This is a genomic window from Nitrospira sp. (assembly GCA_029194675.1).
GTDB lineage: Bacteria > Nitrospirota > Nitrospiria > Nitrospirales > Nitrospiraceae > Nitrospira_D.
In genome coordinates this window covers 57672-115342 of record JARFXP010000004.1, presented here as the reverse complement: position 1 = coordinate 115342, position 57671 = coordinate 57672, and the positions used below count along the sequence as shown (strand labels likewise).

The window sequence follows — 57671 nt, the reverse complement described above, 5'->3', positions numbered from 1 at the left end:
TCGTCGCCTTGACGTTCACCAACAAGGCGGCGACCGAAATGAAAGTACGGTTGCGCGAACGGCTTGCGGTTCTCACCATGCCGGAGGCCGATTCGATACGATCAAGCGATGGGGGGGCTGTCTCATGCAGCGATCTTCAAGCAAGGTATCGATTGAGCGTCGACACAATTGCCGCGCGTGCTCAGGCGGCGCTTAACGACATTGAAAAGACCCAGATCGGTACCCTCCACAGTTTCGCCGCGCACTTATTACGACTCCATCCGCTGGAGAGCGGAGTCGATCCTGATTTCAAAGAAGACGACGGCTTGCGATTTGAAGAACAGTTCACCGCCGCGTGGGATTGCTGGCTCGACCAGGAATTGAGCCGAGCCGGACAACAGCATCATCTGTGGCGATCGGTCTTGTCGTCGACCACTCTCGAAGCGGTCAGCGCGTTGGCCAGGTCCTTGTGCAGCGAGTTAATTGATCTCGGTATTCTGCAAGAACAAGTCGAATCGACGGCAGTGACGCCGGCCATCTTGCATTGGATCCAGCAGATGGAAGACCGGGCGAATCAGCTCATGAAAACCTATGATCGGCCGAAGCGCCGTAAGGTCGAGCATATGCTTGCTGCGACGGCGTCTTTGATGCGGCTCGTGGCAGCAAAAGGGTTGTCAGGCCGGCAAGACTTGACGACGGCGGAACGAGAATGGCTCGACAAGGATCTCGGAAGCGCCGTGAGCGGATGGGAGAAGGGCGATTTCAAAGAGGCCGCCGCCCTCATCCAAACGGCGCAACAGCTTCTGTCGGTCGACCATGCATGCTTGAACGATCTCTTGACCCTGCTCATCCCGCTCGTGCGGAACATACGCGAAACCTTTGCTCGACAAGGCTGGCTTTCGTTTGATGGGTTGCTGGCACGGGCACGGACGCTCCTCTTCGAACATCCGTCTGTCCGTGAACGGATCAAACGGGACTATCGAGCCGTACTGGTCGATGAATTTCAGGACACAGACCCGGTCCAGTACGAAATCATTCTTGCGGTCTCGGAGCGGCAAGGACGCCAGGCCGTTCACTGGCATGAGATGGTGCTCGAACCAGGGAAGCTCTTCATTGTCGGAGATCCCAAACAGTCGATCTATGCCTTTCGGCGTGCCGACATCGAAGCCTTCGATCGGGTTGTGGAGAAAATCACGGCTGAGGGTGGAATAGTCCAGACGTTGACGACGAACTTCAGAAGCGATGCGGCTGTCTTGGAGCCGGTGAATGAAGTCTTCGATCGGCTGTTCGAACGACGGCAGCTGGTCCAGCCGGGGAATGTCCGATTGGAAGTACGCCCCCAACGACGACCTGCCTCGATCGAGCCGGGAGTTCGTCTCTGCGTGACCACGCCGGATGGTGAAGACGAGACATTTGATGCGGCAGGGGCGACAAGGGCCGAGAGCGAAGTGCTGGCTCGCTGGCTGAACGACGAGGTCCTGAGTCGCCCATCCGTGAAACCGGGCCATGTGGCGCTGCTGTTCAGAAAACTCACCCACGCCGATGCCTACCTCGATGCCTTGCGCCGGCACGATATCCCCTACGTCATCGAAGGGGAGAAACATTTCTATCGCCGTCAAGAGGTCATCGACCTCGTTAATCTGCTGCGGGTCTTGGATCATCCTCATGACGAGATTGCCTTGACCGGTCTCCTTCGTTCACCACTTGGTGGTCTAACGGATCGGGAACTCTATGAGCTCAAGCAGGCGGGGCATTTCAATTATCTCCGCGCGTCGCGTTTGGAGGGATGGCCCCACGCCCGTGCCGCTGCAGTTCGGCGACTGTACGAACATCTAGCTTGGCTACACCGGGCTCTCCCTGTGCTTCCATTGGCCGAGGCCATCGAGCTGATGTTTGACCGATTACCCATCCTCGACTTAGCCGCAGCCTCCCTCCATGGCGAACAGGCCGTGGCGAATCTCATGAAGGTCAAACAGACGGCTGCGTCATTGGCCGACCGGCCCCACATGACCCTGAGTGGGTTTGTGGGTCTCATGATCGCCAGGCTGGAAGAACAACCGGACGAATCGGAGAGCCCTCTCGCCGAGGAGTCGCTGGAAGCTGTGCATGTCTTGACGATTCATAAGGCCAAGGGGCTGGAGTTTCCCATTGTTGTGTTGCCGGGCCTCCATCAAGGGAGCGGACGAGAGCGGGCTGTGCCGCAGGTCTCTTACGATTGGTCGAGCGGAACCTATGGGCTTGTCCTGGACCGTCATTGGTCTCTCGGCTCGCTGCTGGTCCATCACAAGCTGCGGCTGCGAGAAGAGGCGGAGCGACGACGGGTGCTCTATGTGGGGATGACGAGGGCTAAAGAGTTGTTGCTGTTATCAGGAGGAATCACGGCACGCTCGATTGGCGAAACGGTGTTCGAGCTGCTGCAGAACATCGGCATGGGGGAGATTGGAACCGACTCGACTGAAGCCTTGCAGATCGGCAAGAGCGCGATTCCCCATCGAGTGATCAGGGCACCGGAACGAAAGTGGCCTCGTCGACGTTTGCACCGAACAACTGGCGCGGCGTCGGTCGATCCGCAGGACATTGCTGAACGGTGGAAAGTAAGGACTATTCGATGGACCGAAGTTCGTGAGACCCCACCTCATCTGACGCCCACAACGTTGGGCAGGCGGGTGGTGACGAACATGCGTGAAACCATGCCCGTTCGACAGGATGCTGTGATCGGACGGGTGGTTGGTGTCGTGACTCACTGTCTACTCGAACGATGGGATTTTGTACAGGATCCTGCCGGATTACTTGCTCAGGTTGATCCTGCCCTTCAGAAGGCCCTTGGACCGGACGACCAGTCCATTACTGGAGCGGTCGCTGAATCTGTGAGTGAGCTTCTGGCGACGTTCGGTCGATCGGAGGCCTATGCACGTCTCCGCTCATCCCAGATCCTCGGCCGTGAAGTTCCGTTCATTGTGCCGTGGGGGGACAGACAGGTCATGGAAGGAGTCATCGACCTCATCTACCGATTGGATGGAGAGCTCTGGGTAGCCGACTATAAGACGGATGTCGTATCGCCGGATCAAGCGTCGGCTCGGGCCGAACAGTACCGTACACAGAGTGAGGTCTATAAAACTGCAGTCCGACAAAGCCTTGGAGTTGAAACAGTTCGTTTCCACTATCTGTTCCTTCGCTGTGCGACGGCAGTAGAATTGTAGGTGTTGAGGACAATTGAAGTGGCCAGGCGCGAGCATATCTCATCTGAAGCCTTTGCCCACCTGGTTCAACAGGCGATTGCTGATCTGCCAACCCCTTACGCCAAGCTGATGGAATCGATCGCCGTCGTGGTGGAGGAAGAACCGCCGGAAGAGGTGTTGCGGGATCTGGATCTGGACAGAGCGGACGATCTACTCGGTCTCTATCAAGGCCAGTCGCTGGCGGCTGATTCGTTCTTCAGGCCGGGCGGGGAACAACCGCCTCAGATTTCCATCTATCGAGGACCGATTCTCCGCATCTGTGAGAGTCCGGAAGAAGTGGTGCAGGAAGTGTACGACACGGTCGTGCACGAGTTGGGCCACCATGTGGGGCTGGACGATGACGAGATGCCGTACTAAAGTTCAGTGCTGAGAATTGAGTGCTCGCCTCGCTGAGCCGAAGCGGGCTGTGTGCTGCGTTGAAAACGCCCGGAAACTTTTCGCTCAGCACTCAGGACTCGGCAGGCATCACTGTCCAGAGCACGCGACCTTCTGTCTTTCTCTTTGGTAACCCAAGATCAGCATGAGGGCCCCAACTAGTACCATGGGCAGGGAGAGGACTTGACCCATGGTGATCGGTCCCAAGATGAAACCTAGGTGCTGATCCGGTTCACGGAAGAGTTCAACGATCAGTCGGCTGATACCGTAACCGGTGATGAAACTCCAGAAGACCGCTCCGGGCGGGGTCGGACGTCGATCGATCCACCATAATGCTGTGAACAAGACAAGACCTTCCAGCGTTGCCTCATACAATTGCGAAGGATGGCGGCAAGCAGGGCCTCCCGCTGGAAAGACCATGCACCAGCCCACGTCGGTTGACCGACCGAAGAGTTCACCGTTGATGAAGTTTCCGATCCGACCGAACCCCAAGCCGATCGGTGTGACGCAGGCCGCCAAGTCTGCGATGGTATAGGCAGGAATTCCTTGCCTTCGGCTGAACCAGATCAGGGCAATGATGGTTCCGAGGAGCCCACCGTGGAAGGACATGCCTCCTTCCCAGACCGCGAGGAGTTTCAGCGGGTTTTGGATGTAGTAGGAAAAATTGTAAAACAGTGTGTAGCCGATGCGCCCACCGAGAAATACGCCGAACGCAGCGTAGACGACCATGTCGTAGATCTGGTCCTTCCTGATCGCCAGTTCCTTTCTGGCAACTTTGTGTTGGATAAGGAAATAAGCCGCGGTCAGGCCGATCAGGTACATCAACCCATACCAGCGGAGCTGGATGGGGCCCAGCGCCACAAGAACTGGATCGATGTTGGGGTAGGGGATGGCGGCTGCGGGACCCATTACTGTGCTTTCAGTCTAGTCCTTCGTGAAATGGCGCTCATAGCTTGAAAGGAACGCGAATCTTGATCATACACAGGATCCTTCGCGACCTACGGCAAAACTTGCCGGTGGATCATACGGGGGCTCAGGTGTCAATGCAAGCGCGACAAAGGTTAGAGACGCTTAAAGTTTGACCCCGGTAAATCGGCTTCCATGGCTGATTCACCGGCATGTACGAATCGAAAGTGTTGGTTTTCTGAAACGACTGTGTCTCGGCCTGTCGAGAAAAAGAGACCAAAAATTAGTCACTCCTAATTGCCAAAAAACGCCTCCTACGGTTTTTCGAGGAAATCGCGTCCTCTACGGACATTCTTATTCTGGCACGGAGCATGCTCAAACACCTCGACATAGGAAGAGTCCCTAAACGATCTTCCGGCTCATTCACCATCATGAGGAGGTTCACCATGTCGGAGCAGGAGAATCAGGTCGCCAAGGCAGCAGCACTTATCGCCGGTGGGGCGGTCATCGGAGCAGGACTCGGGCTCCTCTTCGCTCCACAGACCGGTGTGGAAACTCGTCGAAGCATCAGCCGCTATGCCCGCAAGGCGCAGGTGCAGACCAGCCGATGGGGCAAGGCAATCAAGTCGGGAGTGGAGGGAGCGCTGGACCGCAAAGCCGGGAAAGAGAAGAGCTGTGAGCAAGAACGGCCACAACTGACTGCTGTGTTGAACTAAGCTTCTCGAAGATCATCGGTAGCAGGTCCCCCCGTCGCTCTCCTCCGTCGGCACGGGCTGCCTGCTACCGATGGTCCGAGGGGATCTGAATGCTGATGGCCCCGGCCGGTTCTCCTACTCGATCACCTGCGTTCGGATAGCCTGAAATGTCCAGGATCCCTTTGGGATTCTCGTGGCAGGCGAGGCAATTCTCGGTATAGTAGGTCAACATCAGGGTACCGAGGAGCTTTCCCCCCGGCGATCCATTCGACAAGCGGCATCGTTGAGGCCGGTTGGTTCGCAAGCTGCTTCAGCACCGTTTTCTTCATACGAATCCGGCGCATTCTGCTCCGAACGGCGACGGTCAATCCGGCAAAGCCTTCCTGGACGGCCGCGAGCGTATCCAGTTTTCCATTCTGCGTTCAAAATTGTTGCCATAGTTCTTCCGCTACTTCGGGCTTTTGGATGATGGCTCCGATACCCTCTTCATGGAAATAGGGACGGGAAAACCACAGGCCTGTCGGCCTGATACTGGGAACGGTTCTGCTCACGGATGAGACGAACAGATCCAGTTCGCCTTCATTCATTGTGATGAACAGATGGAGAAACCGGGCGACGTGCAGGGTCGGGACGATGGGAGTCTGTCCGCCACACGTTGTAGCGCATTGAGAGAGAGATTCCTGGAAGAATCTTCCTGAAGGTCTTGTTTGAGCTACCGGTGTCGTATTTCAGTTGCGCTGGAACCCATGTTGGGCATGGTGGACGGGTAGGGAAGAGGGGGGCGATAAAAGTGGTCGTGATCCGTAGTCGCTATGTTACAATCCGCCTCTCGCCGGAGTGGCGGAATAGGCAGACGCAAGGGACTTAAAATCCCTCGGGCTCTAAAGGTCCGTACCGGTTCGATCCCGGTCTCCGGCACCAGTCACTGTGGCCCGTGTATCGGTCGCGAACGAACCTAATAGAGGGATTCATGAGTATAAAAAGCATAGTGGTGCTCGTCGCCGGCGTCGTACTTTTTCTTTTTGTCGTGGGCGTTGGGGCTTGGGTTATGACGGCGCCTCTGGCAGCCGGAGAGGTCGAGGCGAAGCGTTGCAATGAATACGTGGACCAGTTGGACATGCTGAAGCGATACAACTGGTTTTGGACTCCCTATCATCGTCGAATGGCATTCAACGATTGTTTGACAAGAAGGTTGGGTGAGCAAAAGCAACCATAGGAGGTCTTTCCGTCAAAGCGCTCATCCCACGAAGTATCTAGAGTAAAATCGGTTGGGCCCTCTCCAAAATATTCCTGGTTTGGTGTCCCATGCTTGTTGGTGACTCCTTCCATGTGATTTCCAGAACTCTCCTCGCGTTGATCATTCTTCAGATGTGGGATGCGACCTCGGTGTTCCCCGGGTGGGAGTTCGTCGACGGTAACGAGAGGGCGAAGGTCTATGTTGATCCCGAGACCGTCACCCGGAGCGGTGAATGGGTGAGCGTGTGGGTCATGGATGATCTGAAGACCGCTCAGACACGAGGCTTCAGGAAATACTTATCTTCCCGTGCCCAAGAAGAGCACGACTGTATCAAAGGACACTTTCGGCTGCTGGCCTTGGAATATTTCTCGGGGAATATGGGGTCTGGAGAAATGCTGTATAAGACGTCAGGTGAGTCGGACTGGGCACCTATCCCACAAGGAACGTTGGCTCAATCAGTCTGGGAATTTGTCTGCGGAAGTAGAATTCCTTGACGACGGGTGGGAGAAGTCAATGCGGCGGCCTTTCCCGCTTGCATTCTCAACTGATGCCACTCAGGATCAGACAGACGAAGGCGCACTGCTGTCGGAAATCACCCACTCAGACCTGACTTGTTACCTCAATGGGTGTGCTGTTTACAGGAGGTTCACATGTTCGGCCCAATTACGCTGCCGTTCGGAGCCAAGATGTTGTTCAATACCGTGAAGCTGAAACCCGGCGTCAGTTTCGAGGACGTCGAGTTGGCCGTCGGAGAAATGTGCATGGTGGTCAAGGAAACCTACGGCGGTGAGAAAGGGGGCTTCCTGGCCGGCCAAGTCTTCAAGTTCTCCGGCTTCGTGTCCGAGGAGGGCTCGCTGATCGACAACAAGGCCACCGACGAGCATTACGCTATCGTGACCTACTGGCGATCTTTTGAGGCGCACGAGAAGTCCCATGCCGACGAACTATTCACCAGCAAATTTGCATCCATGGTGAACATGTGCTCGGAGACCAAGGAGCTCGGCTATGACATGCTGTGGCAAGGCGCGCCGTGAACGAGCAGGCGAGCATGGCGTAAGGGTCGAACCTACGGCCCGCTGATTAAGAGTCCTGCCGAAACCCTGCCTCAGGAAACCCAGCAAGCGCATTCACCAGCAAAAGGGGGGGATTCGTGATGACGAACCTCGTCATGGATCATGGTAGGTCAGGGTGTTTTGCACCAGCTTGGCACCAACTCGATTTCCGGTGGAGTATGAGTATCCTTTTGAGGCTCAGATAGACTTAGAGATCATCGGAGGGACTATGACATCGACGAAGAGACTCAACAGCATCGTTCTCCAAGTGCTTCTTTTGGTGGCAGCGCTCCTAATGGTCACCTTACCTGCTACAGGGCAGGATGGGCCGCTCAAGCCGAACGTGGTATTTATGCTTGCCGACAACCTCGGATACGGAGACGTGTCGTCATACAACGGCGGGATTCGCGGTGGAATGCAAACGCCCAATATTGATCGGTTGGGCTCGGAGGGCCTTCGGTTTACCCAGTTCCTGGTCGAGCCAGGCTGCACACCTAGCCGCGCAGGGTTACTGACAGGCCGCTATTCGATTCGTGTTGGTCTCTCACTCATCATCGCCCCGGGCGGCAAGAATACACTGCAACCAGAGGAGGTGACTCTGGGTAAGATTTTTAAGAATGTCGGGTATCGCACGGCTTATGTCGGAAAGTGGCACCTTGATGCCGAGGCCAAGAGTCAACCCCAGAATCAAGGGTTCGACGAATGGCTCGTCGGGTTCTCAGGTACCACGGACATTGTCCGCTATATGCCGAGTATGGTCGAGACGCGCGCGCCCGAGGCGCTTCGTAAAACGCTGGAGTACTGGATCGTGGAGGCGAAAGGCTCGGGCGAGGCAAAGAAGCTGCGCCCCTATGACCTGGAGTACCGAAAGCAAATCGAGAAGGACATCTCTGCCGCATCAGTCGAGTACATATCTCGGCAAGCTGCAGCGAGAGCGCCATTCTTTCTGATGATCGGCTGGACACGGCCGCACTTTCCAAACGATGTTGGGACTGAGTTTGCAGGTAAATCTGGCCTGGGCAAGTATGGGGACAGTGTCATCGAGCTGGACCAGCGTATTGGGGAAGTATTGGGTGCCATCCGTTTTGCGGGCATCGAAGATAACACCATTGTCGTGTTCGTTTCTGACAATGGCCCCACGACCACAGGAGGTGGGATGGAGGAACTCTATGTCGGCGATCCAGGGCCATTCCGCGGCGAGCTGGGAGACGCATACGAAGGTTCGATTCGCACCGTCGGCATGATTAAGTGGCCTGGCAAGATCGCACCGCGCGTCTCCAACGAGATGTTCGCCATTCACGACTTCTTGCCGACATTCGCCGCACTGCTTGGCGCGCAGGTGCCTACGGACCGTCCAATAGACGGAGTGGATCAGCACCCCTTCCTGCTCGGCAAACAAGCCCATTCAAACCGAGAGCACCTCCTCACATTCATAGGTGATCGCCTCGTCGCGGTGCGGTGGCGGCAGTGGCGTATCTATCCAGTGGAGTTCCTCGGTTCGCGTACGAACCCTTCGACCGGCGGTTATCTGGGCACGATGCGTGAGACGGCGGGGTATCCACAAATCTACAATATCGAGGCCGACCCGAAAGAGCAGCTCAACGTGGGCCATCTGAACGGGTGGGTCATGGCCCCCTACCTGCGACTGGTGGAGCAGTATCGAGCGTCGCTAAAAAAATATCCCAATCCGCCTGCACCGAACCTGACCGACATTCGGTAACAACGAGAGTGGGACGCGAGGTGGGTGTGTTTGACCCGCGGTTTGTTAGTTCGTTCTGCGACGGAAATAAATGGATAATCAAAACGTTGCAAGTCCGGCTACACGGCGCTACCACTCTGGAGGCTTTCAAGGAGCCGCGCGGCACTCTTATCGTTCTGCGCTGAATCGCGAAAGAGGTTTTTGAATCAGGGTAGCAAAGGTTCGAAATCTCGAGCCGAGTAAGGATCTAGGGCGTGTCATCCGTTAGCAGCGCCATCATGTTCCGGATTCACATGAGAATGTGCGTGTGATTCACTAGTCATGAGCCAGGGGAGAGGCTTATGAATGACCCAAAGGCGCTAGGCGTTGCGAGATGAGCAATGGGAACGGATCAAGGATGTTCTCCCTGGCCGGGAGGGACCTGCCGGAGGGACAGCCAAGGAGAACCGGCTGTGTGTTGACGCGGTTCTCTATCGTTGCCGCGCCGGGATCGCCTGGCGCGATCGGCCGGAGCGGTTCGGGGCTTTCCGGGTGATCCACACACGTCACACACGCTGGAGCAACCGCGGCGTCTGGCAAAGGATGTTTGCACATCTGGCCGAAGACGCGATGATCGATTCCACCATCGTCCGTGCCCACCAGCACAGCGCCGGGGCAAAAAGGGGGACCGGGAAACGGAATGCAGCGGGCGCTCAAAAGGCAGATTGACGACAAAAATCCATGCGTCGTGCGATGCGCTGGGCAATCCAACCGGGTTCCCTGACGCCGGGGCAAGCCCACGATCTGGAAGGGGCTGATAGGCTGCTGCCCAATCTCCTGGAAACCGTTCAGGCGTTTCTGGCGGATAACGCGTATGATGCGCAGGAGCGTGTCCTCACCCTGCGGGCAAAAGCCGGCGTCAAACCCGTCATTCCACCCACATCACATCGCACGCAACAGCGCGACTACGAGAAGGACATGTAGAAGGCCAGACATTTGATCGAGAATTTCTTCGCAACACTCACGCACGACCGCGCCATTGCCACACGGTACGATAACCGGGCGCATAACTTCCTCGATGCTATCTATCTCGCCGCCTCGGTCATATGGCTCAACTGATGACACGCCCTAAGGAGACGTGCAATTTCTGTATAAAGGCCTGTCTAGGTGAAGAAATTATTGGGGTTGACGGGAAAGGATTCTTGGCAAAACTCATGAACTCGGTAAAAGAAGCACGGCCTACTTTGATATCAGCCATTTCGCCGTAAAAGAAAATTGCGGAAACCTCTGCGAATTGATCGAGGATACCGGTAAGTACCACAACTAAGTTTCTGAATGAACGCCGTACTTGGTGCGCAGCCATGGGATCCCAGGTTTCCTTCTTAACTTTCTTCGCCGGGGAATAGGATTTTGCATGATCGTTCTGTATAGAGCGAAACAGTTCCTCTGTTTCTTCAAAGGAATCCCTAATACCACGACCGAGATTTTCGAGATAAGGAAAGAGGGTGCCACTCTTGTCGGAAAGAAATCGGGGTGCACTACTGTAAGAAAAATAATTAGCGACACAATAGAAGCGATAAAGAGGCTCGGGAACGGTCTTATTTTCTCGTGCAGTTGTCCAAATACACTCATGATCCTTTATGACGAGCGGGTTCGTTAGAAGCCCAACAGTGTCCAAGTCGCACTCTTGCAGGCTCATTCTTCGCTCCTCCTTCGTGTCGAAATACACGCATAGCAGTTCTATGGAGGCTACACTGAGAGATAAGTCACTGCCTAGTGGTAACCTGCTGATTAAGAGTCCGGCCGAAACCCTACCGCAGGACACTCAGCAAGAGGAATCATCAGCAAAAGGTGAGGATTCGTGAGGCGAACCTCATCATGGGTCATGGTGTGTCAGGGTGTCTTGGCACCAACTTGGCACCAGCGCCAAGGACATTGAGCGCGATTAGGGGAGAGAGTTTATCCCTTACCGGTCACATGACAACACATCGTTGACACCCAAACTGACACGACATCGATGACACTTGGCCGACACCGATAAAACGGATAGAAGGACCCTCCAGTCCATCAGGGGGGAAGGATATGAGTCAAAAAAAGTGCGGAGCTGATCGAGGAACGCAAGCGATGTGTCGGCTGGTGGCTGCAACAGCGGTCGATCAGTTGGATTGCCCGACGACTGCGACGAAGTCGGGAGTGGGGGCACAAATGGATCCGGCGGTATCGCCAAGGAGGCCCGACGTGGTTTTTGGAGCGATCCCGACGACCGCACCAGATAGCCCGGCGTGTGTCGGCCACGTTCGAGCAGGCGGTCATCCGAACGCATGCTCGGCTCACCAGTCCGCGCAATCCGCTTGGGTTTTACGGCGCGGAAGCGATCGCACACGAGTTGGCCGATGTGGGGGTGTCCCCCGTGCACAGTATCCGCACCATTCACCGAATCTTGGCCCGGCACCAGCTGGTCACGCGCAGGCGACGGGACCGATCTCGGCGCGGTCCCAGCTTGCCCACTCCTCCGGCCCGGCGCCAGAACGACGTGCACCAACTCGACTTCATTGTCGGGCATTATCTGGGAGCTCGGCGGCCCGTCGTCATCTTGAACCGCAAGGACATAGCCACGGGGCTGGTCGGCGGGACCGAGGAACCCGACCGACGAGTCCAGCGCGTGCTGGCGTTTCTGACGCGGGACTGGCACCGTCATGGCCGGCCTCGGTTTGTCCAAATGGACAACGACATGAGCTTGACGGGCGGCCGGTTCTATCCTCGCAGTCTGGGGCAACTGATCCGATTCTGCTTGGCCTGTCGAGTCATCCCGGTCTTTACGCCCGAGCGGCAACCCGCCGCCAACGCCCGCGTCGAACGCTACAACGGCCTCTGGCAGGAGAAGGTCTGGCAGCGGTATCGCTTCCGCACCCTGCGGCACCTGCGGGCTCGGTCGCACGCCTTTCAGGTGGCCTACAACACCTATCTCACACGCAGGCTGATCCATCAGGGGCAGTACGCGCGCTTGAACGGCCCTCGGTGCCCGTTGCCCGTGCCCTTCCGTATGCCCCACCCGTTGCCACTCTGTCGCGGACAGATCTGGGTGATCAGGAGAATCGATGAAAACGGCCACATCCAGGTGTTCAACGAAACGATTCGGCTCCCCCCGCGCTATGCCCATGAGTTTGTCCGCGTGGTCATTCGGACCGGCCCGCAAACTCTTTCGGTGTACTGGACTGCGTCCCAACAGGGGCGCCTCAAACGGATTGTGCATCGAGCCTATCGCCTCCGTGAAAAGGCCTGCACTCCTTTGCTCTGAAGTCATGCGTCGTCCGGTGACTTCCGCACGAGTGTCGGAGGGTCAACTGGGTACAGTCAGCGATGTCTTGTCGCGCATGAAGACCAATTCATGTGTCAGCGATGTGTTGACACTTGTCGCTTACCGGCTACCCAGCACATACCTGCGCATCGATATAAATTGACCCCCTTTGCGGAAAGAGCATAGAGTCACGGCGCGCCAGAGAGAGAAGGGCCTTTGGCTTTCACCGACCACTAAGCTGACTCTTCAACGCTGCGCCCCTCGTCGTGGAGGCGGACGCGGCAATGCACAGGAGGCAACCATGAAAACCACACATGGAGAAGTGCCCGCAATAGCCGACGGGAAAGAGGTGGACACCCTTCCGTCACACAACACACTCTCCCGTCGCGAGTTCCTGGTTGGATCAGCGGCAGTCGGCGTAACGATCTTCTTACCTGGGGTGCTTTCAGCCGCCTCGGGCGGGAAGAAGACCTTCACCATCCTGCACACAAACGACATGCATTCGAGCTTCATCGGCATGGGTCCCGCCGCTGACTACACCCCGTTCACGCTCAACGACGACCAGACCCAGGGCGGTTGGGTTCGCCTGGCCACACTCATCGCGAAGAGGAAGCAGGCGCGCAAAGATCAGGGTCCGGTATTAGTGCTTGACGCGGGCGACTTCAGCATGGGGACCGCATTCGGCGCTGCCACGCGTGAGACCGGCGGCGAGCTGCAACTCATGTCCCAAATGGGTTATGACGCCACCACCTTCGGCAACCATGAGTTCGACCTCGGGCCTGACGGTTTGGGCAAGGCCATCGGTGTGGCGGCCAACGCAGGCCGGGTTCCGTCGGTACTGTCCGCGAATAGCAACTTCGCGGCGAATCACGCCACGCTGGCCGATCTCCAGCGCCTGGCCAAAGAGGGGGTGATCCGCCGGCATCTCGTGATTGAGCGAGGGGGCCTTCGCTTCGGCCTCTTCGGCGTACTCGGAAAAGAGGCCCAGTTTTACACCACTGGCGGTGCGGTTTCGTTCTTCGACGCCATCGAGACTTCCAAGGAGATAGTGAAAACCCTCCGCGAGGAAGAGAAAGTGGATGTGGTCATCTGTCTTAGCCATGGCGGTTTGGAGAAAGGAAAGGACGGGCGTTTCACCGACGGCGATGACGTGCGATTGGCTAAGGCCGTGCCGGGCATCGACGTGGTGATCGGCGGCCACAGCCATACCGCGCTGCAAAAAGCCATCATCGTCAACAACCGCACGCCCGTGGTCCAGACCGGGAAGGAAGGGGAGAACCTCGGCGAACTGGTGATCACATTGGATGGCAGCACGCTGAAGGTCGAGTCGTACCAACTGTATCGGATCGACGACGCCATTGCCGGAGACCGTGTTATCGCCGACGAGATCGAGAAGCTCAAGAAGACGGTCACCGAGGCCGTATTCGCTTCGCGCGGCTATCGTGTCGATCAGCCGTTGGCGGTCGCGCCACAGGATTTGCCCAACACCTTCACTGACATCGCCGCCAGCACACTCTTGGCTAACCTCTGCACCGACGCGTTCAGAAACGCCACGAAAGCGGACATCGGGTTCACGGCCAATGGGATGATGCGCGCCGGCTTCAAACGAGGCAAGTCAGGCGTGCAAACAGTCTACGATGTGTTTGCCGTGGCGCCACTCGGCGCCGGTGCCGTGGATACCACGCCCGGCAGCGCGCTCGTGACCGGCTACTTCACAGGCCAGGAGTTGAAGAATCTGCTCGAATTTTGTCTCGTGGACAACCCCGCCCACCCCGGCGAGTATTTCCCCCGTACTTCAGGCATGAGGTTCCGCTACGACCAGTCGCGCCAAAAGTTTGACATCGTGACGGCCATTGAGATCGGAAACCTCGACCTCGGCTACCGCGCGATCGACATGAGCGGGAAGGACGAACGCTTGTATAGCCTCACGTGTCCACTTTATCTCGGTCTGATTATCATGGCCATCCCGACGTACACCAAGGGCAAGCTCGCTCTCGTACCCAAGAACAAGGATGGTCAGCCGCTCAAATCAAGAGTCGAAGCACTCGATGCTCCTCGCGACAGCAACACACCATATCTGCTGCCGCCGCCGGGCATGACGGACAAGGGCAGTCTTGCCACGGGGATAGGGAAAGACGCGGTCCGTGAGATCAAGGAATGGCAAGCAATCATGGATCACCTCCGCAGGCTGCCAGTGAAGAACCCGGACGAACTGCCCATGATCCCGGTTGATGATCGTGCCGGGGAGGTCCGGGCGATCAGAACCGCCTAATGTTGCTGTCCGAAAGTGGGAAATAGCTGAAGACACGGGCCGCACCTGGTGAGACGGGCGCGACCCAAGGGCTCCTTCCTTCTGACATAAGAACGTGACTCGCTGATTAAGAGTCAGCGGGTGGCTATTACGTGAAATTGCCGCGAGTTCGAAAGACGGTAGCGTCGATCTAGAATTTCTGCCGACTCAGCTCTAAGACGCTTCCAGAGTCACTTCTTAAAGATCAGTCTTGGCTCCGTCATGTTCCCCATCGAGACCGCCACCAATTCCCATCCGCCTGCCCCATACTCGTTTAACTTAGTTTGCATATTTTGGGTATCGGGAAGTACTTCGACGATTTCATACTGAAAGCGTTTTGACTCTTGCGCTTTGGCGGCGAACGGCTGGCTAAGGAGCAGCAAAAGCCCGAGGGCCCCAAGACTGACGACGGCTATTGTCCACGCAACTGAAATTCGTATGGTCAACATAGATCACCTCGCATATGATGTGAGTTAGGGATGCGCCATGCGCCAGTTTTTGCCGACGCCGAGAGCGACCTTGAGCGGCACCGATAGGCCCAACTGCTCGCCGACGTCTTCCATCTCCTGTTTTACCAGCCGCTTCGTTTCCTCAAGATCGTGATCCGGCACTTCGAAGATCAGCTCGTCGTGAACTTGAAGGATCAGCTTCACGTGCGGCAGCTCATCATGGAGTTTCTTGTGGACGTTGATCATCGCGACTTTGATCAAGTCCGCAGCGGCGCCTTGGATGGGGCTGTTCACCGCCATGCGTTCGCCGATGCCGCGTTGTATCGGATCGCTACTCTGGAGTTCTGGAATGGGCCGGCGACGACCAAGGATTGTGGTGGTGTAGCCCTTCTCTCGTCCTTCGGCGATATTCCGATCCATTAGGGCCCGCACTGCCGGGAACCGCTCAAAGAAGGTGTCGATGTACTGTTTTGCCTCGGCCTGAGGTACGCCGAGATTTTGAGACAGACCGAACGGACTGATTCCATAGACGATGCCGAAGACCACTGTCTTGGCAGCGCGGCGCATGTCTCTGGTGATCTGATTGGAGGGAAGGCTGAAGATTTCCATGGCCGTGGCCATATGAATGTCCTCCCCTTTGGTAAAGACAGACAACAATCGCGGATCTTGCGAGAGATGGGCGAGGATACGCGGTTCGATCTGACTGTAGTCGGCACAGAGCAATTCATGGCCTTTGGGAACGATGAACGCTTCGCGGATGCGGAGTCCATAGTCGCCTTTCACAGGGATGTTTTGGAGATTCGGATCGGTGGACGAGAGTCGTCCCGTTGCCGCGACAGTCTGGTTCAGCGAAGTGTGAAGCCGTTTCGTGTCGGGATGTATCAGTTCCGGCAGCGCATCCACGTATGTCGACTTGAGTTTGCTGAGGCTCCGGTAACTCAGAATCTGTGCGGGTAGCTCATGTTGTGCCGCAAGTTGTGTGAGCGTATCTTCGTCGGTGGAGTAACCGGTCTTGGTCTTGCGAAGCGGCTTTAAGCCGAGCTTCTCGAAGAGAACGGTGGCGAGCTGTTTCGGTGAATTGATGTTGAACTCGCCGCCGGCCAACCGGGCGATGGTTTCCATCATCCGGTCGAGCTCCCGTTCGAGTTCCTTGCTCAGTTCGTGCAGCCCTTCGACATCGAGCAAGAACCCGTTCCGCTCGATGTTTGCCAGGACCGGTACGAGCGGTATCTCGACATCGGTGAAGAGTTTCAAGCTCCCTTGTTCCGCCAACTGTGCCGTCAGGATCGGCTCGAGTTTGGTCAGGGCAGCGGAGGCTTCCGCCGCTGCCTCACGCGACCCGGGGTCCACTTCGAAGAGGGACGGCGGGTGGGCCTTCTCCGGCTTTTTCGATCCCAGTCGTTTGCCTAATCGCTCCAGCATGATTGTGTCGAGGCTATGGTCACGGCGGTTGGGGTTGAGCAAATAGTCCGCGATCATCGTGTCCACGTATGGTGGGGCCAGGGTGACGCCGATTCTGTGAAAGGCCAGCAGGATGGCTTTGAGGTCATGCACGATCTTCGGCCTGTGCATGTCATGCAAGACGGCAATGATCGGCTGCATGAACATGTGCACGTCGATCGGAATAAAGCCTGTCTGTTCGCCGGGGGAGAGGGCCAGGCCTAGGATGTCGGCGTGAATACCTGGCCGGCCGGTTAGCAAACAGTGCACACCGAGGGGACCAGCTTTCGGTATACCATCGACGAATCGCCTTGCGGTCGTTTCGTCCGCGATGATGACGGTCGCTCGGAACTTCGCCACCGGCTGCTTCGGCGAGGGTTGGAGACTCTTGAGGAGGGACGTGAATTCCAGCTCGCGCAACAAATCGGTCAGCTGGTCGTCATGCGGCGCCTTGATCCGATATGAGTCGGGATGGAACTCCACCGGACTCTGGGTATCGATGGTCGCCAGTTTCCGGCTGAGTCGCGCGTTGTCCGCCTGTTCGGTGAGGAGCGTCTTGACGCGGGTAGGCGTGACCTCGTCGAGGCGGCGAAGCAGTTCATCGATCGTCCCGAACTGCTCGATCAGCTTCATCGCGGTCTTCTCGCCGATGCCCTTCACACCAGGAATGTTATCACTGCTGTCGCCCATCAGGCCCATGACTTCGATGACGCGGCCCGGCTCGACGCCGAATTTCGCAGCACATTCCGCTTCGCCTGACCATTTGTCTTTCACGGGATCGTAGATCCGCACACGTGGGGTCACGAGCTGGAGCATGTCCTTGTCACCGGTGACGATGACAACGTCGTAGCCGGCTTGCTCGGCTTGCCGGGCCAAGGTGCCGATCAGATCGTCTGCTTCGTATCCGGCCTGCCTCACTGCGGGAATATTCAGCGCCTCCACCACCCGATGAATATAGGGGATCTGCGCCTTCATTCCGTCCGGCATCGGTGGACGCTGTGCTTTATACTCTTTGAACTCCTCGTGCCTGAGTGTCGGACCCTTTTCGTCGAAGGCCACGGCCAGACCATCCGGTTTGTGTTCGCGCATGATCTTGAGTAGCGTAGTCATGAACCCGTAGACAGCATTGGTCTGGAGACCTTTGGAATTATTGAGTGCCGGCAGAGCAAAGAAGGCACGATAGATGTAGGCACTGCCGTCGATCAGGTAGAGCGTTTTTCTAGTGGGGTTAGACTCAGACATGCGTGTAGCCAATGGCCATTGCGTATCAGCAATCTGCTGTCGAGGACTTGGGTTCTTCGTAGCCGGCCACTAATTGCTGAGGACTTGAACCTTACGGATCCGGCGCAATCGTGAGCGGCGGCGTTCCAAACTTCCGACGCATGTTGTTGATGGCACTCAGGATAGCCGGTTGACCGATCATTTTTGCTTCCAACTTGCGCTTTCCGGGAAAGTCGAGCATCGTCACGCCGATCAACATCGTGAGAATGCCTTGACCCGGTAAGAACAACATCAAGAATCCGGCGAACAGAAAGATGGCCCCGATGACGTTCTTTACGATATGGCCGATCAACCGTAGCACCGGATGATGATTTTCCATCCAGAGCCGCGGCACACGGGTGTCGAAGAAATCTGTTGGAAGCCGGACGAGGATGAACGGGATGGCAATCAGCGATCCGACAAAGAAGACAATCGAGAGGGCCGTCAGCGTAACCAGGGTTTCGGTCGACACATACTGCTGAACCGCCGAAAGGAGCCCATCCATCGGTCGGCATCCTAGCATGTGCTCCTGTGGCTCTCAAGCTCGATCGGGCCGGCGCCTCGTGTTTACGCAGTCGTCTTCGATCGTTATAATCATTCTTTATGGAGCCTCGGTATGAACCTTGGCAGTCGCGTTGAGTGATCGCAAGCCTCATGATCAGCATGACATCGGTGGCCTGGCACCTTTCGCTTGTAGGGGCGGGACAGGCGTCCGTTGATGCGGGTGAAGATCTCCAGATCGAGGTCGCCAAAAAAAGAGTGGGCAAACATGTCGTGATTTCACAAGGGGCTAACGAGTGGTTTATGCTGATCAATGTGACTCCTGAAAACGCAGTCATTCACAGGCGGGAGAGGTATCAGGATCGATACATGGTCGATGAAAGCGAGACGCATGACTGCCCAATGACCTCCGACGAAGTCGAGTCGCGATCACCGACTATGTCAACAGCGTGAAGGCCCGCGTGCAGAAGAAGTAGGTATGCCGACTAAACCGAAGTTCGTTATCTTCGCCCACAACGCCACGTACGATAAGCTGCATCAGGTCGCGACGCTCGGCATGACCGCCGCGGCGATGGGCAAAGACGTGATCATCGTGTTGTTGTTTTGGACGATCAAAAAACTCGCGGAAGGGAGGATCGATCAGATCGATTTCCCGCCGGAATATGCCGAGTCGGCTGAGGAAGTTACCCGGCTGCTTAAAGAAAAAAAGGTGCCGAAGATCTCGGAGATGCTCCAAGATGCCAAGCATGTCGGAACGCTGCGGGTGATCGCCTGCAGCGCCGGGTTGGAATATATGGGTGTAGACGGTTCTGCGGTCGAACGGAATGTCGATGAAGTGTTGGGCCTGCCCGCCATCCTCTCCTTAACCGCTGACGCGGAAACCAAGCTGTTCATCTGAGGAACGCGAAAGGTGAAAGGTTGTTCTCCCGTCCGATCGCACGGTTCACGTTTTACCTTTCACGTCTAACGGCTTTTTGTCACTCCCACCCGATCACACAATTCGGTCAACTTGCATGTGCTGCACAGAGGCGAGACCGGAAGACACAGGTTCTGCCCATAGGGAACGAGGAGATCGTTGTAGATGATCCAGTATTGCTTCGGTAGCGTGAGCCGAAGGGCCTGTTCAGATTCTTCGGGTGTCTTCGTTTTGATATAGCCCCATCGATTGCTGATCCGATGGACATGAATATCGACACAGATCCCAGGCTTGCCGTATCCAATTGTCACAACCAAGTTCGCGGTTTTTCGTCCCACCCCAGGTAAGGTGACCAGTTCATCGATGGAGTCCGGTACCACCCCGCCATACTGGTCGATCAGCTGGCGGCAAATTTGGTGAATGGCTTTGGCTTTTGTCCGGTAAAAGCCGACCGGATAAATCACCCGTTCGAGCTTCTTCAGCGGCAGCTTCAGCATGGCTTCCGGTGTGCGAGCCATGACGAAGAGTCGGTCGCCCGCTTCCCTTGTGGTCCTATCCTTGGTTCTCAAACTGAGCAGGGTGGAAATGAGGATGAGAAAGGGATCGCGGCTCGATTCCTTGGCTACGACGCCAACGACTGGCTCTTGCCAACGACGAATCTCACGCTTGAGGATGCGGATAGCGGCATGGATTTGCTCCTGACGCATGAGGACATGCTCACGGACGGGGAGAAAGATGGTGAGACGAACGAAGACTTCTAACGGTGTGTCTAGTCAGGCTTCCGCTTCGATAGCCACTTTTGTCGGCGTCGCTGAGCTTCGCGTTGTTTGGCTTTCTTTCTCACACTGGGCTTTTCATAGAAACGGCGGCGCTTTAACTCGCGGAACAGGCCCTCGCCTGCCAGCTTCTTCTTAGCGACCTTGAGGGCTTTCTCGACGTTGTTGTTAAAAACCTTGATTTCCATCCGATTGCTTTTCGACTTTCTCAGGCCAAGTCGGCCTGCTGCTTATGGTTTCCAATAATTCGGCGCCGGAGTCTAACACAAGCCCTTGAGTTCCTCAAGGCTTTCCGTGGCCTTTGCAATTCTGAATTGCATGATCTCTATAAGTGGCTGATTTCGTTGTGCATTTATGTTCGTATGCACCGTAACAAGGCCTGCTTGAGCCGCTGCAATGGCTATGGTCTGACCCACTGCAAGGTCTGATTGAATGGTCGGCTTACCTTCCTCGCGCAACATATGGAGAGACCGTGCAACCTCGCAGGACAACTCCGCGATTTCTAACGGTACTTCCGTAGCCCGTTGGAGCGCAATCGAAATTGCCTGGGGGCGATCAGGATGTTCTTTCGGTATCTTATAGGCGTCCATCAGCTCGGTGTAAACATCTGTATCTGCCTGAACAAGCCGATGAAGCTGCCGGCTCAACTCAAGTAAACGCTGTTCTCTGTCCGATTGTCCACCAAGGCGTGCCCCCATTACTCCCAAGGAAGCCGCCAGGGCACCTACGAATGCCGCCACGCTGCCACCGGCTGGAGTTGGTTTAGCCGCAGCGAGGGCGCTAAGGAAACCTGATAGGGTTTCTACCGGTTCTTTCTTGGCAAGCGCTGCCTCGGCAATTTTCGTTTCGAGTACTTGGTCTGAGTTGAAACGGTCGAGCTGCAGCGACGCTGCTGCAGCCTGATCCAGTGCCGCCTCCGGAACTAATCCGACTAGTTCACTACTCGCTACCGTTATGCCATGTTTCGCGGCTTCAGTCTTGACCGCCTGAAACGCGGTTAGCAACGGTGTCACTTCGTAGTCTGTCAGATTCATTGCGACCTGCACCATGCCACGGCTGGCCAACTCTACGCCGATCGCTTTCAGATGGGGCAACCCTCCGCTCGATTGGCGCACAGCCCTGGCGATAGACCTGGCTTTATCCACTTCTGTCGAACGGAGGTTCACGTTGTAGGCGATCAGTGCAGGCCGAGCCCCGATCGCGATCGCTCCAGCGCTCGGATGTAGCCGAGACGGGCCAAAGTCGGGAGTCCAATCAGGATCGGAGTCCATCCGGAAAGCCAAACCCTCAAGCCCTCCTCGCCTGACCGCCTCCAACGGGCCATGGTCGGCACGACCTGCGGCCCGTTCGTATAAGAAAACTGGGATCCCCAGTTCACGCCCAACTCGTTCCCCTAGTCGTTTGGCTAGCTGGACACAGTCTTGCATTGTCGTATCCCTGATCGGGATAAATGGCACAACATCTGTTGCTCCTATGCGGGGGTGTACTCCGACATGTGAACGCAGGTCGATGAGCTCAGTTGCGATCCGAACGGCACGAAAAGCAGCTTCAATGGTCGCGTCCCGGCCTCCACAAAACGTCAACACCGATCTGTGGTGGTCGGTATCCATCGAGTGGTGCAAGAGAACCACGCCGGGTGTCGAAGCCACGGCATCAATCAGAGCCTGAACAGTCGCCTGATCCCGGCCTTCACTGAAATTCGCCACACATTCGACGATTCCATCCATAGGTCCTTGCCTGTGCAAACGAAAAAGCCGGAGGACCGATGACCGGTCCTCCGGCTTCTGGCTTAACCGTCGTTCTCTTGCAGGAGTCTAGCTATTTCGCCTTCTTCACAAACGCCTTATAGATGGGGCCCGACTTTGCTTGTTCCTCTTCCAAGCCCATCATTTGATGGCCCGTGGTTTCACACCAAGCCGGCATGTCTTTTTTGATGCCCTCATCATCGGAGACGACCTCCAGCACCTGTCCCAGCGCCAATTCTTTGATCTTCTTGGACGTGAGAATAATCGGCATTGGACAAAAGTATCCCAAGGTGTCGAGCTTGACATCGGCCTGCATCATGAAAACACCCTTACTTCCGTTGACGGTTCAGATGAACAGATTAACATTGCCCTGTTTGGCTTCGGCCAGATACGTCGTCACACCTGCGAATTGATCGATGCCATCGATCAACGTATTCTTGGTAATACCCATGAGGCCCATCGTCGTCGTGCAGGCGATGAACCGCACGCCCAGATCGAGGGCTGTTTGCATCAACTCAGGCACACCCGGCATCCGGTTTTGCTTCATCACCGTTTGCATCATCTTTGTTCCCAACCCCGCGAAGTGGAATCGGGACAACGGCAATGCGTCGGCGCCACCTTTGTTGAGCAGTCCGAACATCCGTCGAAGCCAATCTTTGGCTGAACTCGTAGCTCCCCGTCTCCGAATTGTGTTCAATCCCCAAAACGTAAAAAACATGGTCACATGCATACCCATCGCAGCAGCGCCCGTGGCGATGATAAAGGCCGCCATCGCCCGATCGAGATCACCGCTCAGCAATACGATCGTGACTCTCTCGGGCTTGGATTCTTGCAGTTGTGCCAACGTCGTCGTCGGCTCTATGTGTTGTGTGGCAATCATGACCTCACCTCATCACACGTTCAATTTCTGCGCATGAACAGAATAGTATGTGATCCTTGAGGGTGTCAAGGAACCGGGTAACCGCGCAACCGCGTTGGCATTGCTTGACCTATCGCCATCCTCTCGATATAGTCAAAATTCATCGGCCGAACCTGTCTGGCGAGTTTTCTCCCTATCGAAAGACCCTCGTGCTCGAACAGCCGTTGCCCGAGGTCGCACCTTCGACGAGCCGTTCCTTCTTTGGCTTCTGGTACCCAGCCGTGCCCTGTCATACCCTGCGCCCTGGCACGATGAAGAGGCTGCAGGTGCTGAGGTTGCCGATCGTTCTCTGTCGCGATCAAGCGGATGGACTCGCGGTGATGCCTGCTAATCTTTGCCCTGATTCGCCAGAATAAACCCCATGGCTCGTCTGATCTGATCGCGCGTTCCCAGCAGTACTACAATGTCGCCGACAAGGAGTTTGGTTTTCTCCGATGGATTGGATTCTGTGACGCCGTTTCGAGTCAAGGCGATGATGGACGTTCCGATTCGCGGCCGCAACGCCAGTTGAGCGATCGTCTTTCCAGCCGCCGGCGAATCCTCTTCGATTCGACAAGTTTCCACTTCGACATCAGCGAGGGTTCCGCCGCGAAGGTGGTGAGCCAGTTCGGGAACCTCGCTGCGACGGAGAAGCGCATACCCTTCTCGACGCACTTGTTCAGCCTTTCGCGTGATGAAATCGTGCGGCATGTTGTAGGTGCGGAGGACGAGCGCAAAGATTTCAATCGACGTCTCGAATTCTTCCGGCACTACGTCATCGGCGCCTAACTGATGGAGCTCTTCCAATTCACGCAAGTAACGGGTTCGTACCACGATGTGGATCTTCGGGTTCAAGCCTCGAGCTGCCTGCACGGCTCGCCGAGTCATGAACGGATCGGAGATTGCGATGACCAGAACCCGCGCATCTTCGATTTTCACATGCCTCAAGACATTCGGGTTTGTCGCATCTCCATAGTAGAGCGGCAAGCCGTGAGCCGCTTCTCGGCGCACCGTATCCCCCTCCAAATCCAACGCGATGTAGGGCACTTCCGTCTCACCGAGTACACGAGCCAGGTTGCGTCCGTTGAGCCCATATCCCACGATAATCACATGGTCTTTGATGCGTAGATGCCTCCCCTCTGCTTCGAGCACATGGGCCGTCGTCTGCCCGGGAAACCAATGGTGCAGTCGCTGCACGGCCTCAACGCGCCGCGCGAGATGCGGGGATAACTGCATTAAGAACGGCGTGATGATCATAGAGCAGACCGAAACCGCTAGGAAGATTTGGTATGGCGGTCCCGACAATAGCTGATTGTCCAAGCCGACCTGTGCCAGGATAAAACTGAATTCACCTACCTGTGCGAGGGCAATTCCAGTCATGACGGCCGAGCGAGGAGGCACGGAGACCGTCAAAACAGCTCCCGTTCCAGCGATGAACTTTAGGAGGAGGACGACGAGTAACACACCGGTCACGACGAGTGGATACTCGAGCAGGATGCGCCAATCCATCAAGATGCCGATGGAGACAAAAAACAGGCTATTGAAACTGTCTCGAAACGGCAACACGTCGGCGATGGCTTGATGACTGTACTCCGATTCGGAAATCACGAGTCCGGCGATGAAGGCTCCCAAGGCCAGGGACAGCCCGCCGAGAGACGTCAGCCACGCAATGCCGAGGCACATGACAATGATGGTCAACAGGAAGAGTTCCCGGCTTCGGCTACGAACGATGTGGTCGAGTAATTTCGGAGCCACATACCACGCGGCTGCGACAATGCATGCGACCACCACCATCGATTTCACCAACGAGAGCAGCGCTGGGGTGAGCGCCCCTTCACCGTGGCTGGCAAGAATAGGGGTCAACAAGATCATCGGGACGACGACCAAGTCCTGGAAGATCAAGATCCCGATGGTGGCTCGCCCGTGGGGTGAATCGCTGTCTCCACTGGCGGCCAACGCTTTCAATACAATCGCAGTGCTGCTGAGCGATAGCAGAAAACCCCAGAAGATCGCCTGAGGTGTCGGCAATCCTGCCACGGTGCCGCCGAGCCATGAGATCGCGATGACCCCCCCGACTTGGATTGGAGCGGCAATCAAGAGCAGCCGACGAAGCGAGGTCAGTTGCACCAGCGAGAATTCGATACCGATGGTAAACAGAAGCAGCACAATCCCGATTTCTGCCAACACGTGCACCGTTGCGATGTCAGAGATCAGGTTGAGCCCATGCGGACCGATCAAAGCCCCGGCGACGAGAAATCCGGCGATAGACGGCAGTCGGAATTGATGAAACAGAAACACTACCGCGATAGATACGGTGTAAATGAGCACCAAATTCCCGAGTACGCTGTAATCCGTCATGTCGATTGCTGAGTCGTTGGATGTCCCGGTGCGTCAATTATTCGCGTGATTACCTTCATAACCCCGTGCTTTTGGGCCGATCAATGAATCAGCAGGGTAACTGTCATGTTCGGGAGATAGGCAGGATACCTGAGGTTTCTGGCAGGGACAAGGTAAAGCCAGATGTCGGCCGGGTTAGCCTGTGCTCCTTTTCCCTTTTTCCCTTTCCAAGGATTACCTCGGTGAGCTGCGCAGTAGAGCGCCAGAGCTGTCTTGCCATCCGGGCTAAACACCGGAGGTGCATCCCAATGCCCCTTCCGAGCTTGTCCTAAAGGATTCTGAACTTAACGACACGGCATTCGCTTGTCTGGGGCACTTGATGGAGACCTGAGAGCGATGAAGAGAGAAGTTCTCCTGAGGAGTACGGTCGATCTTACTATTTCCCATCGAGGGCTGCCTTGGAGAGTTGACCTAACATGGTGAGAACTTGCGGGCTCAGACGCCTTTATTTATTACCTTTGGGTTCAATCATTCAAGCCGGTTGTGGTAGCATGTTTCAGAGGTGCTCTTCAGGAAGTCGTGTGAGGTAATTGACCTCGATTGCGCTATGTTCGGCCCTTCGAGAAGGAGGACCCGAGCGAGGCACTCTGAAGGGGGGCGGGACTAGGCCCTCAAGGAGTGTTTCCTCCAGGTCTGGGATTATGCCTATCGGTGGGGCCGCTTATAATTTCTTTGCCTGCTGGTTCCGGAGCGTCATCCATAGCCGCTGAGATCAAGGGCTGAGGTGGCGAAGCGGATCCAGCGCCATAGCTTTGCCGTGCTGACGTATCTGCTGCACGGCACCACCAATGCGGGAGTGAGAGCCGTCAAGGCGACGATCGAATGGCTGAAGAAAACGGCGCACGGCTTCCGCAACGTCGAGCAATTCAAGATCGCCAGATACTTCCATTACAGAGGCTTGGATCTCTAACCAACTTACACAAGAGCGTGAAAAGCCAAAGGTATAGATATAATGAAGACCTCCGGTTACAATTTCTCACATAGCGATGAGATGTTTTCTCTCTTGTCCTTTTTGACCTACTGTCATCTGCCTGATTCGAATGGGTGTGTGTCACTGACATGACGACTGCTTATGAATATGATGTGCTGGTGATGGGTGCGGGATTGGCTGGGATGCGCGCGGCTTTGGCCGCGCATGAGGCCGGTGCTCGCGTGGCGATCATGACGAAGGTCCATCCGGTTCGAAGTCATTCCAATGCGGCGCAAGGCGGCATCAATGCCGCGATGACGGATCGTGGGGACGACTGGGAGGAACATGCCTTCGAGACAGTCAAGGGGAGCGATTATTTAGCGGATCAGGACGCGGTTGAAATTCTCGCTCAAGAAGCCGGGCGCGAGATTCTCACGTTGGAGCACATGGGTGTCATTTTTAATCGGAATGAGGAGGGCCGGCTTGGTACCCGCCGGTTTGGGGGGCAAAAGCGAGCCCGTACCTTTTTCGTGTCGGATTTTACCGGACAAGCCATGCTTCACGTCCTCTTTGAGCAACTCATGAAAGCGCGCGTACCGGTTTTCGAGGAATGGTTCGTGACCTCATTGGTGAAGGATGCCGATGGTCGTTGCGCGGGCTTAATAGGGTTTGAAATTCGAACGGGTCAATTTGCCTTGGTGAAGGCGAAAGCCGTCATCGTTGCTTCCGGGGGATTGGGGCGCGTGTTTGAGCCGAGTACCAATGCGTTGATTTGTACGGGTGACGGCATGGCGATCGCCTATCGCGCCGGCGCCGCTTTGATGGATATGGAAATGGTGCAGTATCACCCGACGACCTTAAAGGGAAAAGGGCTGTTGATTACCGAAGCCGCTCGTGGAGAGGGCGCGTATTTATTGAATCGTGACGGCGAACGGTTCATGAAACGGTATGCCCCGAATATGATGGAGTTGGCTTCCCGCGACGTGGTGTCGCGAGCCGGACAAACCGAAATCAACGAAGGTCGAGGGGTGGACGGGTGTGTCCTGTTGGATTGTCGTCATTTGGGTCGACGGCTTATCCACGAACGGCTCCGGCAGATTTCTGACGAAGTACACTCGTTTGCCGGAATTGACTTAACGAAAGAGCCCGTTCCAATCCGGCCAGGCATGCATTACCAGATGGGCGGCATCAAGACCGATGTGGATGGGCGATGCTGGGATAGGCATGGCGCATGGGCCGGTGTCCCGGGGCTGTTTGCCGCCGGTGAGACGGCTTGTCTGAGCCTTCATGGGGGTAATCGGCTTGGCGCGAATTCATTATTGGACACCGTCGTGTTCGGCCGACGGGCTGGGCGATGCGCCGCGGAATATGCGCGGGAGGTCCCAACGCCTCACGTTCCTGATTCGACCGTGGGGATGGAGCAGCAGGCTGTTTCTGCATTACTATCGCGTCATGCCAACACGGACTCGGTTGCAACCATTCGACACGAAATGGGTGTCGCGATGCATACTCACCTGGGGGTCTTTCGCGACCAGGAAGGCATGATGACGGCGAAAGAGACGTTGGAAGCTCTGCACGATCGGTACTCGCGTGTGGGCGTGCAGGATAAAGGTCAAGTGTTCAATACCAGCCTCATCCGTGCCTTAGAGCTTGGGTTCATGTTGGACTGTGCCGAGACGATTGTGCGTAGCGCCTTACTCCGCCGGGAGAGCCGAGGTGCACATTTTCGGACGGATTATCTCCATCGGGATGATGCGCAGTGGTTGAAACACATTTTGGTCTATCACCAACCGGATGGTTCCCCACGCGTCGCATATTTGCCGGTTCGCCTCACCCGATGGGAGCCCAAAGTACGGACCTATTAGTGCATGATAACGACATTTCGCATTCGCCGCTTTAATCCAGAGACCTCACCCTCCATGCCGTATTTCCAGGAGTATAAACTGGATACGGATCGAGCGGATACGGTGTTGGATGCGCTTATTCATATTCGCGAAACCCTCGATGAATCCTTAACGCTCCGGTGTTCCTGTCGAGGAGCGATTTGCGGGTCCTGCGCCATGCGCATCAATGGTCATGCGGCCTTGGCCTGTAAAACCAAAGTCCAGGCGATGGCTTCGGAACGGGGAATCGTGCAGGTGGAGCCCATGAATAACATGCCGGTGATCAAAGACTTGGTCACCGATATGGCTGGGTTTTGGGAAAAAGTACGACAGGTGCAACCGTGGCTCCAACCAGCTGGCCAGGAACCGGAAGCTGAGTACCTCGCTTCAGCCGAGTCGATGAATCACCTCACGGGCGTGATGGGGTGCATTATGTGCGGAGCCTGTGTGTCGGACTGCGCCGCGCTGGAAGTGGATGAGCGGTTTGTCGGCCCGGCAGCGTTGGCAAAAGCATACCGATTCGTGGCCGATCCCCGTGATGGCGCCGGACGCTCCAGGTTGTTGGCTCTCAACGAACCAGGCGGCATGTGGGATTGCACCCGCTGTATGGAATGTATTGAAGTGTGTCCCAAGGGCGTTGGGGCCATGGATCGCATTATGTCGCTCAGAGGCCAAGGGATACAGGCGGAGGTCCCTTCCACGTGCGGCGCTCGACATGCTGAAGTGTTCGCGGACCTCATTTACCGGAAAGGACGGTTGGATGAACCCATGTTGGCGGTTCGAACGTTTGGGCTCCGGAACTTGTCTCGTCTGCTGTCTCTTCTTCCCATGGTCCTCCGGGCATTCGTGAGAGGGAAAGTTCCTAAAACTGGCCCGTTTCATCGTGCCATTCCCGGCCTGGAGAAGTTTCGGAGGCTCTTTCAACGGATGGAGGAACGACCGTGAAATTTGCGTTTTTCCCAGGGTGTGTGTCCAAAGGGGGATGTCCGGAGCTCTATCAGTCGGTGATGGAGGTCTATCCACGGCTCGGTTTGGAGCTGGAAGAAATGACGACGGCGTCGTGCACCGGAGCGGGTGTTCTGCAAGAGAAAGACCGGAAGTTGGGAGATGTGCTGAATGCCAGGACCTTTGCCCTGGCGGAACAGTCCGGGTTGCCTATCATGACGATTTGCAGTACCTGCCAGGGTGTCATGAGCCAAGCCAATCACCGCCTCACGACGGATCCTCCCTATCTGGCTGCCGTCAACGAGATCCTGGGCGAGGAAGGCTTAACCTATCGAGGGACGACGCAGATCCGTCATTTTGTCTGGATTTTACTCGAAGAGTTGGGGGAACAAGGTATTCGGCAGCGGGTGCGACGACCATTGACGGAGCTTCGGGCTGCTCCGTTCTATGGATGTTATTTGCAACGCCCGTCTGAAGCGTTGGGCTTTCAGGACCAACCAGAGCGGGCGAAATCGTTGGAGCTCATCATGAGTTGGTTGGGATTGGAGGTCGTGGACTTTCCCGGGAAAACTCGATGCTGCGGGTTTCCGCTTCTGACGATCAATGAAAAGAATTCCTTGCGCATGGTGGCGAGCCACACGTTGGATGCGAAACGCCATGGTGCCGATATCTTGGTGACTCCCTGTCCGTTGTGCCACCTCAACCTGGATGGGATGCAGTCGAGTGCGGCCCGCCAGGAGCAAGCCGACATTGACCTTCCGATCTGGCACTTGCCTCAACTGCTTGGCCTGGCGATGGGCATGGAGCCGAAGCAGCTTGGGTTGACTCGTCATCTCGTGTCAACCCAAAGAGTGCTCGACAAGCTCGGATCCGCCGTTGCGTAGCTTGGCGCGTGATGGTTAGACGGCCTCGTGAGCGACGGTTTTAAAATACGCGAGGAGATCGCGAGCGGAGATCATACCCACGATCGTGCCTGCATCGGTGACCGCCAGATGGCGGAGGCGTTTGTCCGCCATGAGATCCCGCGCGTAATGCGGTGATAGGTTTTTTCCCACCGACATAATCGGTTTTGACATCAACTGCGAAACGGCGGTGCCCGCTACGTCGATTCGTTCGGCGATAGCCCGGACGATGTCGGTTTCCGTGATGATTCCCGAAAAAGTCTCGCCGGTTTTCACTAACAATGACCCGATGTGACTGCCGTGCATGCGTGCCGCCGCTTCTTGGATCGTCGTCTCTCCTGGGATCGCACTGAGGTCACGGGTCATGAGTTGTCCCACGGTTGCCATGAGGAGCCCTCCTTGTTCAGGGTGTCATTGCGGTTCGGGTTCAATGAATGATGGGCCTATTCTAGGAAGCGGCAGAGGGGACGTGCAACGTAGGTAAAACGATGGAGACATCCGATCGCGCCGGGAGGATGTCGATCGAGCAACATGGGGTATGACGATGGAATGGACGGCGTCCTCCAAGCTGCTCCAGCATTGGTTTCCCCCTCTAAAGAGGCATAGACCAAAGAATAAAGTATTGCGTAGGGTGAGGGGACAGTTTCACAGGAATGACCATGAGTGTTCAGGCACTGAGTGCCTTCAACACCGGATCTGGAGGTGCCCCATGCGGCCGACGCAGATTCTTTCCTTTTTCACTGCGATGCTGGCGGCCTTTTCCGCTGGTCCGGCATTCTCAGATGCCCAGCCTGGATCGGGTACGACCTGGGAATGTCCTCAAGCAGACGGCAGTTCCATGTATACGAATAAAGAGAGGGCCGGTTGCCATGCCATGACACTCAAGCCGCTTTCTGTCGTGCCCAATTTGGAGAATATGCCGACGGCTCCTCGAACCACGACCGCCAGCGAACATGATTATGAGGTGCCGTCATACCAGGAACGCACTTCTGGGACGGAAGGCCGTCAATTGCCGGATTGGGCGCGTGACTGGCATGCAAGCAATACGTCTTCCGGCCCGGCACAGGCCGAAGTATGCTTGTTGTACACAGAATGGATACAACTTGTGCAGAGGACCCGTGGAGGGATGTTCTTCGGATCAGACCCTTCCTATGGGGGAGATGTCACGGGGCGTGCTCAGCGGATGCCAAGTTACTCTTTTTACGATAATGCGCGATACATCGCGCTGTCGAGGCTGTTCGGCACGGGGTTTGTGCCAGTTGGTTGTTTCTAGCAGGCTGTTGAAAAAGGCCGCCAGCGGCGTTCTCGTGGCGCTTAAAGACTCAACGTACGGCTCAAGGTACGCTTCGCCTTCTCGCTTGCTGCGGTCTTGCTGGACAACCTTTTTGACCAGCCTACCACACTTGCAAAATAGTTTGGCAACATCCCGCTGGCTTTTCTGACTCGGTTTTTCAGACCCTATAGAACTCGCGGTACCACTTCACGAAACGAGGGATGCCCTCCTCGATTGGTGTGGTCGGCTTGAAGCCGACATCGTTGGTGAGATCGTCGATATCGGCGTAAGTCGCAGGGACATCCCCAGGTTGTAACGGCATCAGTTTTTTCTCCGCCTTCTTTCCCAACGCTTGCTCCAGGACCTCAATGAAGTGCAGCAGTTCAACCGACCGATGGTTGCCGATATTGTAGATTCGTGCCGAAGCCGAGCTGGTTCCTGGTGTCGGCCGATCCCCAGACCATGTTGGATCGGCCGTCGCCGGGTGATCAAGCGTTCGAATGACCCCTTCGACGATGTCGTCCACATAGGTGAAATCGCGTTTCATCCGGCCCTGGTTAAAGACTTCGATCGGTTTGCCCTCCAAGATGGCCTTCGTAAAGATGAAGAGAGCCATGTCAGGACGCCCCCAGGGTCCATAGACGGTGAAAAATCGAAGACCTGTGCAGGGCAGCTGATACAGATGCGCATAGCAGTGAGCCATCAACTCATTCGCTTTTTTGGTAGCGGCATACAGTGAAACCGGATGGTCTACGTTGTCATGGGTGGAGAACGGCATATGGGTGTTCCCCCCATAGACAGAACTGGACGAGGCATAGACCAAATGCTCGATGTTGCTCCGCCGGCAGCCTTCCAGAATATTGATGAACCCCTCGACGTTGCTTTCGGTGTAGGCGTGAGGATTGGTCAGTGAGTAGCGGACGCCTGCCTGAGCAGCGAGATGAACCACGCGCCGTATCGGTTCACCGGCAAAGAGATCCCGCATGCCTTGTCGATTGGAGAGATCGAGCTTCACGAAACGAAATCGTTCGTTCGGCGTCAATTGGGCGAGCCTGGCCTGTTTCAATCGCACATCGTAGTAGTCGTTGATATTGTCCAGGCCGATCACCTGGTCGCCACGTTCCAACAGGCGCATGGCCGCATGAAATCCGATGAATCCCGCTGCTCCTGTGACAAGAATCGGCGACTGCGTCCCGGCCATGGCTGCTCCTCAAAGAAAAATGGTCTATCGTCCCTTGCCCGCCTTCATGAAGGGGGGATCACCGTGATCCAACCGATACAGCGTCATCGGGGCGAGGGTTTCTCTCGCCGAACTGACTTCGATCATCCCCCCACTCAGGACTCGATAGACATCGAAGGCGTGGGCACGATGATAGCGACATTCCTGTGAAACCAGAAGGTCTTTCAATCTTTCAGGTTGTTCCCAATGAGCCGTTAAGAGTGCGGTTCTGCAGGGATTACGACGGCTGAACATGAAAGACAGGTGGTCTGGGTACCAGTCAGCTCCACCGGTGGCGTAGGAAACAAACATCCGTGCCTGGGCAGCCGCGCACAACTCGGCGAGATAAGCGTTTGTGAGATAGCCGTTTTCACCGACATCCAGCCATTTGCCGGGATGAGAGAGAGAGGCATGGGCGGCATGGCTCCGAATTTCAAGCAGCTGCTGTTGTGACGCGAACACGAGCGGAATCGATCCGTATCGCCCGACCAATTGCTGGATGATATGGTCTTTGAGAGCGGATCGTCCGTCGTTCGTCGGACCGCTGTCCGCATGGATCAGCACATTGTGCCCTCGATCCGAAATCAAGTAGCAATTCCTGGGCATGTTCAAGTCGCAAGGGTCCTCTCCGTAGAAGGGCACGGACACGACAGTACCGCCTTCAAACGGCCAAGTTCCCCCATGGGCCAGCTCGATGATTCGGTCAAAACCCAGTTCTGCGAGAAGCGAACGATAGTCGAAAAACAGCCGTTTTCGATTTTGTCGACTGGGCACGATGATCGGCGTGTCTTTCGGCAAATGAAGCAAGGTGCGGGGATCGACATGATCATCGTGGTCGTGAGTCAGAAACACGGCGGTTGGTTTCGGGAACAGTCCGCTCCAGACCGAGGGCAACGGCGATTCGGCAAACCAAGGCAGAAGCCATGGGTCGAAGAGGAGTGCGCTGTCCCGTTGCCGGTAGAGGAGGGCAGCATGTCCAAGGTGCACGATGTCCTGATCCTGAACGATATCGTGCCAATGTCGCAGTATAGACGTCGTCGCAGAAGTGGCGAGACATCCATAGTGGTGCAGTGATTCCATCACCTTGGTCAGCAGCATCTGCGAATCACGCGGCATGGCCGACAACGCAGAACGGAGCTCGTCCACGGTATGGGTTCCGTCGAGCAGGCCGAGCAGTTTCCCTACGCTGGGACCCAGCGGCCGTCCGTTGAATCCGATGGGGATCGCCTGGTGATTGATCGCATGGAAGATGCGAAGCCCACCGTTGGTCACGGTTGAGGATTTTGCTGAATCGGTCGGGAATTCCCACTGGAAGGTCCCGTCCGGTCGCCGCCCGCAGCGGATGTGTTGTTGAAGATAGGGCCGTGCGTTGACCAGCTCTGCATAGGCATCTTCCAGCCGTTGTTGACGATCAGGATCGTCGAGCGGCGCCCGTTTCGAGAAGACGTCGCTGATTGCGGTATCGATCGCACTGGAGAGCAGGCTATGAGCTTCGTGGAGTCCGGCGACGACTTCAGGGGATACCCCGCCTACGAACGGGAAGGGGCCCGGTGGCTCCGCACTCTCCAGCTGCACCCAGCACCAGGGAGCGAGGCTCAGGTAATGATTCTTGGGAAGGCTGGTCCAAACCTGGCTCATGAGTCGGCACTGATCCTCAGTTTGCTGATCGCCGGTTCATACAGAGCCTGGATCACAATGCCGTCGGGATCTGAAAAATAGAATGAGTAACTGCCGTCTCGGTGCTGCTTGGGCTCCTTGACGATTCGCCCGCCCAGGGATTCGATCTTTGGCGCCATTTCGCCGTACATCCGATCGACGGCTTGTGGACTGTCGAGAATCACCCCGATATGATCGAGCAATTGGGCCTTTGTTGGTTGGTACAAGGGTAGTTCATCTTTTGGAATTTGGTGGAGTGCCAGATTATCGATGCCGGAGCTAAAATAGACATTCTCCGGATCCGGCTCCCACACCGATTGAAAGCCAAGCAACTGCTCATAAAATCGGCGCGAACGAGAAAGGTCCATGACACGCAGGGCCAAATGCCGAAGACCTCTATGGAGTGGAGCAGTCATACTAAGCAACTCGTTCGTTGATCCGACTAAAATATGCATAGTAGGGAGACTAACTGCAAGTCGTCAACGGAAAATCAGCTCCTGCTCCGGGCTCAACAGCTATGGTACGATCACCGTAGCCATGACATTTGATGGGATGACAGTCGTTGCGTTTGAAAGCCGAATGGCGATAGAGATCAGCCGGCTGATCGAGCGTTACGGCGGCAGGCCGCTCGTGGCTCCCGTTCTACGAGAAATCCCACTGGAAGACAATTCCGCAGCGCAGGAGTTTGGTGCTCGGCTCATGGCCGGTCGGATCGATCTGCTTATTCTCCTGACTGGTGTCGGCGCAACGATGCTGTTTGACCTGCTCAAGACTCGCTATGCCTGGTCGTCCGTCGTCGCGGTGCTCAAAGGCACGGCGATCATCGCACGAGGGCCTAAGCCGGTCGCAGCCCTGAAGGCTGTCGGGCTTCAGGCGACAGTGACCGTGCCGGAACCGAATACGTGGGTCGATTTGGTTTCAGCTCTGGATCAGTATCGTCCCGTGAAGGGACTGAGGATTGCCGTTCAGGAATACGGAGTCTCCAACCCTGAGTTCGTGAACGCGCTGGAGCAGCGAGGCGCCGAGGTATTCCTGGTTCCAATGTATAAGTGGGCTCTACCTGAAGATCTTGGTCCCGTTCGTCATGCACTCGATGAAATCATTGCCAGGCGAGTCAATGTGATACTGATCACCAATGCTGCGCAGGTAGACCATGTCATGCGTGTGTTGGAGCAGGATGGGAAGGTGGAGCCGTTTCGTGCGGCATTGAAGAAGATGGTCGTCGCATCAATCGGCCCGACCGCCAGCGAACGGTTGCGCCACTACAACTGGCCGGTTGATTTCGAGCCGTCACATGCAAAGATGGGGATTTTGATCAAAGAAGTGTCTGAGCGGGCTTCGAACATGCTCGACAGAAAACGATAGGTGATCCAAGTCATGACTGGCCCCGTCTCTTATGACGTGATCGAGCGCGTGCAGGCAGTAAAAGACTCCCGATAATCATCTCGAAGGCTCCTCGTGTGGAGTAGAGAGGCGATGTCGTGTATGACACGGCGGCTCTCATCCACCTGAACCGAGGAGGGTGCGATGCTGCGTGATGTGGGAATCGATCTGCATGCCAGCACCAGTGTGGTTGTGATGAGTGATGACGCGGACCGGGTGCTGGATCAGAAACGACTGCGCAATGAGTTGCCACTGATCGTCGGTGCCCTGGAGCCGTATCGCGCCACCGTGCACGGGATCGCCGTCGAATCCACCTATAAGTGGTACTGGCTCGTCGATGGACTCATGGACGCCGGCGACCGCGTGCACGTGGCCCATGCGCCCGCGCTTCCACAGTCCAGTGGCCTCAAGCACGCCGACGATCAGCATGATGCGCGGTGGGTGGCGCATCTGCTCCGCCTGGGTCTGCTCCCCACCGGCGACATCTATCCCAAAGCCGAACGCGCCGTCCGGGATCTGCTCCGCAAACGCAGCCAACTGGTCCGGCACAAGACCATGGTGGTGCTGAGTCTGCAGAGTCTCCTCACACGATGAACCGGGACACGGCTCTCTCTCCTCCGGCTCCGACCGCTCACCCCGGAGGGCGTCCGGGCTCTCGTCCCGTTTCCCGCACTGTGCTAGGCTCGAAAAAGTGGACGCCTTCAACCTATGATCTGAGGTCTGGAGGTGTGAGATGGAACGAGTTCCGCGACAGCAGTATACGAAGGAGTTCCGTGAGCAAGCGGTGCAGCTGGTCCTGGAACAGAAGTTGACGATTCCAGAGGTAGCAAGACGCCTGGCCATGTCGGGCAAGACGCTCGAGAACTGGGTGTGTCGAGCCCGGCGCGGTCAGCTCGCGACGCTGGGGGAGAGCCGACGGCCCGTGACAGAGCTGGAGGCCGAGGTCTCTCGGCTGAAGCGCGACCTGGCCGAGGCGCGGATGGAGCGCGACATCTTAAAAAAAGCCACCGCGTACTTTGCCAAGGCGCAGCTGCCCGGTACGCGCTCATGAGGACGCTGCGGCCCCAGTATCCCCTGAGTGTGTTGTGTCGGGTGCTGGAGGTGTCCCGAAGTGGGTACTATGCCTGGCGCACGCGCCGTCCCTCGAAGCGCGCTCAGGAGAACGCGCGCCTAGAAGTGGCGATCCAGGCCGCGCATGTGCGCACCCGGCAGACCTATGGGCCGGAACGTCTCCAAGCGGAATTGCGTGAGGATGGGTTCCCCGCTGGGGTCGGACGCATCAAACGGCTACGCAAGAAACTGAGACTACGTTGCAAACAGGTGCGCTGGTTCACGACCACGACGGATTCAAAGCACTCGCTGCCGGTGGCGGAGAATGTCTTGGCCCAAACGTTTGTCGCCACGCGCCCGAACGAGACCTGGGTCACCGACATCACGTATATCCCCACCGCAGAAGGGTGGTTGTATCTGGCGGGGATCAAAGATCTGTATACATGTGAGGTGGTTGGGCATGCGAGGGGGCGCGGATGACGACGGACTTGGTGCAGGGGGCGCTCAGGAACGCTCTCGACACCAAGCGCCCGGCCCCGGGGCTCATTCATCATTCTGATCGCGGCTCTCAATATTGTGCCCAGGACTATCAAGCGCAATTGCGGCAGTTCGGCCTGACCCCGTCTATGAGTCGGAAGGGCAACTGCTATGATAACGCGCCGATGGAGAGTTTCTGGGGAACGCTCAAGAATGAGCTGGTGCACCACCGGCGGTATGAAACACGGGAGCAGGCTCGGCGAGAGATCACGGAGTACATCGAGCTCTTCTCTATAACCGTCAGCGTCGGCATTCCAGGCTGGGAAATTGCTCGCCCGCGGTGTTTGCCCAGCAGTGGGCTCGTCAACAGCTGGCGGCGTGAGGCGGCAATTCATGGCGTCCACTATTGACAACCGGGGTCACACACGTGCAGACGGTCGCGAGTTCCTAGACGGTGTGGCAGTGTCTGGAGCAGGCAGTCCACACGCTCGCGGACCAGGTCCGGGCGGCGGGGCGGACCCAGCCCGGCTATGCGCTGCTGCAGACGGTCCCCGGCATCGGGCCGATCTTGGCCCGCACGATTCTCGTGGAAGTCGGCGCCATCCGTCGATTCGTGACCGTGGGGCACTTCGCGTCCTACGGTCGCTGCGTCGGCAGCGAGCACGTGAGCAACGGCACACGGAAAGGGGCCGGCAACACGAAGAACGGCAACAAGTATTTAAGCTGGGCGTTTATCGAAGCCGCTCACTGTGCGATTCGCTAGGCAGTGGTGATTCGTACGTATTATCAGCCCGGATTCCGCAGTAGCGACCGAATCGAAAAAACCAGTTTCAGAAACACGTTGATAATCAATGTCTTGAATTGCCATTTCTGAACTGCGCCGCAGTTGAGCGTGGTGAATGCTGTCTTGGTGGCAGTACAAGAATTCATTTGGATTGACCGCAACTTGTGAACGCACCTTGGATTTCAACTGCGGAATCCGGGATCAGCGGAAGCAGGCCCGGACGCATCCATTGGTCGCGCTCAAGGCCGTGGCACATAAGCTCGCGCGCGCCTGTTCTCACCTGTTGCACGAGCAGGTGCCGTTCGATCTGCACCGTGCGTTGGGGGAGGGGCCCGGAACTTGGGGTGAGGCTGGGAGCTCACAAAGGGGTTGGGGCGCGACTCCGCACTCCCGATTAGCCCCAGCCCTCACCCCGTCATGATCCCTCGCCACTGGCGTAGGGACTGAGACGCCTCGGTTGCGAGCCATGACGGGGGTGGCACCAGCCCACTGGTAGCCAGACATCCTGTGCGTATCTACGGTGGACGCGACCGGGAACCGACGGTTGTCTGGGGCACGACGTGCCAGGGGCCGGAGTCGATCCTCAGGGGGCTCGCTCCCACGCCTTGATCCTGATGGGGGACTGGTGCGGCTCAGGTACGAGCCGACACCGCTGACGAGGACAACCGGGATGCGGCGAAGGCACGCGCCCGGCCTGGCGAGGGAAGATGTCGTCGGATACCTCGCCCCGTTCGCAGAAGAAGAGGGCGCAGGGTGGGCTGTGCCTCTTGACCGAAGCCTTCGAGATGGGCGACCCCTTTGAGACGCTCTCGGGCTCGCTCTTGACAGCTGTTTTCATAGGTGACCCAAACTCGTTGTTCCCATCCAGAAAGAGGTACAACCAGTCATTCGTGAGGCGGGCTCGATGAAACTACGCCACCGCGTCGTCTAAAGTCCCGCGTCAACCGTGAGACCGTCTGCGCACTGACCGTCTCCTCCGTCAGCAGCGCCCAGCTTACACCCTTCGCCTTTTACACAGAGAAGATTACTTCACCTCACCGGGTAGCCGGGTTGCGGGCCTATGATATTCTTGCCTATAATCCGGAAGGTACTGGCTCTTATAACACACGCGTCATTTACATCCCCTTCCATAAGCACGATGATGCGCCGCCGCAGCTGATGGTGTGGATCGACTTGACGAATCAACGAATCCTGCAAATCCGAGAGGAGCTATGATGCGCGCGTGCATGCTGCGGTCACTTCTTTTCGCGGGGGCGCTGCTCACGAGCATCGCGATGCTCCCCCTGTCCAGTCTGGCCCAAACCTCGGGCTCTGTGACGTGGAACGAGTGGACGTTTACCTATGAGGTGAGCGGGAAATTTGATGGTCTGTCGCTGAAGGGCGTCCAATATAAAGGGTTTCCGTTCATCTACAAACTGAGCTTTCCGGTCATGCGCGTGTTCTACACGGATAATGTGTGTGGCCCCTATGCGGACCGGCTGGGGGGCGCCCTCTCCCCGATCCCCTGGGCCAACAATGCCAAGGTGGCCAAGCGGGAGTTTACCCTCAATGGCCGGCAATGGTATGAGATCGGCATCCGCGATGTCATCGGCCACTACGACATCTATCAAGTCTATTATCTCAGTGCCGACGGCATCCTGGACGCCCATGTGTACAGTAAGGGCCTGCAGTGTGTGATGGACCATGTCCACTATCCCAACTGGCGGATTGATTTTGACATCCAGGGCGGGAGTAATGATCAGATTCTGCAGAACACCTCGAGCGGATATCAGGTCAAGCCGATTGAGTTCGATGCCAAGGTCACCGACGCACTCAACAATGCATGGCGGGTGCGTGGCTCAGGGACGAACAGCTACGTGGATGTGCTGCCAGGCTTCACGGACTTCACGATTCCCGATCAAACCACGGACCCTGTGAGTGGGTCTGCCAACAACACCGTGTTTGGACGGCTCTACCGGAGCTCCGAGGACACGGGCTGGACCTATGGCCCGAAAGTCCAAGTCCCGTATAACAATGGCGAGGCGATTGATGGTAAGGATCTCGTCTTCTGGTACGAGGGCTATCTCCCGCATAGCGCGGCCGAAGGCAGCGAGCTCTGGCATTCCACGGGCCTTCGGCTGGCGGTGATGTGCGACGACGGGAGCAGCGGGCCCTGCCCGACGACCGGCGCCGCGTCCTTCACGCTCGGGGCCTCGCCGACTCACGTGACGGTGGCGGCCGGGAACAGTGGAACCACCACACTCACCGTGACGCCGGATGCCGGGTTCAATCAGCCGGTCAGCTTCAGTTGTGGCGGCCTACCAGTCGGTGCCGCGTGCAACTTTACCCCCGCCACAGTGACGCCGGCCGGCGGACCGGTGGCCACGACGCTGACGATCACCACGAAAAGCGGGCCGGCGGCGGCGCTGTCTCCCGGACGGATCGCCACGCTGGTCGCTTCGCTGGTGACGCCTGTGCTGCTGATGCCGCTTGGGGGGCTGATCCGACGGCGTGGAGTGGACGGCCGCGTGCTGAGTCTCCTCGCCGGTGGCGTGATGGTGCTGGCACTCGCCGGCCTGTGGAGTTGCAGCGGCAGCGAGTCGACGCCCCCGCCGGCCACGACCTCTGGTGGAGGAGGGGCATCAGCCACGGGCACACCGGCCAGCACCTCGACCGTCGCAGTGACCGGGTCGTCAGCCTCCGGCAATAGCACCGTCCCTATCACCTTGACCGTGACACGGTGAAGGAATCAGTGCGGTGGCGTCACAGGACCACTCGAAGCGAGCCACAGCGTCTCCAGCTGACGGCAGAGGGGCTTGAGACACGCAACGCGGCAGAACTAGAGGGGTCGCCCATTAGAAGGCTCCGGTCCGTGGGCACACATCTCCTCTGGTTCTGAGCGTTCTCATGTACTCCGACGACTTCCCTCACGATCGCCCGCCACCTCGTTTCACTGCATCCGAGTTTTCTCAGGTTGCGGTGTCGACGTCGTCCCCTGAGTCGCACCAGTCACCCATCAGGATCAAGGCGAAGAGACGTAGGCGTTCCCGCCCCTGGCCATTTATCCTAGAAACGGCAGTTGAAGCAGCGGCCTGCTCCGGGATAGCCTTGCTGGAAGCGGATTGGGGGCATCGTTCTTCGCGCAAAGGGAGTCACCGAATGGGTGAGGCAACACGCAAGGCATTGGCAGGACAGAACGGGGTGATCGCGCTTGATACCTTCGGAGGGCGAATCCACGTCGAATGGGATCCAGCGGCGGCCGTCACGCCGCTTGGCCAGTTGCCCTTCTTCATCGAATTTCTCAAGGTGAGCGGCGTATTTGAGGCGTGGGTGGCCGATTGCCCACTGGTCTACCAGAGCAACCATGCGTCGGATAAGCGCGCCGTGCTCGCGACGTTGCGGCTATCGATCCTCTGTGGCCACCACCGCTATGCGCATATCACAGCGATTCGTCATGACGGCATTCACCCTGAGCTCCTGGGCGTCGCGCAGCTGGTTTCGGAGGATGCGGTGCGACGCGCACTCGCCCGGATAGATGAGTCGTTGGGCGTGGTCTGGCTCAACCGACATCTGGCGAAGACGACGCAGCCGTTACTCACTACGCCGTGGATTCTGGACCTGGATACAACGGTGAAGTGCCTGTACGGCAAGCAGGACGGGGCGGTGGTCGGCTACAACCCGAAGAAACCAGGGCGCCCCTAGCACAGTTGGGGCGGCGCTGGTATGAGCAGCGGCCGTTCAAAGGGCGCATTGAGCCAGTCCCACAGATCCCGATAGGTCAACAGATTGAAGCGGAGCAACGCGGCCAGATTCGAGAGACTCCAGGGCCACGTGGACTTCAGCTGCAGAAATTTCAACAGCAGCATCGCGAGCAGGGCGATCCAGATTTGGACCTGTACGGCGTTCTCACTCGTGCCCACAAACGTCTTGATCCGGAGATGCTGTTTCAAGGCCTTGAAGAGGAGTTCGATCTGCCAGCGCTCCCGATAGATGGCGGCAATCGTGCTGGCCGCAAGCTGCATGAGAGTGGTCAGGAACCGTAGCGGCCGCTGCTGTCTCTCATCCCAGATCGTCACCTGTCGCAGGGGGACCGAGCACCGGTCAGCCGCATGGGAACTGGTGAGACGGATCACCTCATCGACCAGCACCGGTCCGCGTGTCGGCACGGAGCGTTGCTCCAGCACTTCGTAGAGCATGTTGGTGCGTGGACGGGTGACAAATCCCACCTCGTCGACCGTCCAACGATGATAGCGGGCATAGTCGAGATACCCGCGATCGATCACCACGATGGTGCCTGGCGCAAAGGTGAGCTGTTGGGCGATCCGCACGTCGTTGGTGTCGCCGTCGGTCACGAGGGCCCAGCAGGGCAAACACCCCTGGTGATCCAGCTGCAGATGGAGCTTGATCGCCCCCTTCGTCCGCTGGAATCTGGCCCAATCGAACACCGTGGCACAGAGTTCAATGATCGTTGCGTCGAGGGTGCGCAAGGGGTGCTTGAACCGGAACCGGCGGCGCTTCAAGGCCGCGACGGCTTGGCAACGGGTGAGGACTTGATAGAAGAGCGTCTCGTACAGCTGCCAGGGCCGATGCGCATTGGCATAGGCCAGCGTGGACCGAGTCGGTGTCCGACGGATGCCAAGGTGGACGAGTTTGCCAAGGGCGGTGGCCAAGCCGCCACAGATTTCTCGAAGTGAGTGCGCACTACCCATCTGACAAAACAGCATCGCTATCAAGTGATCCCAGCAGCTGAACCCCTTGGCTGCTCGCTCAGCGGCGTGCTGTCGAACGGCCCGAGCGAAGTCCGCGCGATCGATCAGGGCGAGCATTTGCGCAAAGCAACTGGCGACGGTTACCATACTGCACCTCCGGCTTGTGGGTGCCACGGCGCGGGAACGCCGTGGATGGATGTGCGTTGAACAACCTATCCTACTCACAAGCCGGAGGCCTGTTGAGAACTTATTTTGGACAAGAGTGGGGTGGACCCGGAAAAAAAACGACCGGCTACAAAGAGCGCAGCCCACTGCAACGAAGAAAGTTTCTGCGTCTTCGGGAGCGGTACAGACGTCGCGGCCTGCAGCTCGTGCATGTCGATGAGTGTGGCTTCGCGCCTTCCGTCATACGCCGCTATGGGTATGCCCCCAAGGGACAGCGCGTGTACGGTCTGACGTCCGGGCACCGCAGACCGCGCACCTCACTGATCGCCGCCCGCATCGGGCCAGATTTTGCAGAGCCCTTCCTCTTCGACGGCACCTGCGATGCCACGGTGTTCAACTCCTGGCTCAAGGCTAGGCTGTGCCCGCGGCTGACCCGCGAGCACCTGGTCATCATGGACAACGCGGCCTTTCACCAATCGCCGGAAACGACGCAACTTATCGAGCATACCGGCGCCACCCTGCTGTGTTTGCCACCCTATTCGCCCGACCTGAACCCCATTGAGCACGACTTCGCCGTGCTCAAGAAGCACCGGGAATATCGGGAAACCGCTTCCATCGACCAGATCGTGAAGGCCTATCAATGATTATCGGCTTGGTCATATTGGCCCCAGAAAACCGTTGGGACCCAAGCATGTCCCTACGAGGCGATCACAGATCTCGTGGTTGCCATGTGGCTCCACCCTCTTCTTGACTCATGCCTGAGGCAGATTAGGAATACTAACTTGTTCAGTGAGGAGGAACAGCGGGCAGGCGGCTGTTCACTCAGATCTCGTGGTTATCCCCACCCCAATTCGAGCTCAGCCTCCCTGCCCAATCGTCGCGCAGGCTGTGGGGCAAACGCCGTATCGATTTCGAGGGGCCCTGCTCGCGCCGCACGCCCTAGCAAGCCCGTGCTCACTGATGAGCCACCGCCTTGCTTGCCACGACCCCATGCGTCTTCGATTTCTGTCGCTGATAAAAGCGCTGACTGTCAGGAGAATACCGCACCGCGAAATTGGCCGCTTCGATCAACGCCCGGGCGAAATACTTGTTGCCATTCTTGGTATGGCCCTGGCCTTTGCGTTTGCCATTGCTACGTGTGGTGCTGTTCACGCAACGGCCATAGGAGGCCCATTGGCCACGGTGGGAACGCGGTGCATTGCACCGGCTTCAACCATGATGGTCAAGGCCAAGGTCTGGCCAATCCCGGCCCCTAGGAGTCAGTGTCGAACGGTAGGGCGCAGGGAGACTCGTGCCGTGTCGCTTGGTCTATTGCGGCACTCTGTTCGGCCACACAGTGCATCACCGCGCGGGGACTCGTGACAGCCAGGGCGAGGTCAGGGGTGGGCAGCACGTCGCGCATCGCCTCTGCCATCAGGGTCTTGAGGCGATTGCCGGTGAGGGATGGGCCGGTGTTGCGTGTCACGAGAGTTTGAATGCTCAGGAGATTACTCGTCTTCTGTCTACCCAATTGACTGCGTTTCCGCAGCACGTCACGGATCGCTCGTTCTTCTTTCGGCTAGATAGAGCCCGTGGGGAGAATGCCCACGCGAAGGAGCTGGGCTAACCACCGCGCATCGCTGTGATCATTGGGATGCGTCAGGCCGTCGGCTTGCGGAATTGCGGCGGTGGTGGCCACGTGCACCGAGTAACCGGCTTCCATGAGCCCATCACCCAGCCACGACCAAGTATAGGTGGATTCCACGACGAGGCCGTGACTGCGTGGGTGAAAAGGACAGAGGTGAGAAAGAGTTTTCGACACGTCAGTAGGCGTTCGCTTTTCGTACACGACCTGCTCCTGCTCATCAACCAGTACGATCACACTGGTGTTGGCATGTAGGTCAATCCCGCCGTCCAATTTCGTCATGGCTCCTCCTTGGGTTGGAAAGGCTGAGAGATGCTTGACCGGTCTCCCAACGGTACCACCCAGGCGAGGAGCCTTCTAGATGATTATCAGATCTTGTTCTGTGTATCGTTACCAGCCTGGGGATTCACGATGCGGCTGATCGTCGAATAGTGCAAGCCTACGACCTGTCCAATCTCAGACAAACTGTAACCGTGTTCCAGATGGGCACGACGGATGGCCTCATTGCGGCGCGCTCGGTCCGCACGGGAATTGGTAGGAAATAGGCGGCGTAGCGTCGGGCGGGTCGCAAACCGTTGCTGTCGGGGAATCTCCTTCAATCGACGCGTATCTTGAAGCCCGGGTGCCAGACGTTCGACGAATCGCTCACTGCCGAGCAGCACTTGTCCTCGGACATGTTCCCAGGGCGAACCATAGCCGATCCCTTCGGCAACGAAGGCCCGGTACTTGCGCTGGGCTGCCGCGCGCTGATGGCCAAACTGAGACAGCAGCCAGTCCACCGTCAACCACGACGGCACAGGGACGAGGCCTGCCGTGGCTTGGTGGCTCGACCAGAAATAGGTACCGGCTTTACGGGTACGCCTGACACGCACCGGGTTCAGCACGACATAGCGACAGAGCTCCAGGAGATAGCTGTCCCGATCGACTACAATCGCCTTGAAACGGCCCTGTGAGACGTGGCCGACCCGACCGTGACGCCGGTTGAAGGATTGGGTATAGACGCCGTTGAGCTGGCGCATGGCTTTCGACAGATTCGCCTTGGGCGTTTCCACCACCAGGTGAAAGTGATTGTCCATCAGGCAATAGGCATGCAGTCGAAGATGAAAGCGGGAGACGACGTGTGCCAGCACCCCGAGGAACCGATGCCGATCCTCGTCATCCAGGAAAATGTCCTGCCGGGCGTTGCCCCGGGTGGTGACGTGGTAGAGCGCGCCAGAAAATTCGATGCGCAGTGGGCGGGCCATGGGGCGGAGTGTAGCTCATTGAGAGACACAAAACAAGATCTGACCCTCTACCCATTTCCTCAGAAAGCGATAGAGGAAGTCACGTGTTGTGAACAGGCGTTGTAAGGGATTCTGATGGTGCCGGGCGTTCATATCCCGATTGGGAATGGAAGACAAGAATGCAACACCCCAGCTTCAGAACCGCGCCATCCTGATTTGGCATTGGGCAAGCGATTGCTGGTGATGAGGGGTATTATGGTTTGACCCGTATTCCAACCATCTATCTATCTGTGGATAGCCACGCCCCATAACTATACCGAATCCCCCGCGCTTTTCAGCATTGTTACCGGGCAGTCTCCCCGGGGCTATGGACAGGAGATCCTGGCTCGATTCTGCCGGCGACCGGCGAGGACGTCTTGATACTCAACGACATCTGGCCGGTCCGGTGGTGAAGCCAGCATCGGAAGTGTCATGAACTCGGACAACCGGTCGAGGAATGCTGGGAGATCAATCAGAATACATAGCAGAACTGTCCCTCGTCCGCCATCTTATTGCAGAGCTCGAATACAGACCTCGCGTCCACCAACTTGAGCGGGACCCGTCGAACCGAGACGGACTTGAGCGCTCCAGCTTCCCAGAGTGGGGCCTCCAGGATCGAGATGTCTCGCCTTTTCGAGAGTTCCCGTTCGAATAGCCGGGTCTGTGTGGTGTAAATGGTTCCGTCCGGTGCCTTGGTCTGAAGTTCGAAGGTTTCATTGGTGAACGGAGACCTTGGAAATTTCGCCTCGATCGCTTCCTCCACACCGTGGTAGAAGGTCATGGTCCGAATGTCGGCGCCGAGGAGAAGGATCTTGCCGGCGTGATCGAGCAAGCGGAGAAACGGCGTACCGGATCCGCACGGCGTTCGTGCGAGGTGATGGTTGTGCGTGAGCTCCACAGCCTTTGGACCGCACGCGGCCACGGGATGAGTGGGATGGATACTGCGGATCACTCCCGGGGTTCGGCGAAACACCTCCGTGACGAATCCCATTGCGGAAGGAGTCTTGGCAAGGTCAGTGACCTTCACGCGGGCGATGTAGTCCACTGCCGATCCACCGAAAGGCATTGTGGGCATGAGGAGCGTTCCTTCGGGACCTATCACTTCGAGAAGGGAAGCCACTACGTTCCCTGGACCGCCCCGGAAGCCCTCGAATCGGTTGAAGGCCACGTGTGCCATGACTACGTCGCCTGGTTTCAGGCCAAGTTCGCGCAGAGCGGCCGTAAGGTCGGCCGGGGTGAAGGCCTGGAACTTCTCGATGTACCAGGACTTGAGGCGACGGTACGTCGGCCTGACCAGGTTCTTGATCTTGGCTGAGAGCGACATGACATTGTGTCCAGTCTGTGGATGCGGATGGCCTCGGAAGGAATCTCAACAGCTGATGCCTCCGTCGACCAGTATGGTCTGTCCGGTAATCATCGCAGCCTCCTTGCTTAGAAGAAACTTGATAACACCGACCAGATCCTCCGCGGTGGCGAGCCTGCCTAGTGGGGTCCGATTCACGATTTGAGTCAACTGGTCCTCAGTGAGCGTGGCCGACATCTCCGTCCGTATGTATCCCGGTGCGACGGAGTTGACGGTGATCTGACGACGGCCGAGCTCACGAGCCAGCGCGCGGCTGAAGCCGTCAAGTCCCGCCTTAGAAGCCGAGTACGCCGACAGACCGTTGTATCCACGCGTGCCGATGATCGAACTGATGTTGATGATCCGGCCACCCCGGTTGCTCTTCAGCATTTGCTGCGAAAAGGCCCGGGCGATCTGGATCGCGCCGAGGAGATTGATCTTAATGATCCGTTCGCTTTCGATGTTGGGGAAGGTGGCCAGAATCCCGGCCATCGCAATCCCAGCGTTATTCACAAGCCCCCAGAGGCCGTCCGATCCCGTCCACTCGGCCACCGCCTTCATGTAGGCGTCGGCCTCATCTGCCTCGCCAATGGTGCAGGGCCGCCAGAAGAAGTCAGGGGCGAAGCGAGATCCAGCTTCGAGTTCTGCGAGAAACTCTGACTTCGTTCGGCTGCAAGTTGCAACGCGATGGCCTGACTCGAGGAGCGAGTGAACGATCACTGCTCCCAGGCCTCGGCTTCCGCCTGTCACCACCACAGTTCGTTTGCTCACGCTCGACGTGCTCCTACTGCTTCTTTCCCGATTCTGCGATGGCGATGGCGGGAACGACCCTGATCATCGCGGGCACTTGATGTCGAGGAAGGTCGCGACGGCACGTGGCCATCGCCTCGCGGCGCACCAGGTCGGGGTCCTGGTCGACTGAGACGACGATCTCTGCCACAAGAGCTTGGCCGCTGAGCGGGTTTGCCACCGCGCGGACGCGTGTCTCGACGATACCAGGGAGACCGAGCAGATATCCCTCGATCTCCTGGGGATAAACCTTGTATCCACCGACGTTGATAAGTGAGTCGCCACGGCCCAGGAAGACGACTCGGTCACCGTCGACGCGCACGAGGTCGCTCGTTGCCAGCCAGCCGTCCTCCAGCGAGGGGTTGGTGTGTCCCTTAGCAAGAAAGCCGACCATCCGGCGGGGGCTGAGGACTTCGAGGCACCCCTCTCGGATACGAAGGCGAATCCCCTGGACCCCGCTGTCGAGCCACGCGGCCGGGAATCCAGCGCGGGCATCGGAGACTGCGAACAGGGCGCCCCCCTCGGTGGATGCATAAATGTGCGTGATGCGGGCCTTTGGGAAGGCCACCCGGAGTCGATCGAGCGTCGACTGATCGACCGCCTCGCCGCCAACTGTGATCTGGCGAAGCTCGGCCAGCCGTCCCGGGTTAACCGCCATAAGGAAGGAGCGCCAGAACGTCGGTGTTCCGCTCAGGTGCGTCACCGAGTGCGTCATCGCAGCTTCGGCGAAACCTGCGGGGGTCCGCTCGGCCGGGACGATCAGGGCCCCGTCGGTCAGACAGGCTGTCAGGAGCACTTGCAAACCCGCGAAGGTTGTCGGCGGATAGGTCAGCAGCCACTGCCCATTGCGATTCACGGGGAGCAAGGCCGACGGGAGAATCCGGTCGAGCAGTTGTTCGAATCGGTGCTGGGCGAGCTTAGGTAAACCGGTAGTACCCGATGTCATCAGGAAGACCGTGCCGGAGGCTTCCGACGACACCCTAGTCAGTCGAACTTCGCCCGTCTCTTCGATACTGACTGCGACATTCAATTCAGTCGCGACCTTGATGACGAATTCGGGCGCGAGCGTGGCGTGGGCGAAAACTACGTCGCAGTCCATTGCCAGTCCAGCCACTAAGGTCGTGAGGATGAGTTCTGGATTGGCGGAACGGACAAGAACCCGGCGCGCGGAGGCGCCGATCCGCTCCGCGAGGGCATGAACTCCAGTAAGCACGTCCCCCCGGGAGCGCGGGCCGGACGGAGTTAGGAAGAGCAACTGGGAAGGCGACGAACGTAGGGCCGATTCGAGAATGTTCATCCGACGTACAGTCTCGCCAGCTCTCCCACGGTCCTGAAGTTGATGAAGCCAGCCTTGAATGGATCGCGGCCGGTAGCTGCCTCCATCTGAACGAGCATGCCCGCGAGGTCGAGTGAGTCAATCGGCAGATCCCCGCCCAGGAAACGGCTCGACTCCTTCAACTTGGGCGCTGGTTGTCCCTTCGCCATGGCGATGTCTCCCACGATCTGTTCGATCTGGCGGATCACTTCTTCATATTTCAAACTCATGGCGTCTCACTCTCTAGCACTACCGAGGATCACCGACATCGATCGCCGTAGATCCGAAATCCATTTGCCACCGACGCGACTACCTGATGCAATCCGGGCTGAACGCCGAAAGAGCGATCAGGTTTTGACGGCGATGTCGAATTCGAGGAGGTTGGCGTCAATCGTAAACTTTGCGGCCCAGTTCAGATATTGAAAATAGCCGTAGGTACCGTTCACGGGGAAAGAACCCCGAACCGCGCCTCGCTGATTCTCGGGGCCATCGACGGCGATGGTCCGCCGCACATAGGAGTTGGCGAGTTTTGCCCCCTCGAGATATTTCATCTCGCCGGTCTCCCGAGCGAGGATCAGCCAGCAGTGGGCGATCTGCGAGGTCCCCGTGAGACAAACGTAAGGAACGGCTCCCTTCCATTTGGACGTCAGCCGGCCGGGGAGTCGGCCATTCTTCTCCAGAGCGCTTAGGGCGCCGTCGGCCGTGAGGCGGGCCGCAGCCAGCAACGCCGGATCCTTGTTGAAGAAGAGATAGGCTTCCAGGACCCCCCGCAGCACGTAACCGATGGTGTGAGTCAGCGGAGCCTCGGGATTGTCGAGACAGCAGCAAGCAAACCATCCATTAGGCTGTTGCTTCGTCAAAGCCCAGCGCACATTTGCGAGCGCCGTGTCGGCGTACCGCCGGACGCCTGAAGCCCTGGCCGCCTCGAGCAGACCCCAGGAGACATGAGTCTCATAAGCCTTCTCGCCTGCTGCCGCGAACGGAGTTGGATGCTTCCGCCAGCAACCGTCGGGATCACTTGTGTTGCACAGCCAGTTGGCTGCGGTGTGCATTGCTTGTTCATACTTCCGACCGAATTCCTTCACGCCCGAAGAAAGCCCCATCAAGATCTGACCGGTGTTGAACGTCACCGGGACTCGGGGCTGGGCATCAACGGTTCCGCCCTGGAAGCCCCCGCCCGGTAGTTGGATCTTAAGCAACCAATCCAACATCTGCTCGGCGCGGGCGTGGCACTCCCGGCCAAGTTCACCTGAGTCGCGCTGTGAAAAGTCGATCAACGTCGGGACGATATACCCGGTCGTCTCCGGATAGGACGGTCCCCACCCATTGATCAGCGAGAAATGGCGGGCGACGCCGCCATCATTCGTGCGTGAATGATCTTGTGCCCGAAAAATCCAGCGAAGGGAGTTGTCGATGACCTTTGCCACACCGGGGTCAACCCACTGAGCGACCCCTTGCGCGTCGACGACCTTCTGTCTTTTTGCCACGATGGGAACCTTGGATTCGTGGTAGCGTAGGTCAAGTTGACGCTTAATGTCTCGGAGTATGCTCCTCACCCTTCCGATCATTAGGGTATCGCTCCAGAAGTCAGCGCCGTAGAGGCCCATCCCCTCTCACAGAAAAATAACCGCATTCAAAACTGTTTGGAAATGCGAGAATCCACGACACGTCAGTTTCATTTACGCGGCTTGGAAGTTCGAGATCATGAATCGCCCCTGTCCTCATGATGGTGTTTCCTGGCGCTCTCAAACCGACCCCATGCAAGATTGACATTGGGATGTCCTAGAATCCGGCAAAGTTGATAACCAAAACGGCATCTGACACCCAATCTGTCAAAACATTACATGCGCCCTGTCTGGCATGTCAAGAATCGATCATCGAGGGACGAGGCTCCCAGTAACCATTCGACTCGCTACAAGCGGATACAGTCTGCGGAGATGGGCACACTACCCAAGTTGCTGTTCCTGGGCAGGAGTTTTCCCAAACGCCGAACAGGCATCGAGGTCGGGAATGTCGGCGATGTACCCTCTGTCTGCTTTGCTGTAGAAGATATTGATATGGTAGTCCTTCATGATTCTTTACCGGCTTTTAATTCAGTCTCGGTTTTAACGTCATTGCCTCATTGTACTGTCAGGACCGCTGCGCCTTGAAAGCTCCCCGCTTTCAATTCTTGCGGAGAACTCAGTGGGGTCGGATCTTGTATTGTGCGTTGCGAGAGCCGATAGGATTCTGGAGACACGTGTCCAAAAGCGGACTGGTTAATTTGTTCGTGACGCTGAGCGGCTAACGTATTTATGCAAGATGCCGGCAATCAGGCTTTGATAGGGCAAGCCTTCCTCGGCGGCTCGCCGCTTCAGCATTTCAAGGTCGGCGGTTGATAATCGAATGTTGATCCGGGCGTTCTTGCGCGTGTAGCGCCGGGCGGCTTCCATGGTTTCTTGCCTGGCCATGTTCTGATTCTTAACCGGCCTGAAGGCGCTACGTTCGTAATCCGTGATCAACTTTTCCTCGTCTTTATCCCTCACAAGTTTCTTCTTCATGGTGTGCTTCCTTTCGCACGGTTTCTGGTGGCCTTTCGGCGGGGATAGATCGTCTTTAAAAACAGTGTTCAGTGTTCCCTGGAGACCGGAAAGACGCCTGTCGCATTGTCAGCACTGCCGCTCCTTGAAAGTTGCCTGCTTTCAACTTGTGATTCCCCGTAGCTTGCTACGGGGATCCTCTTCTCTGGTACCCTCTGGCGCAAGAGGTTAGAATAGGGGTCAGATCTTGTTTTGTGCCTCTCGATGAGCTACACTCCGCCCTATGGCCCGCCCCCTGCGAATTGAGTTTCCTGGCGCGCTCTACCACGTCACGGCCCGGGGCAACGCCCGGCAAGACATCTTTCTGGATGACGAGGATCGACAGCGATTCCTCGGGGTGCTGGCACATGTCGTCTCCCGCTTTCATCTTCGGCTGCACGCCTATTGCCTGATGGACAATCATTTCCATCTGGTGGTGGAAACGCCTGAAGGTAATCTCTCAAAAGCCATGCGCCAGCTCAACGGCGTCTCTACCCAAGCCTTCAACCGGCGTCACGGTCGGGTCGGCCACGTCTTACAGGGCCGTTTCAAGGCGATTGTAGTCGATCGGAACAGCTATCTGCTGGAGCTCTGCCGGTATGTCGTGCTCAATCCGGTGCGAATCCGGCGCACACGCAAAGCCGATACCTATTCCTGGTCGAGCTACCAAGCCACGGCAGGCCTCGTCCCTGTGCCGTCGTGGTTGGCGGTGGACTGGCTGCTGTCTCAGTTTGGCCATCAGCGCGCGGCTGCGCAGCGGAAGTACCGGGCCTTCGTTGCCGAAGGGATCGGCTATGGTTCGCCCTGGGAACATGTCCGAGGACAAGTGCTGCTCGGCAGTGAGCGATTCGTCGAACGCCTGGCGCCTGGGCTTCAAGATACGCGTCGATTGAAGGAGATTCCCCGGCAACAGCGGTTTGCGGGCCGACCGAAGCTGAGCCGGCTATTCGGCAGACGTGCGCGGACAGACCGGGCTCAACGCAACGAGGTCATTCGTCGCGCGCATCTGGAACACGGCTACTGTTTGTCCGAGATTGGACAGGCCGTAGGCTTGCACTATTCGACGATCAGTCGCATCGTGAATGTCCCAACTTCGATAGATGCACATAGCAAGAGCTGACCCCAAATTTAGTTGCGAGCCGTCACATCCGAAGATGGGATCTTGGTCAAAGAAGTGTCCGAACAAGCTTCGAGCATTCTCGACCGAAGGCGATAAGAGAAAACCACAGGAAATTTGATGATGACCATGTGCCGCCTCCACCGCCGAACGAGCTTGGTTCCGTAACCGATCTTACTTATGGTATCTATTCTGGTACACGTCGTATCTGAACGGAGACCACGGGATGGCAAGCTCTCCTCATGATCAGGTACGTCACTTCACTAAGCGCAGCTCCAGTTATTCGCTGAACAACCACTTCACGAATGCACAGACACATGGGCGGAGTTGCTCTCTGCCGGTGTTCTCATTGCTCACGTTGAGGAAACCTTTGGGAACCATGAAACTCCTCCACCGGTACGACTTGATAAGGCTCTCGCGATGGGAGTTCTCGCTATAGCTCCATCGCAGATGATGACAACGTGTATGGCTGATCGATCCTCGATTCAGTTCGATGTCTTTCTCAGCTACCACTGGCGCGACCGCGAGCCGGTGGAGCGCATCGCGCGATCACTCCGGGATCAGGGCCTCAAGCCATTCCTCGATCGCTGGTACCTCGTCCCGGGCAGGCCTTGGCCACAGGCGCTGGAACAGACACTGGTTTCGTGCCGGGCGGTCGCCGTGTGCATTGGCCCCGGAGAAATGGGGCCATGGCAGACGCGGGAATCAAACTTTGCGCTGGATCGGCAGGGGCGCAAAGCGGATTTTCCTGTTATCCCCGTCTTGCTGCCGGGCTCGGATCCGGTACTCGGCTTCCTTAGCCAGAATACCTGGGTCGATCTACGTCAGGGCACGGATGATCCGGCATTGCTTTCGCTGCTTGCCGGCGCCATCCGACGTGAAGCGCCTGGACCGGATCTTGCCGAACGCCTCAGAGTCACCCGTACGACCCTCTGTCCGTACCGCGGCCTTCTCTACTTTCGGGAAGAAGATGCCCCGTTCTTTTTTGGGCGACAGGCTGCAGTCCGAAACCTCCATGGGGCCGTCCGGCAGCATCGGTTCATCGCCGTCGTGGGGGCATCGGGCTCCGGCAAGTCGTCGGTCGTGAGGGCCGGCCTCGTCCCGCAGCTACGACAGGAAAAAGAAACGACCTGGGAAGTCGCGACCCTGTTTCCTGGCGGTGAACCGCTGAAGGCCCTGGCGTGGGCTGTGTCTCCGCTCCTTGAGCCGGAAACGAAGGATGAAACAGACCGCTTATCGAAGATCAACAAGCTCGCGGACGCCTTCGCGAAGCAAGACGTCAGCCTGCACGACGTCGGCCTGCGCATCTTGGACAAACAATCGGGAACGAATCGGTTGTTGCTCGTCATCGATCAAGCCGAGGAACTCTATACGGTCGCGAAGGATGATCACACCAGCCGCCGGTTCATCGATGAAACACTCGATGCCAGCGAGAGAGGCTCATGGACCGCGATGCTCACGCTCCGCGGGGACTTTGTAGGAAAGGCGCTTTCCTATCGCCCGCTCTCAGACCGACTGCAGGGCGCGCAGGTCAATGTGGGACCGATGACGCGAGCCGAATTGGAGCAGGCCATCACGTCCCCGGCCCGTCGCGTCGAACTGTTCTTTGCCGACGGTCTTGTGACAAGGATCCTGGACGACGTCGGTGATGAACCGGGCCATCTGCCCCTGCTCGAGTTCGTGCTCAAACGCTTGTGGGAGGACCGCCAGGGCCCGGAACTATCGCACCAGGCTTACGAAGCCATGGGCGGGTTGCAGGGCGCCGTGGCGAAGAAGGCCGAAGAGGTCTTTGACAAGTTCACTCCCCCGGAACAAGAAGTGGTCAAACGCGTCTTCCTTCAAGTGGTCCGAGCGGGCGAAACCGGTGAGGACACCCGCCGCAGAGCGGCGATCTCAGAAATCGGTTCGGCCGCGATGGATGTCGTCAAGAAACTCGCAGACGCGCGACTCTTGGTGACCAATCGCGCGGTGGCCGGAGAAGATACCGTCGAAGTCAGTCACGAAGCGCTGATCCGCCAGTGGCAACGGTTGCAAGGATGGCTGAATGAGGATCGTGAGTTTCTGCTGTGGCGGGAGCGGCTGAGAGGGCGCGTGAACGAATGGCAGCAAAATAAACAGGACGAAGGCACGCTGCTCCGAGGTGCCTTGCTGGTGGAGGCGCAACGCTGGCTCTCCCAGAAAGCGGACATGCTGACCGATGAAGAAACGGACTACATCGGGCACAGTGCGTGGGCTCGTGAGCGGGCGGTGCAGGCAGAGCAGCAACGGGCCGAACACGAGCTGGCACAGGCGAAGCGCCTCGCGGAGGAAGCGGCCAAACGCGAAGAAGCCGAACGCGCGCGAGCCGCCGCGGCGGAACAAGCGCAGCAAGCTCAGCAGGCAAGAGCGCAAGAGGCGGAACGGGCGCGAGAGGCGGCTGAGAGAGCGAGCCGACGACAACGATATTTCAGCCTGGCGCTGCTGCTCCTCTTTCTAGGGGGCTGGATAGTTACCTGGCTCTGGCAGAAGGGCTATGACCTCGATCAGGCCGCACTCAAAATTCAATCGCTCGTGGTCAGCATCCATGTGCCGCCTAAGATGGTACAGATCCCAGCCGGCACCTTTCAGATGGGCGACGTGGAGAAGCTAGGAGAATCATGGCGTAATCCGGTGCATTCGGTGACGATCAAGCTCTTTGCCATGGGACAATATGAAGTCACATTTGAAGAGTACGACCGCTTTGCCATTGCTGAAGGGAAGTCATTGGCCGGTGATCTGGGCTGGGGACGTGGTCGGCGGCCGGTGATCAACGTGTCGTGGGACGATGCCAAAGCGTATGCCGCGTGGCTGTCCAAAACAACCGGTAAACACTACCGTTTGCCCACCGAATCGGAATGGGAATATGCCGCGCGCAGTGGAGCGAAGCAGGAGGTATGGGCAGGCACCTCAGAGGAATCTGAATTAGATAAGTACGCGGTGTTCAGTAATAACTCGGGAATCCGCACGGCAGAAGTTGGAACGAAAAAGACGAACGAGTTTGGTCTCCATGACCTGAGTGGCAATGTCTTTGAATGGGTGGAGGATTGTGCGCATGCAATGTATGAGGGTGCACCCCAAGATGGCTCGGCTTGGTTAGAGGCAAGCGGCGGCGATTGCACATTGCGCATGATCCGCGGCGGTTCCTGGTACTTCGGACCGGTGTACCTGCGTGCTTCGTACCGGTTCAGGTTCGACACCGTCTTCCGGTTCAACTACCTTGGCTTTCGTCTTGCCCAGGACCTCGAGCCCTAACCCTTTGCCCTTTGTTCTTTTACCCTTTGCTCCGATTCCGCAGGCGAGTGCAGTCTTCGTTAGTGTTGCGTCCTACTCCGTTCGCCCTGAGCTCGGCGAAGGGCGTGTGATTTTTTCAGTCCGTTCATGCTGTGGTCCAGTCTGCGGGGGGGAGGAGGCAAGGAGGCGTGGCTGCAGGCGGTGCCCGTGCCGGAACCGAAGGACTGGGTGGACTGGGTCAATGCACCGATGACGGACACGGAGGTGGCGGCGCTCCGGCACAGTGTGAACCGCGGGACGCCGTTTGGGAGTGCGGCCTGGGTCCAGCGGACCGCGCGGCGGCTGGGGCTAGAGGCCAGTGTCAATCCCCGTGGGCGCCCACGGACGCGCAATGAAAAGTAGGATGTCCCACTGCTGTCCAAAATAGTCGGCTGTTTCGAGTTCTTCCCCCGTGAATGCGGCATATGAGACGGTCTCTGGTCACCCATCCAGTTCAGGTTGTCCGGTCTGCTGTCCAAGATCAGGTAGCGAATAGCCTCTGTTGGGGCGGCGCTGGTATGAGCAGCGGCCGTTCAAAGGGCGCATTGAGCCAGTCCCACAGATCCCGATAGGTCAACAGATTGAAGCGGAGCAACGCGGCCAGATTCGAGAGACTCCAGGGCCACGTGGACTTCAGCTGCAGAAATTTCAACAGCAGCATCGCGAGCAGGGCGATCCAGATTTGGACCTGTACGGCGTTCTCACTCGTGCCCACAAACGTCTTGATCCGGAGATGCTGTTTCAAGGCCTTGAAGAGGAGTTCGATCTGCCAGCGCTCCCGATAGATGGCGGCAATCGTGCTGGCCGCAAGCTGCATGAGAGTGGTCAGGAACCGTAGCGGCCGCTGCTGTCTCTCATCCCAGATCGTCACCTGTCGCAGGGGGACCGAGCACCGGTCAGCCGCATGGGAACTGGTGAGACGGATCACCTCATCGACCAGCACCGGTCCGCGTGTCGGCACGGAGCGTTGACCCCGGTTGTCAATAGTGGACGCCATGAATTGCAGCCTCACGCCGCCAGCTGTTGACGGACCCATTGCTGGACAAACGCAGCGGGCGAGCGATTCCCGAGCCGAGAATGCCGCCGCTGACGGTTATAGAAGAGCTCGATGTACTCCGAGATCTCGCGCCGAGCCTGCTCACGGGTCTCGTAGCGACGATGATGCACCAGCTCATTCTTCAGCGTTCCCCAGAAACTCTCCATCGGCGCGTTGTCATAGCAATTCCCCTTCCGACTCATGGATGGGATCATGCCGAACTGCCTCAGCGTTGCTTGATACCCCTGGGCACAATATTGAGCCCCGCGATCGGAGTGATGAATGAGCCCCGGGGCTGGACGTTTGGTGTCGATGGCCTTCATCAGTGCATCCTGCACCAAGTCCGTCGTCATCCGGGCGTCCATCGCATGGCCGACCACCTCACAGGTGTAGAGATCCTTAACGCCAGCCAGATACAGCCATCCTTCCACGGTCGGCACATAGGTAATATCGGTGACCCAAGCCTCATTCGGTCGCCTGGTGGCAAAGGTCTGAGCCAACACGTTTTCCGCTACCGGCAGCGCATGCGTTGAATCCGTGGTTATTGTGAACCGGCGGACTTGTTGACAACGCAGTCCCAGTTTCTTGCGCAGTCGTTTGATACGCCCGACCCCAGCAGGGAACCCGTCGGCACGCAATTCTGCTTGGAGCCGCTCTGGGCCGTAGGTTTGCCGCGTGCGCACATGCGCGGCCTGGATCGCCACTTCCAGCCGCGCGTTCTCCTGGGCGCGCGTCGAGGGGCGGCGGGTGCACCAGGCATAGTACCCGCTTCGGGACACGTCGAGGACCCGGCACAACAGACGCAACGGATACTGGTGACGCAGCGTCCTCATGAGCGCGTACCGGGCAGCTGCGCCTTCGCAAAGTACGCGGT

Annotated in this window: 52 protein-coding genes, 1 tRNA gene and 4 pseudogenes (2 of these 57 cut by a window edge); 28 read left to right on the top strand and 29 right to left on the bottom strand. The window is 57.6% G+C overall.

Annotation, left to right across the window (positions count from 1 at the left end; all coding sequences use genetic code 11):
- Both P0120_19040 and P0120_19035 read left to right on the top strand, forming a co-directional pair.
- On the top strand, positions 1–3179 hold the 3' portion of the coding sequence (locus tag P0120_19040) for a UvrD-helicase domain-containing protein (GenBank protein MDF0676405.1). Its footprint begins 172 nt before the window's first position; only the last 3179 of its 3351 coding nucleotides appear in the window; its start codon lies beyond the left edge, outside the window; the stop codon is at positions 3177–3179.
- Positions 3180–3575 (top strand): metallopeptidase family protein, encoded by a 396-nt coding sequence (locus tag P0120_19035; GenBank protein ID MDF0676404.1) that lies wholly within the window; start codon positions 3180–3182, stop codon positions 3573–3575.
- A gap of 108 nt (positions 3576–3683) precedes the next feature.
- Here P0120_19035 and lgt read toward each other — a convergent pair whose 3' ends face one another.
- Positions 3684–4502, bottom strand: a complete 819-nt coding sequence (lgt, locus tag P0120_19030; GenBank protein ID MDF0676403.1) for a prolipoprotein diacylglyceryl transferase — start codon at positions 4500–4502, stop codon at positions 3684–3686.
- Between the two features lie 443 nt (positions 4503–4945).
- Here lgt and P0120_19025 point away from each other — a divergent pair, with 443 nt between their 5' ends.
- The 7 genes and pseudogenes from P0120_19025 to P0120_18995 all read left to right on the top strand — a co-directional run bounded on the left by P0120_19025 (position 4946) and on the right by P0120_18995 (position 10280).
- Positions 4946–5215 (top strand): YtxH domain-containing protein, encoded by a 270-nt coding sequence (locus tag P0120_19025; GenBank protein MDF0676402.1) that lies wholly within the window; start codon positions 4946–4948, stop codon positions 5213–5215.
- A gap of 810 nt (positions 5216–6025) precedes the next feature.
- Positions 6026–6115, top strand: a tRNA-Leu gene (locus P0120_19020).
- A 49-nt stretch (positions 6116–6164) separates the two neighbouring features.
- Positions 6165–6410, top strand: a complete 246-nt coding sequence (locus tag P0120_19015; GenBank protein ID MDF0676401.1) for a hypothetical protein — start codon at positions 6165–6167, stop codon at positions 6408–6410.
- A 113-nt stretch (positions 6411–6523) separates the two neighbouring features.
- A complete protein-coding gene (locus P0120_19010; protein ID MDF0676400.1) occupies positions 6524–6925 on the top strand; it encodes a hypothetical protein in 402 nt (133 codons plus the stop codon).
- 156 nt (positions 6926–7081) lie between these two features.
- Complete coding sequence (locus tag P0120_19005; protein MDF0676399.1) at positions 7082–7465, top strand: hypothetical protein; 384 nt, start codon at positions 7082–7084, stop codon at positions 7463–7465.
- Positions 7466–7712: 247 nt separating this feature from the next.
- Complete coding sequence (locus tag P0120_19000) at positions 7713–9203, top strand: sulfatase-like hydrolase/transferase (protein MDF0676398.1); 1491 nt, start codon at positions 7713–7715, stop codon at positions 9201–9203.
- A 345-nt stretch (positions 9204–9548) separates the two neighbouring features.
- Positions 9549–10280 (top strand): annotated as a pseudogene (locus P0120_18995) (IS5 family transposase).
- Here P0120_18995 and P0120_18990 read toward each other — a convergent pair.
- Positions 10273–10860 carry a hypothetical protein gene (locus tag P0120_18990; GenBank protein ID MDF0676397.1) on the bottom strand — a complete coding sequence of 196 codons (588 nt, stop codon included), beginning with the start codon at positions 10858–10860 and terminating at the stop codon, positions 10273–10275. The pseudogene P0120_18995 and the gene P0120_18990 overlap by 8 nt on opposite strands.
- 456 nt (positions 10861–11316) lie before the next feature.
- On the opposite strand from P0120_18990, the gene P0120_18985 reads away from it, so the two are divergent.
- Positions 11317–12459, top strand: coding sequence for a leucine zipper domain-containing protein (locus P0120_18985; GenBank protein ID MDF0676396.1), 1143 nt, complete (start codon positions 11317–11319; stop codon positions 12457–12459).
- A 301-nt stretch (positions 12460–12760) separates the two neighbouring features.
- Entirely contained in the window at positions 12761–14731 is a 1971-nt protein-coding gene (locus P0120_18980) for a bifunctional UDP-sugar hydrolase/5'-nucleotidase (protein MDF0676395.1), read from the top strand.
- 209 nt (positions 14732–14940) lie between these two features.
- On the opposite strand, the gene P0120_18975 is transcribed toward P0120_18980, so the two are convergent.
- The 3 genes from P0120_18975 to P0120_18965 all read right to left on the bottom strand — a co-directional run bounded on the left by P0120_18975 (position 14941) and on the right by P0120_18965 (position 18403).
- Positions 14941–15198 (bottom strand): hypothetical protein, encoded by a 258-nt coding sequence (locus P0120_18975; GenBank protein MDF0676394.1) that lies wholly within the window; start codon positions 15196–15198, stop codon positions 14941–14943.
- 24 nt (positions 15199–15222) lie between these two features.
- Positions 15223–17880, bottom strand: coding sequence for a DNA polymerase I (gene polA / locus P0120_18970; GenBank protein MDF0676393.1), 2658 nt, complete (start codon positions 17878–17880; stop codon positions 15223–15225).
- Between the two features lie 91 nt (positions 17881–17971).
- Positions 17972–18403 carry a PGPGW domain-containing protein gene (locus P0120_18965; protein ID MDF0676392.1) on the bottom strand — a complete coding sequence of 144 codons (432 nt, stop codon included), beginning with the start codon at positions 18401–18403 and terminating at the stop codon, positions 17972–17974.
- 149 nt (positions 18404–18552) lie between these two features.
- Between P0120_18965 and P0120_18960 the strand changes: the two genes are divergently transcribed.
- On the top strand, positions 18553–18852 hold the full coding sequence (locus P0120_18960; GenBank protein ID MDF0676391.1) for a hypothetical protein: 300 nt from the start codon (positions 18553–18555) through the stop codon (positions 18850–18852).
- A gap of 25 nt (positions 18853–18877) precedes the next feature.
- The gene (locus tag P0120_18955; GenBank protein MDF0676390.1) at positions 18878–19297 is read left to right on the top strand and encodes a hypothetical protein; all 420 of its coding nucleotides are present in this window, start codon (positions 18878–18880) and stop codon (positions 19295–19297) included.
- 65 nt (positions 19298–19362) lie between these two features.
- On the opposite strand, the gene P0120_18950 is transcribed toward P0120_18955, so the two are convergent.
- The 6 genes from P0120_18950 to P0120_18925 form a co-directional block, all read right to left on the bottom strand.
- A complete protein-coding gene (locus tag P0120_18950) occupies positions 19363–20022 on the bottom strand; it encodes an endonuclease III (protein MDF0676389.1) in 660 nt (219 codons plus the stop codon).
- A 62-nt stretch (positions 20023–20084) separates the two neighbouring features.
- Positions 20085–20279 carry a 30S ribosomal protein S21 gene (gene rpsU, locus P0120_18945; GenBank protein ID MDF0676388.1) on the bottom strand — a complete coding sequence of 65 codons (195 nt, stop codon included), beginning with the start codon at positions 20277–20279 and terminating at the stop codon, positions 20085–20087.
- Between the two features lie 72 nt (positions 20280–20351).
- Positions 20352–21818, bottom strand: a complete 1467-nt coding sequence (gene ftcD / locus P0120_18940) for a glutamate formimidoyltransferase (GenBank protein ID MDF0676387.1) — start codon at positions 21816–21818, stop codon at positions 20352–20354.
- A 91-nt stretch (positions 21819–21909) separates the two neighbouring features.
- Positions 21910–22155, bottom strand: coding sequence for a sulfurtransferase TusA family protein (locus P0120_18935; protein ID MDF0676386.1), 246 nt, complete (start codon positions 22153–22155; stop codon positions 21910–21912).
- 27 nt (positions 22156–22182) lie between these two features.
- Complete coding sequence (locus P0120_18930) at positions 22183–22716, bottom strand: DsrE/DsrF/DrsH-like family protein (protein MDF0676385.1); 534 nt, start codon at positions 22714–22716, stop codon at positions 22183–22185.
- A 366-nt stretch (positions 22717–23082) separates the two neighbouring features.
- A complete protein-coding gene (locus P0120_18925; protein ID MDF0676384.1) occupies positions 23083–25092 on the bottom strand; it encodes a cation:proton antiporter in 2010 nt (669 codons plus the stop codon).
- Positions 25093–25855: 763 nt separating this feature from the next.
- Between P0120_18925 and P0120_18920 the strand changes: the two genes are divergently transcribed.
- The 4 genes from P0120_18920 to P0120_18905 all read left to right on the top strand — a co-directional run bounded on the left by P0120_18920 (position 25856) and on the right by P0120_18905 (position 29753).
- Positions 25856–26041, top strand: coding sequence for a transposase (locus tag P0120_18920; protein MDF0676383.1), 186 nt, complete (start codon positions 25856–25858; stop codon positions 26039–26041).
- Between the two features lie 149 nt (positions 26042–26190).
- Positions 26191–27906 (top strand): FAD-binding protein, encoded by a 1716-nt coding sequence (locus P0120_18915; protein MDF0676382.1) that lies wholly within the window; start codon positions 26191–26193, stop codon positions 27904–27906.
- Between the two features lie 3 nt (positions 27907–27909).
- Positions 27910–28869, top strand: coding sequence for a succinate dehydrogenase iron-sulfur subunit (gene sdhB / locus P0120_18910; GenBank protein ID MDF0676381.1), 960 nt, complete (start codon positions 27910–27912; stop codon positions 28867–28869).
- The gene (locus tag P0120_18905; GenBank protein MDF0676380.1) at positions 28866–29753 is read left to right on the top strand and encodes a CoB--CoM heterodisulfide reductase iron-sulfur subunit B family protein; all 888 of its coding nucleotides are present in this window, start codon (positions 28866–28868) and stop codon (positions 29751–29753) included. The genes sdhB and P0120_18905 overlap by 4 nt, the downstream gene beginning before the upstream one ends.
- A gap of 15 nt (positions 29754–29768) precedes the next feature.
- Here the strand turns inward: P0120_18905 and P0120_18900 are convergent, their stop codons facing one another.
- On the bottom strand, positions 29769–30158 hold the full coding sequence (locus P0120_18900; protein ID MDF0676379.1) for a CBS domain-containing protein: 390 nt from the start codon (positions 30156–30158) through the stop codon (positions 29769–29771).
- A 322-nt stretch (positions 30159–30480) separates the two neighbouring features.
- Here P0120_18900 and P0120_18895 point away from each other — a divergent pair, with 322 nt between their 5' ends.
- Positions 30481–31044 carry a hypothetical protein gene (locus tag P0120_18895; GenBank protein MDF0676378.1) on the top strand — a complete coding sequence of 188 codons (564 nt, stop codon included), beginning with the start codon at positions 30481–30483 and terminating at the stop codon, positions 31042–31044.
- Between the two features lie 178 nt (positions 31045–31222).
- On the opposite strand, the gene P0120_18890 is transcribed toward P0120_18895, so the two are convergent.
- The 3 genes from P0120_18890 to P0120_18880 are packed head-to-tail and all read right to left on the bottom strand — an operon-like array spanning position 31223 to position 34335.
- Complete coding sequence (locus P0120_18890; GenBank protein MDF0676377.1) at positions 31223–32245, bottom strand: NAD-dependent epimerase; 1023 nt, start codon at positions 32243–32245, stop codon at positions 31223–31225.
- A 24-nt stretch (positions 32246–32269) separates the two neighbouring features.
- Positions 32270–33901: an MBL fold metallo-hydrolase gene (locus P0120_18885; GenBank protein MDF0676376.1), complete on the bottom strand. Its 1632-nt coding sequence runs from the start codon at positions 33899–33901 to the stop codon at positions 32270–32272.
- Complete coding sequence (locus P0120_18880; GenBank protein ID MDF0676375.1) at positions 33898–34335, bottom strand: VOC family protein; 438 nt, start codon at positions 34333–34335, stop codon at positions 33898–33900. The genes P0120_18885 and P0120_18880 overlap by 4 nt, the downstream gene beginning before the upstream one ends.
- Positions 34336–34471: 136 nt before the next feature.
- Here P0120_18880 and P0120_18875 point away from each other — a divergent pair, with 136 nt between their 5' ends.
- The 6 genes and pseudogenes from P0120_18875 to P0120_18850 all read left to right on the top strand — a co-directional run bounded on the left by P0120_18875 (position 34472) and on the right by P0120_18850 (position 41294).
- A complete protein-coding gene (locus tag P0120_18875) occupies positions 34472–35284 on the top strand; it encodes a uroporphyrinogen-III synthase (protein MDF0676374.1) in 813 nt (270 codons plus the stop codon).
- Between the two features lie 162 nt (positions 35285–35446).
- The gene (locus tag P0120_18870) at positions 35447–35896 is read left to right on the top strand and encodes a transposase (GenBank protein ID MDF0676373.1); all 450 of its coding nucleotides are present in this window, start codon (positions 35447–35449) and stop codon (positions 35894–35896) included.
- Positions 35897–36035: 139 nt separating this feature from the next.
- A pseudogene (locus P0120_18865) lies at positions 36036–37211 on the top strand (IS3 family transposase).
- A 72-nt stretch (positions 37212–37283) separates the two neighbouring features.
- Positions 37284–37592, top strand: coding sequence for an IS110 family transposase (locus P0120_18860; GenBank protein MDF0676372.1), 309 nt, complete (start codon positions 37284–37286; stop codon positions 37590–37592).
- Positions 37593–38839: 1247 nt separating this feature from the next.
- Complete coding sequence (locus P0120_18855) at positions 38840–40336, top strand: hypothetical protein (protein MDF0676371.1); 1497 nt, start codon at positions 38840–38842, stop codon at positions 40334–40336.
- A gap of 415 nt (positions 40337–40751) precedes the next feature.
- The gene (locus P0120_18850; protein ID MDF0676370.1) at positions 40752–41294 is read left to right on the top strand and encodes a hypothetical protein; all 543 of its coding nucleotides are present in this window, start codon (positions 40752–40754) and stop codon (positions 41292–41294) included.
- Here the strand turns inward: P0120_18850 and P0120_18845 are convergent.
- Entirely contained in the window at positions 41291–42448 is a 1158-nt protein-coding gene (locus tag P0120_18845) for an IS4 family transposase (protein MDF0676369.1), read from the bottom strand. The two genes, P0120_18850 and P0120_18845, sit on opposite strands and share 4 nt — an antisense overlap.
- A 92-nt stretch (positions 42449–42540) precedes the next feature.
- On the opposite strand from P0120_18845, the gene P0120_18840 reads away from it, so the two are divergent.
- Positions 42541–43110, top strand: coding sequence for an IS630 family transposase (locus P0120_18840; GenBank protein ID MDF0676368.1), 570 nt, complete (start codon positions 42541–42543; stop codon positions 43108–43110).
- Between the two features lie 310 nt (positions 43111–43420).
- Here P0120_18840 and P0120_18835 read toward each other — a convergent pair.
- From P0120_18835 to P0120_18785, 11 genes and pseudogenes are all read right to left on the bottom strand, one after another.
- Positions 43421–43636: pseudogene (locus P0120_18835) on the bottom strand (transposase).
- An 82-nt stretch (positions 43637–43718) separates the two neighbouring features.
- Positions 43719–43997 (bottom strand): hypothetical protein, encoded by a 279-nt coding sequence (locus P0120_18830; GenBank protein MDF0676367.1) that lies wholly within the window; start codon positions 43995–43997, stop codon positions 43719–43721.
- Positions 43998–44024: 27 nt separating this feature from the next.
- Positions 44025–44372, bottom strand: a complete 348-nt coding sequence (locus tag P0120_18825) for a hypothetical protein (protein MDF0676366.1) — start codon at positions 44370–44372, stop codon at positions 44025–44027.
- Between the two features lie 86 nt (positions 44373–44458).
- Positions 44459–45334: a transposase gene (locus P0120_18820; protein MDF0676365.1), complete on the bottom strand. Its 876-nt coding sequence runs from the start codon at positions 45332–45334 to the stop codon at positions 44459–44461.
- A 490-nt stretch (positions 45335–45824) separates the two neighbouring features.
- Positions 45825–46676, bottom strand: a complete 852-nt coding sequence (locus P0120_18815; GenBank protein ID MDF0676364.1) for an AAC(3) family N-acetyltransferase — start codon at positions 46674–46676, stop codon at positions 45825–45827.
- A 45-nt stretch (positions 46677–46721) separates the two neighbouring features.
- Positions 46722–47465 carry an SDR family oxidoreductase gene (locus tag P0120_18810; protein MDF0676363.1) on the bottom strand — a complete coding sequence of 248 codons (744 nt, stop codon included), beginning with the start codon at positions 47463–47465 and terminating at the stop codon, positions 46722–46724.
- A 13-nt stretch (positions 47466–47478) separates the two neighbouring features.
- On the bottom strand, positions 47479–48696 hold the full coding sequence (locus tag P0120_18805) for a fatty acid--CoA ligase family protein (protein MDF0676362.1): 1218 nt from the start codon (positions 48694–48696) through the stop codon (positions 47479–47481).
- Positions 48697–48776: 80 nt separating this feature from the next.
- Positions 48777–49028, bottom strand: coding sequence for a hypothetical protein (locus P0120_18800; protein ID MDF0676361.1), 252 nt, complete (start codon positions 49026–49028; stop codon positions 48777–48779).
- 117 nt (positions 49029–49145) lie between these two features.
- Positions 49146–50354 carry a prenyltransferase/squalene oxidase repeat-containing protein gene (locus tag P0120_18795; GenBank protein ID MDF0676360.1) on the bottom strand — a complete coding sequence of 403 codons (1209 nt, stop codon included), beginning with the start codon at positions 50352–50354 and terminating at the stop codon, positions 49146–49148.
- 390 nt (positions 50355–50744) lie between these two features.
- Positions 50745–50870, bottom strand: a complete 126-nt coding sequence (locus P0120_18790) for a hypothetical protein (GenBank protein MDF0676359.1) — start codon at positions 50868–50870, stop codon at positions 50745–50747.
- 186 nt (positions 50871–51056) lie between these two features.
- The gene (locus P0120_18785) at positions 51057–51338 is read right to left on the bottom strand and encodes a hypothetical protein (GenBank protein MDF0676358.1); all 282 of its coding nucleotides are present in this window, start codon (positions 51336–51338) and stop codon (positions 51057–51059) included.
- A 262-nt stretch (positions 51339–51600) separates the two neighbouring features.
- On the opposite strand from P0120_18785, the gene P0120_18780 reads away from it, so the two are divergent.
- The 3 genes from P0120_18780 to P0120_18770 all read left to right on the top strand — a co-directional run bounded on the left by P0120_18780 (position 51601) and on the right by P0120_18770 (position 56124).
- Positions 51601–52476 (top strand): transposase, encoded by an 876-nt coding sequence (locus P0120_18780; GenBank protein MDF0676357.1) that lies wholly within the window; start codon positions 51601–51603, stop codon positions 52474–52476.
- A 462-nt stretch (positions 52477–52938) separates the two neighbouring features.
- A complete protein-coding gene (locus P0120_18775; GenBank protein MDF0676356.1) occupies positions 52939–55743 on the top strand; it encodes an SUMF1/EgtB/PvdO family nonheme iron enzyme in 2805 nt (934 codons plus the stop codon).
- 126 nt (positions 55744–55869) lie between these two features.
- The gene (locus tag P0120_18770; protein MDF0676355.1) at positions 55870–56124 is read left to right on the top strand and encodes a hypothetical protein; all 255 of its coding nucleotides are present in this window, start codon (positions 55870–55872) and stop codon (positions 56122–56124) included.
- Between the two features lie 274 nt (positions 56125–56398).
- Here the strand turns inward: P0120_18770 and P0120_18765 are convergent.
- Together P0120_18765 and P0120_18760 are read right to left on the bottom strand one after the other, a co-directional pair.
- Positions 56399–56758: pseudogene (locus P0120_18765) on the bottom strand (transposase).
- Positions 56759–56769: 11 nt separating this feature from the next.
- A protein-coding gene (locus tag P0120_18760) for an IS3 family transposase (protein ID MDF0676354.1) occupies positions 56770–57671 on the bottom strand; the annotation gives its coding sequence in 2 pieces (ribosomal slippage) (positions 56770–57668 and positions 57668–57671; 1176 coding nt in all); it runs 273 nt beyond the window's last position.

Coding starts and splice junctions, on each gene's coding strand:
- lgt (MDF0676403.1), bottom strand. CDS start 4,502: ATGGGTCCCGCAGCCGCCATCCCCTACCCCAACATCGATCCAGTTCTT.
- P0120_19025 (MDF0676402.1), top strand. CDS start 4,946: ATGTCGGAGCAGGAGAATCAGGTCGCCAAGGCAGCAGCACTTATCGCC.
- P0120_19015 (MDF0676401.1), top strand. CDS start 6,165: ATGAGTATAAAAAGCATAGTGGTGCTCGTCGCCGGCGTCGTACTTTTT.
- P0120_19005 (MDF0676399.1), top strand. CDS start 7,082: ATGTTCGGCCCAATTACGCTGCCGTTCGGAGCCAAGATGTTGTTCAAT.
- P0120_19000 (MDF0676398.1), top strand. CDS start 7,713: ATGACATCGACGAAGAGACTCAACAGCATCGTTCTCCAAGTGCTTCTT.
- P0120_18990 (MDF0676397.1), bottom strand. CDS start 10,860: ATGAGCCTGCAAGAGTGCGACTTGGACACTGTTGGGCTTCTAACGAAC.
- P0120_18980 (MDF0676395.1), top strand. CDS start 12,761: ATGAAAACCACACATGGAGAAGTGCCCGCAATAGCCGACGGGAAAGAG.
- P0120_18975 (MDF0676394.1), bottom strand. CDS start 15,198: ATGTTGACCATACGAATTTCAGTTGCGTGGACAATAGCCGTCGTCAGT.
- polA (MDF0676393.1), bottom strand. CDS start 17,880: ATGTCTGAGTCTAACCCCACTAGAAAAACGCTCTACCTGATCGACGGC.
- P0120_18965 (MDF0676392.1), bottom strand. CDS start 18,403: ATGGATGGGCTCCTTTCGGCGGTTCAGCAGTATGTGTCGACCGAAACC.
- P0120_18960 (MDF0676391.1), top strand. CDS start 18,553: ATGATCAGCATGACATCGGTGGCCTGGCACCTTTCGCTTGTAGGGGCG.
- P0120_18955 (MDF0676390.1), top strand. CDS start 18,878: ATGCCGACTAAACCGAAGTTCGTTATCTTCGCCCACAACGCCACGTAC.
- P0120_18950 (MDF0676389.1), bottom strand. CDS start 20,022: ATGCGTCAGGAGCAAATCCATGCCGCTATCCGCATCCTCAAGCGTGAG.
- rpsU (MDF0676388.1), bottom strand. CDS start 20,279: ATGGAAATCAAGGTTTTTAACAACAACGTCGAGAAAGCCCTCAAGGTC.
- ftcD (MDF0676387.1), bottom strand. CDS start 21,818: ATGGATGGAATCGTCGAATGTGTGGCGAATTTCAGTGAAGGCCGGGAT.
- P0120_18935 (MDF0676386.1), bottom strand. CDS start 22,155: ATGATGCAGGCCGATGTCAAGCTCGACACCTTGGGATACTTTTGTCCA.
- P0120_18930 (MDF0676385.1), bottom strand. CDS start 22,716: ATGATTGCCACACAACACATAGAGCCGACGACGACGTTGGCACAACTG.
- P0120_18925 (MDF0676384.1), bottom strand. CDS start 25,092: ATGACGGATTACAGCGTACTCGGGAATTTGGTGCTCATTTACACCGTA.
- P0120_18915 (MDF0676382.1), top strand. CDS start 26,191: ATGACGACTGCTTATGAATATGATGTGCTGGTGATGGGTGCGGGATTG.
- sdhB (MDF0676381.1), top strand. CDS start 27,910: ATGATAACGACATTTCGCATTCGCCGCTTTAATCCAGAGACCTCACCC.
- P0120_18900 (MDF0676379.1), bottom strand. CDS start 30,158: ATGGCAACCGTGGGACAACTCATGACCCGTGACCTCAGTGCGATCCCA.
- P0120_18895 (MDF0676378.1), top strand. CDS start 30,481: ATGCGGCCGACGCAGATTCTTTCCTTTTTCACTGCGATGCTGGCGGCC.
- P0120_18890 (MDF0676377.1), bottom strand. CDS start 32,245: ATGGCCGGGACGCAGTCGCCGATTCTTGTCACAGGAGCAGCGGGATTC.
- P0120_18885 (MDF0676376.1), bottom strand. CDS start 33,901: ATGAGCCAGGTTTGGACCAGCCTTCCCAAGAATCATTACCTGAGCCTC.
- P0120_18880 (MDF0676375.1), bottom strand. CDS start 34,335: ATGACTGCTCCACTCCATAGAGGTCTTCGGCATTTGGCCCTGCGTGTC.
- P0120_18875 (MDF0676374.1), top strand. CDS start 34,472: ATGACAGTCGTTGCGTTTGAAAGCCGAATGGCGATAGAGATCAGCCGG.
- P0120_18870 (MDF0676373.1), top strand. CDS start 35,447: ATGCTGCGTGATGTGGGAATCGATCTGCATGCCAGCACCAGTGTGGTT.
- P0120_18855 (MDF0676371.1), top strand. CDS start 38,840: ATGCTGCGGTCACTTCTTTTCGCGGGGGCGCTGCTCACGAGCATCGCG.
- P0120_18850 (MDF0676370.1), top strand. CDS start 40,752: ATGGGTGAGGCAACACGCAAGGCATTGGCAGGACAGAACGGGGTGATC.
- P0120_18845 (MDF0676369.1), bottom strand. CDS start 42,448: ATGGTAACCGTCGCCAGTTGCTTTGCGCAAATGCTCGCCCTGATCGAT.
- P0120_18825 (MDF0676366.1), bottom strand. CDS start 44,372: ATGACGAAATTGGACGGCGGGATTGACCTACATGCCAACACCAGTGTG.
- P0120_18820 (MDF0676365.1), bottom strand. CDS start 45,334: ATGGCCCGCCCACTGCGCATCGAATTTTCTGGCGCGCTCTACCACGTC.
- P0120_18815 (MDF0676364.1), bottom strand. CDS start 46,676: ATGTCGCTCTCAGCCAAGATCAAGAACCTGGTCAGGCCGACGTACCGT.
- P0120_18800 (MDF0676361.1), bottom strand. CDS start 49,028: ATGAGTTTGAAATATGAAGAAGTGATCCGCCAGATCGAACAGATCGTG.
- P0120_18790 (MDF0676359.1), bottom strand. CDS start 50,870: ATGAAGGACTACCATATCAATATCTTCTACAGCAAAGCAGACAGAGGG.
- P0120_18785 (MDF0676358.1), bottom strand. CDS start 51,338: ATGAAGAAGAAACTTGTGAGGGATAAAGACGAGGAAAAGTTGATCACG.
- P0120_18780 (MDF0676357.1), top strand. CDS start 51,601: ATGGCCCGCCCCCTGCGAATTGAGTTTCCTGGCGCGCTCTACCACGTC.
- P0120_18775 (MDF0676356.1), top strand. CDS start 52,939: ATGGCTGATCGATCCTCGATTCAGTTCGATGTCTTTCTCAGCTACCAC.
- P0120_18770 (MDF0676355.1), top strand. CDS start 55,870: ATGCTGTGGTCCAGTCTGCGGGGGGGAGGAGGCAAGGAGGCGTGGCTG.